A 56596-nucleotide genomic window follows, 5' to 3' on the forward strand; every position below is an offset into this window, starting at 1 on the left:
CGGACGGCGGGTGTCCCCGCCGTCCGGCGCCGCTGCCGGAGGGAGCGGTCAGGCCGCGGCCTTCGTCTCCCAGAAGATCTTGTCGATCTCGGCGATGTAGTCGAGCAGCTTCTGACCCTCGGCGGGGTCCATGCTGCCCTTGCCGCCCGAGGCGCCGGCCTGCTTGGTCGCCTTGTTGAACAGCTCGTGCAGCTGCGGGTACTTCTCGAAGTGCGGGGCCTTGAAGTAGTCGGTCCACAGCACCCACAGGTGGTGCTTGACCAGGTCCGAGCGCTGCTCCTTGATCAGGATCGCCCGGGTGCGGAAGGCCGGGTCCTCGTTGGCCTGGTACTTCTCCTGGATGGCCTTGACGGACTCCGCCTCGATGCGGGCCTGTGCCGGGTCGTACACGCCGCAGGGGAGGTCGCAGTGAGCGGTGGCCTCCACGGCGGAGAACATGCGGAAACGCATGGACTTGCCCTCCGGGTCTCGTGGGTCGTTTCGTCTGCGACCCTACTCCCGGTGAACGCCCACGACAGGTCCGAGGACCGGACCCCCGGTACGGTCCCGCCGCTGGTCACGCCCTGGGTCATGGCCCGGGTGTCCGGCCCGTCGATGTCCCCGACGGTGCGGCACGGCGATCGGCTGCTGGTGCGCCGGGTGGACGTCACGGGTGCGGTGGGCGCGGGAGACGTCGTCCTGGCCCGGTTCGCCTCCCGGCCGGAGCTGCTCGTGGTCAAGCGGGTCCGTCGGGAGGTGCCCGGTGGGCACTGGGTCGAGGGGGACAACCCGCTCGTGGCCGACGACAGCCGGGCGTTCGGTCCGGCGGTCGTCGTGGGGCGGGTGGTCGGCCGGTTGTGGCCCCGGCCGGGCCGGTTGCGCTCAGTGCCCGCCGCGTAGCTGCGCGTACCGCGCCTCGCACTGCTCCATCGTCGGCAACAGTCCCTGCGCGCGGGCCTGCTCCAGGGTGGGTGCCTGCTGGTCCTTGGCGGAGAGCTCGAACTCCACGTCGGCCGGCCACGGCAGGCCGAGCGCGGGGTCCAGGGGGTCGATGCCGAACTCCCGGCCGGGGTCGTACCCGCTCGACACCAGGTAGGTCACCGAGCTGCCGTCGGCCAGGGACACGAAGGCGTGCCCGAGCCCCTCGGCGAGGTACACCGCCCGCGGCCGGTCGCTGTCGAGGACGACGGCGTCGTGGGCGCCGAACGTCGGTGAGCCGACCCGCACGTCCACGACGACGTCCAGCACGCGGCCCGCCGGGCAGTACACGTACTTGGCCTGCCCGGGTGGCACCAGCGCGAAGTGGACGCCGCGCAGCACCCCGCGGGCGGAGACGCTGTGGTTGGCCTGGGCGAGGTGCAGACCGAACCCGAGGACCCCGGAGAGGACGTCGGCGCGGTACCACTCGGTGAACCGGCCCCGGGCGTCGCCGTGGGGGACGAGGTCGACGACGTGGGCGTCCCGCACGGTGAGTTCGCGGATCTGCACGGAGCCGACCGTAGCGAGCCGTCGTCGTGCACCGTCTACGCTGCCGTGTCCATGGGCGGAACCCAGCATCCCGAGACCTCCGCTCCCCGGCCGGGGAGCCCCGACCGCTTCGCCGAGGACCCGGCGTTCGCGGTGCACGAGGGCGGGAAGCTGGTCGTACGGCCCACCCGCTCCATCGACTCCGTCGCCGACCTCGCGCTCACCTACACGCCGGGCGTCGCCCGCGTCTCCAGTGCCATCGCCGGCGAGCCGGAGCTGGCGCGGCGGTTCACCTGGGCCTCCCGGGTGGTCGCCGTCGTCTCCGACGGCACCGCCGTGCTCGGGCTCGGTGACATCGGGCCGGCCGCGGCGCTGCCGGTCATGGAGGGCAAGGCCTGCCTGTTCAGCGAGTTCGGCGGGCTGTCGTCGGTCCCCGTGGTGCTGTCGACCACCGACGTCGACGCGATCGTGGAGACGGTGGCCGCGATCGCGCCCTCCTTCGGCGGGATCAACCTCGAGGACATCAGCGCCCCGCGCTGCTTCGAGATCGAGGAGCGGCTGCGCGAGCGACTGGACATCCCCGTCATGCACGACGACCAGCACGGGACGGCGATCGTCGTCCTGGCCGCGCTGCGCAACGCCGCACGGGTGGTCGGCCGGGAGATCGGCGACCTGCGCGTCGTCGTCGCCGGGGCCGGGGCGGCCGGGATCGCCTGCACCAAGATCCTGCTCGAGGCCGGCATCGGCGACATCGCCGTCGCCGACTCCAAGGGGGTGCTGCACCTCGGCCGCGACGACCTCACACCCGTCAAGCGGTGGGTCGCGGAGAACTCCAACCGCGCCGGGTACGCGGGCACGATGACCGGCGCGCTGGAGGGGGCCGACGTCTACCTGGGCCTGTCCGGCGGGTCGGTGCCCGAGTCGGCGATCGCCTCCATGGCCGACGGCTGCATCGTGTTCTCGCTGGCCAACCCGATCCCCGAGGTCGACCCGGAGATGGCGGCCCGGTACGCGGCGGTGGTCGCCACCGGGCGCAGCGGGGAACCGAACCAGATCAACAACGTGCTCGCCTTCCCGGGGGTGTTCCGCGGGGCGATCGACGCCGGCGCCACCTCCATCACCGAGGAGATGAAGCTGGCTGCGGCGGCCGCGATCGCCGACGTGGTGGGCGACGAGGTGCGGCCCGACTACGTCGTCCCGAGCCCGCTGGACCGGCGGGTGGCCGAGGCCGTGGCCACGGCGGTGGCGGCCTGCGCGCGGGAGCAGGGCGTCACCCGCTGAGGGAGGACCCCCTCGCACCGGGTCGCGCCGGGAGCCCTCGGGTGGCGGGGCGAGGGGGCCCTCTCAGAGCAGTCCGCGCAGGTCCTGCAGCCAGGGGTCGACGGTCGCCCGCACGCCGGTGTTGGTGTAGACGAACCACAGCGTGACGACGACGAAGGCCGGCGCCAGGACCGCCTTCTCCAGCGCCGTCCCCGTGCGCAGCGGGGTCAGCGCCAGGCGGCAGCGCCTGAGGATCCACACCAGCGGCACGGGCACGCCCTGCGTGGTGATCGCGTCACCGGCGATGTGGGTGAGCACGCCCAGCGCGACCGCCCACGGCAGCCAGGCCGGCGGCGGCATGTGCTCCAGCAGCAGCCAGGCCGCGCCCCAGGACAGCACCAGGTTGCCGACGACGGTGTTCTCCGCGCGGCCGGGGATGACGAAGTGCAGCGCCCGCAGCGCCAGCCCGATGGCCAGGCTCATGAGCAGCAGGCTGGACCAGAAGGCGTTCGCCGCGGCCAGCGCGAGCGCGCCGAACGCGACCGGGGCCAGGACGGCGTCGTGGGTGCCCCAGCGGTGGCCCTGGGCCAGGCGCCCCACCGCACCGGAGGGGACGTCGGTCACCGGCCCCCACATGTCCGAGACCGTGGAGCCGCTGGAGTCCAGGTCGGGCAGCATCGACATCCCGCCGACGGCGGCGATCCAGGCGACCTGGGCGACCGGGCCCTCGACCGGGGCCCACGGGAGCGTGGCCGCCCCCGCGGCGAGCCCGGACAGGGCGTGCGAGTGACCGAGCACGCACGAAGCGTGCCGCCGTCCGGCCCGTCAGCGGCGGAACCCGTCGCCCGGGCGTGTCGGTCGGGTCAGGGCTTCCAGCTCATCAGGACGGCGACGGCGACCAGCAGCAGCGAGACGACGCCGGAGCCGGCGGCGATGCGGCCGTAGAGCGCCGTGGCGGACCGGCCCTGCACCAGGTCGGCCGCCGCCCGGCGCAGCGCGGGGACCACCAGCACCAGGCTGACCACGAGAGCGACGAGGTACAGCGCGATCGACAGCCACAGCCAGGTCCGCGACAGCGGGATGCCCTCGACGCCGGAGACGCCGAACCCGAGGACGGCGACCGCCAGCGAGGCCCACGTGACCACCGTGGTCGACCGGGTGAGCAGCTCCACCGTCTGCGCGTCGCCCGCCCGCACCGCGCGCAGGGCGGTCTGCGGGAGCAGTGCCATGGGCCCGATGAGGAAGACGGCGGTGACGACGTGCAGGACGGCGAGGACGGTGCCCATGCCCCCACGCTAGGAGACCGGCCCCCACGCGGGGCGTGGTGCCCTGCGGGGCGCCGGCCCCGTCTTCCGCCGGCCCCGTCCAGCGGCCCCCGGGGGGCCTGCGGGCGGGGAGGAGGGCCCGCCTCCTACTCGTCGTCCCCGGTGCCGCCGCGGGCCAGCCAGGTCGCCAGCCGCTCGACCGGCACCTCGAAGTCGGGGTGCTGGTCGACGAAGGCCTGCATCTGGTCCGCCAGCCAGGCGAGGGTGACCTGCTCCTCGCCCCGGCGCTCGGCGAGCTCCTCGAGCCCGCGGTCGGTGAAGTACACGCCCCAGAACCTACGACGCCCGGCCACCGAGGGGGTCGGTGGCCGGGCGTCGGCAGGGAACGGGTCGCGTCAGCGGGCGAAGGCCTCCGCGACCAGCTGCTTCTGCTCGACCTCGTGGACCTTCGCCGAGCCGACGGCCGGGCTGGCCGAGGCGCGGCGGCTGACCCGCCGCAGGCTGCGGCCGGACGGCAGGTGCTCGGGCAGGTTGACCGCCATGAACTGCCAGGCGCCCATGTTCGCCGGCTCCTCCTGCACCCAGACCACGTCGGTGGCGTTCGGGTAGCGCTCCAGGGCCTGCGCGATCTGCTCGGCCGGCAGCGGGTAGAGCTGCTCCACCCGGACCACCGCGGTGTCGGCGGTGCCGTCGGCCTCGCGCTGGGCGAGCAGGTCGTAGGCGACCTTGCCGCTGCACAGCAGCACCCGGCGCACCGCGGCGTCGTCGAGCGGCTCGCCGCCCACGCCGGGGTCGGGCAGGACCGGCCGGAAGGTCTCGTCGGTGAAGTCCGAGACCGGGCTGACGGCTGCCTTGGCCCGCAGCAGCGACTTGGGCGTGAACACGACCATCGGCCGGTGCACGTCCGACAGCGCCTGGCGGCGGAGCAGGTGGAAGTAGTTCCCCGGCGTCGAGCAGTTGGCGACGGTGATGTTGTTCTCCGCCGACAGCTGCAGGAACCGCTCGATGCGGCCGCTGGAGTGGTCGGGACCCTGCCCCTCCAGGCCGTGCGGCAGCAGCAGGACGACGCCGGAGCGCTGCCCCCACTTGGCCTCGCCGGAGCTGATGAACTCGTCGATCACCATCTGCGCGCCGTTGATGAAGTCGCCGAACTGCGCCTCCCACAGCACCAGCGCCTTGGGGTTGGCGACCGAGTAGCCGTACTCGAAGCCGAGGGCGGCGTACTCGCTGAGCAGGGAGTCGTAGACGAAGAACTTCGCCTGGTCCTGGGCCAGGTGCGCCAGCGGCGTGTACTCCGCGGCGGTCTCCCGGTCGATGAGCACCGAGTGACGCTGCACGAAGGTGCCACGGCGGGAGTCCTGGCCGGCGAGCCGGACCGGGACGCCCTGCATGAGCAGCGACCCGAAGGCCAGCAGCTCGCCCATCGCCCAGTCGATGCCGCCCTCGCTGACCATCGCCGCGCGCCGCTCGAGCATGCGCTTGAGCTTCGGGTGCACGGAGAAGTTCTCCGGCAGCGAGACGTGCGCGTCACCGATGGCCTTGAGCACCTCGGTGGTGATGGCCGTGGCGACGGGACGCTCCTGGGCCGGCTGGTCCATGACCGGCTGCGCCTTGGGGGTCTCCTCGGCGTCGTGGGTCTCGGCGAAGGCCCGCTCCAGTTGACCGCGGTAGTCCTTCAGTGCCTCCTCGGCCTCGGCCAGGGTGATGTCCCCGCGGCCGATCAGCGCCTCGGTGTACAGCTTCCGGACCGAGCGCTTGCGGTCGATGATGTCGTACATCAGCGGCTGGGTCATCGAGGGGTCGTCACCCTCGTTGTGCCCGCGCCGGCGGTAGCAGACCAGGTCGATGACGACGTCCTTCCTGAACGTCTGCCGGTAGTCCACCGCCAGCCGCGCGACCCGCACACAGGCCTCGGGGTCGTCGCCGTTGACGTGGAAGACCGGCGCGTTGACCATCCGGGCGACGTCGGTCGAGTAGAGGCTCGAGCGCGAGTGCGCCGGGCTGGTCGTGAAGCCGACCTGGTTGTTGATGACGACGTGCACGGTGCCGCCGGTGCGGTAGCCGCGCAGCTGGGAGAGGTTCAGCGTCTCCTGGACCACGCCCTGACCGGCGAAGGCCGCGTCGCCGTGCAGCAGGACCGGCAGGACGGTGAAGCCCTGCTCGCCCTTGTCGATCATGTCCTGCTTGGCGCGGGCGATGCCCTCGAGGACGGGGTTGACCGTCTCCAGGTGGGAGGGGTTGCTGGCCAGCGATACGGCGATCTCCGCGCCGTCGGCGAACGGGTTGGTGAAGGTGCCCTCGGCGCCCAGGTGGTACTTCACGTCGCCGGAGCCCTGCACGGTGCCGGGGTCGATGTTGCCCTCGAACTCACCGAAGATCTTGGCGTAGCTCTTGCCGAGCACGTTGGCCAGCACGTTGAGCCGCCCGCGGTGGGCCATGCCGATCGCGACCTCGTCGAGGCCGTGGTCGGTGCCGGCGATGAGCACCTCGTCCAGCAGCGGGATGACCGACTCGCCGCCCTCGAGGCTGAACCGCTTCTGGCCCACGTACTTGGTCTGCAGGAAGGTCTCGAACGCCTCGGCGGCGTTGAGCCGGCCCAGGATGTGCTTCTGCTTGGCAGGGTCGGGCTGGTCGGCCTTGACCTCGACGCGCTGCTGGATCCACTGGCGCTCTTCGGGGTCGGTGATGTGCATGTACTCCACGCCGACCGTGCGGCAGTAGGAGTTGCGCAGCACGCCGAGGACGTCGCGCAGGGCCATGAGCCGCTCGCCGGCGAACCCGCCGACGGGGAACTTCCGGTCCAGGTCCCACAGCGTCAGGCCGTGCTGGAGGATGTCGAGGTCGGGGTGGCTGCGGACCTTGAACTCGAGCGGGTCGGTGTCGGCCATGAGGTGGCCGTTGCGCCGGTAGGACTCGATGACCTCGATGACCCGGGCTTCCTTGTCGATCTGCCCCTCGCGGCTGACCCGCACGTCCGGCATCCAGCGCACCGGCTCGTAGGGGATCCGCAGCGACCGGAAGACGCCGTCGTAGAAGCCGTCCTCACCGAGCAGCAGCTGGTGCAGGCGACGCAGGAAGTCGCCGGACTGGGCGCCCTGGATGATCCGGTGGTCGTAGGTGGAGGTCAGCGTGATGATCTTGCTGACGGCCATCTCGGTGAGCGTCTCGGGGTTCATCCCCTGGAACTCGGCCGGGTACTCCATGGCGCCGACGCCGACGATCGTGCCCTGGCCGGCGGTCAGCCGCGGCACCGAGTGGTTGGTGCCGATCGTGCCGGGGTTGGTCAGGCTGATCGTGGTGCCGGAGTAGTCCTCGAGGGTGAGCTTGCCGGCGCGGGCGCGGCGGATGACGTCCTCGTAGGCGGCCCAGAACTGGGCGAAGTCCATCTCCTCGGCGGCCTTGATCGAGGCGACGACGAGGGAGCGGGACCCGTCGGGCTTGGGCAGGTCGATGGCCAGGCCGAAGTTGACGTGCTCCGGCTGCACCAGCGTCGGCTTGCCGTCGGCCTCGGCGTAGGAGGCGTTCATCTCCGGGAAGTCGTCCAGCGCCCGGACCAGCGCGTAGCCGATCAGGTGGGTGAACGACACCTTCCCGCCGCGGGCGCGCGCCAGGTGGTTGTTGATGACGATGCGGTTGTCGGCCAGCAGCTTGGCCGGCACCGCCCGCACGCTGGTCGCCGTCGGGACGGTCAGCGACGCGTTCATGTTCTTGACGATGCTGGCGGCCGCGCCGCGCAGCGGCGTGCGCTTGGGGCCCTCGCCGTCGGTCGGCTTCGGGGCCGGCGTGGCGGCGGGCTCGGGGGCGGGGGCGGCCGGCTGTTGCTGGGCGGTCCGCTCGGCGGCGCGGTGCACGACGGTGTCCTCGGTCTTGGGCTCGACGCTCGTCGCGCGGGACGGCGCCGCGGCCCCGGCGTCCGGCTGCTGCGGTGCGGGGGCCGGCTGCTGCGGCGCGGGGGCCGGCGCGGCCGGGGCCTGCGAGGCGGGGGCGGTCACCTCCCGCGACGGCGACGGGGCGGCGGAGGAGGTGGCCGGCGGCCCGGAGGCGCCGTCGGGGGAGGAGGAGGGGGCCTCCCGGTCGTCGCTGGCGGCCACCGGGCTCCCCGGCCGGTAGTCGGCGAAGAACTCGTGCCACGCCTGGTCCACGCTGGACGGGTCGGCGAGGTACTGCTGGTACATCTCCTCGACCAGCCACTCGTTGGTGCCGAACCCTGCCACCGCGGAGGAGGACGGGGTGGAGGACGGTCGGGATGAGTTCACGCTTGACACGGGGTCGAGTGCCTTCTTCGTCGTCGGTGGACGTCGCTGGACCGGGCGGTCAGTCTACGCCCGTCCCGTGGCCCTGACCGGCCAAGGAGCGACAGGTCGGCGGGTGGGGGACGGGATCCGGGGCCGGGGGACGGGGCTCAGTCGGTGGCGCCGCGGGCGACCAGCAGGTCGGCGAGGGCGTCGTGGGCGGTCGCCTGACCAGCGTCGCCGCGTCGGCTGCGGGCCGCGGCGACCCGGCTGATGTCCAGGGCGCTGGCGCCGTCGTTGGTGGTGGCGTTGACGTCGGCCCCGGCGTCGAGCAGGGCGCGCACCACCTCGGGCGCGTCGCCGTCCACCCCGGCGGCCACCGCGGCGTGCAGCGGGTACCGGCCGGTGTCGGGGTCGCGCCGGTTGACGTCGGCGCCGGCGTCCAGCAGCAGGCGGACCAGGTCCAGGCGGCGGCCGGCCGCGGCGGCGTGCAGGGCGCCGCCGTCGACGTCGGCACCCCGGTCGAGCAGCGCCTGCGCCGCGCCGGCCGCCCCGCCCGCGGCCGCCCAGGTCAGCAGGTCGACGCCGGTGACCGGGTCGGCGAGGGGTGTGCCGCGGTCGAGCTCGGCGGTCAGCCGGTCGACGTCGTCGAGGTAGGCGGCGCTGGGTGCGTCCACCGAGGCGCCCAGCTCGCGGAGCTCCGCCACGAGGTGCGGGGCGAACTCCAGGGCGGTGTGCAGCGGCGTCCGGTCGTGCTCGGTGCGGGCGTCGAGGTCGGCGCCGGCGGCGACCAGCACCCGGACGACGTCCACCTGTGCCTCGGCGACGGCCACGTGCAGCGGCGTCCAGCCGCCCTGGCCGGCGCGTTCGACGGTGGTGGACACCAGGCGCGGGGCGTCGTCGACGGCCGTGCGGACGGCCGCGGCGTCGCCGTCGGCGATCAGCCGCGCCAGCCGCTGAGCGGTCATGCGGGTGGTCATCGGAGGGACCCCAGTTCCGGTCGGGGACGGGTGGCCTCCCCGCCGGGGCCCACCGCGGGGTCGCGGCCGGCCGGGGCGGGGGCCGCTCTCAGACGACGTCGCGGCGGACGGCGAGGAACGTGCCGAGCAGGGCGGCGACCAGACCGTAACCGAGCAGCAGCAGGGCGCCCTGCCAGGGCTGGAGGAGGTCGGGACCCTGGAAGGTCGCCGTCATGGCCTCCAGCCCGCCACCGGGCAGCCACTGGTACGCCGGTGCCGTCGCGGGGATCGACCGGATGATCGGCTCGACCACGAACAGGTAGACCAGCCCGCCGACGATCGCGCCCACCTGGTTGCGCAGCAGCGCGCCCAGGCCGACACCGATGACGGCGTAGACGACCAGCGCCAGGCCGCTGCTGGCCAGGATCCGCAGGTTGTCGCCGGTCAGCGGGGGGACGGCGCCGCGGGCCCCGGCGTACAGGGCCACCACGAGGTAGTTCACGGCCACCACCACGACGGCGAAGGGCGCCGCGACCAGGGCGTAGCCCAGCAGCTTGGCGATGACGACCCGACCGCGCCGCGGCGTGGTGAGGAAGGTGGGCGTGGCGGTGCGGTGCCGGTACTCCTGCGTCATCCCGATGATGCCCAGGATCAGGAACAGCACGGTGACGTTCGCGGCGGTGGCCAGCGCGAGCTCCTCGTACTGCTCGGTGCCCACAGCCGGCAGGCCGCTCTCGGCGTTCCCGGCGAAGGCGGTGAACAGCACGGAGAAGCCGGTCACCAGCGCGCAGGAGCCGAGCAGCAGCCCGATCCACACGCGGGTGGTGAACAGCTTGGTCCACTCGGCGCGGACGAGGGCGGTCATCGTGCGGCTCCCTGCGTCGTCGTGTCGGTGGCGGACGCGGCGTACTGCTCCTGACCGGCGGTGAGCCGGAAGTACAGGTCCTCGAGCCCGCTGTCCTCGGCGCGCAGCTCGTGCAGCTCGACGCCCGCGGCGAAGGCCCGGGCACCGACGTCGGCCGGCGTGGAGCCGGCGACGGTCACCAGGCCGTCACCGTCGGCCGTCACCACGAGACCGGCCGCCCCGAGGACCTCGGCCAGCCGGCCGGCCTCCGGGCTGCGGACCAGCACCGTGCCGGCGCCCTGGGCGCCGGAGCGGAGCTCGGCGATCGAGCCCTCCCGGACCAGACGGCCGGCCCCGACGATGACCACGCGGTCGGCGGTCTGCTCCATCTCCGACAGCAGGTGGCTGGAGACCAGCACGGTGCGCCCCTGGTCGTGGGCGAGGTGCCGGATGAACCCGCGCAGCCAGTGGATGCCCTCGGGGTCCAGCCCGTTGGCCGGCTCGTCCAGGACGAGCACCGACGGGTCGCCGAGCAGGGCGGTGGCCAGCGCGAGTCGCTGGCGCATGCCGAGGGAGTAGCCGCCCGCACGCCGGCCCCCCGCCTCGGCCAGGCCCACCTGGACCAGCACGTCGTCGGCCCGCGAGACGGGCAGGCCCGCGGCGCGGCAGTACACGCGCAGGTGGTTGCGGCCGGAGCGGGCCGGGTGGAACGCGGTCTCGAGGACCGCACCGACGGTGCGCACGGGGGAGGGCAGGGACGCGTACGGGGCGCCGTTGAACGACGCGGTGCCCGCGTCGGGCCGCTCCAGTCCCAGGACCATGCGCAGCGTCGTGGTCTTGCCGGCGCCGTTGGGGCCGAGGAAGCCGGTGACGGAACCGGGCTCGACGGTGAAGTGGAGGTCGGAGACGGCCCGCACGGGACCGAAGGACTTGCTCAGCCCTCGGACCTCGACCCGGACGGGCGGGACCGTTCCGGTGCTACCGGTGGTGATGACGTGCTCCTCGTGGTCGGGTCCGGAGGCACGACCATCCAAGCGCACCCCGGCCGACGGGAGGGGACTCCCGACGGGCGTGGCGTGCCGCTGTCCCCGGGCGCCGTCGTGACCCTCCGCACACGGGGGCCGCGCTGAACAGGTAGGTTCCCTGGCCGTGAGTGCCTATCGCACGGTGGTCGTCGGGACCGACGGGTCGGAGTCCTCCCTGCGTGCGGTGCGCCGCGCCGGCGCGCTCGCGGGGGCGTGTGCCGCCCGGCTGGTCATCGTCTGCGCCTACCTCCCCCCGCGCGCCGACGACCGCGAGGTGCGGCGCGCCCAGGAGGTGCTCGGTGAGGACGCCTACCAGGTGATCGGCAACGCCCCGGCCGAGGAGACCGTGCGCACCGCCGCGGAGCGCGCCCGCGCCGCCGGCGCGACCGACGTGTACCCGATCGCCGTCGTCGGCTCCCCGGTCGAGGCGCTGATGGACGTCGCGGCCCGCGAGCAGGCCGACCTGCTGGTCGTCGGCAACCGCGGCCTCAACAGCATCAAGGGCCGGCTGCTGGGCTCGGTCCCCTCCGACGTGACCCGGCGCTCCGACATCGACGTGCTGGTCGTCCACACCACGGGCTGAGCCCTGTCCGAGACCGGACCCGACGACGTCGCCCCGGGCGGGATGGACGCCCGCGAGGCGCTGGAACGCCTGCTGCTCGGCGGGCCGCGCCGCTACACCCGCCTCCAGGTGGCCGAGCAGGCCGGCATGCCGGCCCGGCGGACCCAGCGGCTGTGGCGGGCACTGGGCTTCCCCGACGCGGCCGACGACGACCTGGTCTTCACCGACGCCGACGTGCACGCCCTGGGGCTGCTGTCGTCGCTGATCGACGCCGGCTTCGTCGACGAGGGCACCGAGGCCTCCATCGCGCGGGCCATGGCACAGTCCCTGGCCCGGCTGGCCGACTGGCAGACCGACCTGCTCGCCGAGACCCTCACGCGGGAGGCCGGCCGGCCCGGGGTGGTCGACCCGGAGCGCGCCGTGGAGAGCACCCGACGGCTGCTGCCCCTGCTGCGGGCCGTGCAGGACTACGTGTGGCGGCGGCACCTCGCGGCCAACGCCGAGCGCCTGCTGGGGGCCGCCGGTGCCGGTGACCGGCGTGAGCTGTCGGTCGGGTTCGCCGACCTGGTCGGCTACACCACCCGCAGCCAGGGCATGAGCGCGCGGGAGCTCGGCGAGATGGTCGAGGACTTCGAGGCCACCGCGGCCGAGGTCATCGCCCGCCACCACGGCCGGGTGGTGAAGAGCGTGGGTGACGGGGTCCTCTACACCGCCACCTCCGCGGTCGACGCGGTGGAGATCGGGCTGGAGCTGCCCGAGGCCTGGCACGCGGAGCACCGACCGCCGCTGCGGGTCGGCGCGGCCCACGGCACGGTGCTCACCCACCTCGGCGACGTCTACTCGCCGGTGGTCAACCTGGCCAGCCGGCTGACCTCGATCGCCCGGCCGGAGACGCTGCTGGTCGACCGCGAGCTGGCCCGGCGGCTGCGTGAGCTGCGGCAGTACCGGGTCCGCCCGCTGCGCCGGGTGTCGGTGCGCGGCTACGACGAGCTCCAGCCGTGGCTGGTCCGCCGCCGCCCGCCGGGGGAGGACGACAACGCCCTGGAGAGCATGCTCGACGAGATGGCCGACGACGTCCTGGGCGTCGACGGGGAGGACGACGAGGGGCGCTGACGGCGCGGTGAGAGGGTGGGCGGCGTGAGCGAGCCCGCGAGCGGACCCGGAGGCACAGCAGCGCCGCGGAGGCAGCCGACGAGCACCGGTGAGGAGGTCGCGTGAGCGCCACCCTCGTCGCCCGGGGGCTGGCCGCCGGACACGGTGCCCGGGTGCTGTTCAGCGACCTCGACCTCGTCGTGGCACCGGGCGACGTGGTGGGTCTCGTCGGCGTCAACGGAGCGGGCAAGTCGACGCTGCTGCGCACCCTCGCCGGTGAGCTGCCGGCCGAGTCCGGCAGCGTCACGGTCAGCCCGCCGACGGCGACCCTCGGGTACCTGCCGCAGGAGCACGAGCGCCGGCCGGGGGAGACGGTGCGTACCGCGCTGGCCCGGCGCACCGGGGTGGCGGCCGCGCAGGCGGCCCTCGACGCCGCGACCGAGGCCCTGACCGCGGGGGTGGACGGTGCCGACGACGCCTACGGCGAGGCGCTGGAGCGCTGGCTGGCGCTCGGCGGCGCCGACGTCGACGAGCGCACCGGGCAGGTGGTCGCAGAGGTGGCGCCCGGGGTGTCGCTCGACGCCCCGATGACCGGCCTCTCCGGCGGTCAGGCCGCGCGGGTGGGGCTGGCCGCGCTGCTGCTGTCGCGCTACGACGTCCTGCTGCTCGACGAGCCGACCAACGACCTCGACCTCGCGGGGCTGGAGCAGCTGGAGCGGTTCGTCACCTCCGCCCGCGGCGGCATCGTGGTGGTCAGCCACGACCGGGAGTTCCTCGCCCGCACCGTCACGCGCGTGGTCGAGCTCGACCTCGCCCAGCAGCTGGTGCGGGTGCACGACGGCGGGTACGAGGCCTACCTCGCCGAGCGCGAGGTGGCCCGCCGGCACGCGCGCGAGGAGTACGAGGAGTACGCCGAGACCAGGTCCGGGCTCGAGGCGCGGGCGCGGATGCAGCGGTCGTGGATGGACAAGGGGCTGCGCAACGCCGTCCGCAAGCAGAAGGACCCGGACAAGCACGTCAAGGCCTTCCAGCGGGCGACCTCGGAGAAGCAGGCGGCCAAGGCACGGCAGACCGAGCGGCGGATCGAGCGGCTGGAGGTGGTGGAGGAGCCGCGCAAGGAGTGGGAGCTGCGGATGGAGATCGCCGCCGCCCCCCGGGCCGGTGCGGTGGTCGCCACCCTGTCCGGGGCGGTGGTGCGGCGCGGCGGCTTCGCACTGGGGCCGGTCGACCTGCAGGTCGACTGGGGCGACCGGGTGGCCATCACCGGGCCCAACGGCTCGGGGAAGTCCACGCTGCTGGCCGCGCTGCTCGGGCGGGTGCCGCTGGACGAGGGGCGGTCCTCGCTGGGGCCGTCGGTGCGGATCGGTGAGATCGACCAGGCCCGGCGGGCGTTCCTCGGGTCGGAGACGCTGCTCGAGGCGTTCTCCGCCGAGGTGCCCGACCGGCCGACCGCCGAGGTCCGCACCCTGCTGGCCAAGTTCGGCTTGACCGCCGAGCACGTGCTGCGTCCGGCGGACACCCTCTCGCCCGGGGAACGGACCCGTGCCGGCCTGGCGCTCCTGCAGGCCCGCGGGGTGAACGTGCTGGTGCTCGACGAGCCGACCAACCACCTCGACCTGCCGGCGATCGAGCAGCTGGAGCAGGCGCTGGCCGGCTACGACGGCACCCTGCTGCTGGTCACCCACGACCGGCGGATGCTCGACGCGGTCGCGACCACCCGCCGGATCGCCGTCGAGGACGGGCGGGTCACCGAGCGCTGAGCGCCGCACCCCGCGCCGGTGGCGTGGCCTCCAGCGCGGCGGCCACCGCGTACTCGGCCGTCGTGGCGAGCTCCTCGGCGGTCGCGCCGGCCGAGCCGAGCGCGGGCAGGGGCTGCACCTCCACGACGACGTCCCGAGTGGCGCCGATCCAGCGCAGCGCCGCGAGCAGCGACCGGCCACCGGGCGCGGGCGGCGGGGCGCCGCCGTCCCCGCGGTAGCGCAGCGCCACCGGGCAGACGGGGGCGCCGCTGCCGACGGCGGCGGCGAACAGCGCGGGGGAGAAGCGGCCAAGCCCCGCCCGTCCGCCGGCCGGCAGCTCCGGGCGGACGAGGACCGACGTCCCGCGGGACAGCGCGGCGCGGACGCCGTCCACGGTCGCGGGCACGGACGGGCAGGGCACGCCGGCGACGCGGTCGGGGCCGGACGTGGCGACGACGACGCCGGGGACCGCGGTCAGCAGCACCAGCGGGTCCAGGGGCGAGACCGAGTTGGCCACCAGCAGTGCCCCGGGGCCGCGCCCGGCCCGCGGCCAGGCCACCGCCGGCGCGCGGACGTCGACCCGCACCCCGAGGCCGGTGAGCAACCGGGCCGCACCGCAGACGGCCCGCCGCCGGGCGCTGCCGACCGGGGGCCGGAGCCGGTGGGCGGCGAGGACGGCGCCGGCGCGCAGCCAGCGGGCGGAGGCGGGCGGCAGCACGGGCGGTGGCGTCACGGTGCCCTCCGGCGGGCTCGGGGGCCCGGGCGGGCCCGCGTGCGCCGAGCGTGCCGGGTCCGGGTGACCGGCGGATGACGGTCAGTGGACCGCGCCGGGACGGTCCGGGGACCGCCGGTCGCGGGGCGGCCGCCCGGAGCGCCGGCCGATGGCGAACAGCGTCGCCGCGACCGGCACCCACTCGCGGCCGGGCCGGCTCAGGGCGGGGCCTCCCCGAGCGCGTCGGTCAGGCCGACGGCGTCCATGCCGGCCCAGGTGTCACGGACGTGGTGGGCCAGCACCAGCAGGTCCCGCAGCCGGCCGTCCCGGTCCCGGATGTGGTCGACCAGGAGCGCCTCGCCGGTGAACCCGAGGTCGGTGAACAGCGCCAGGGCCGCACCCTGCTCGGCGACGACCTCCACGACCAGCTTGGTGGCGCCGTCCGCGATCGCGCCGGTCAGGGCGTGCCGGGCCAGGGTGCGGCCCAGCCCGCTGCCCCGGCTGCCCGGCGCGACGACCAGCCGCACCTCCCCGACGTGGTCGGACCAGCCCGGCAGCCGCAGCACCGCCACGTACCCCGTGACCGTCGCCCCGCCGTCCACGGCGACCCAGCGCCGGACGCCGGGCGTGGCGCCGGCCGCCCACGCGCGGACGACGTCCGGGTCGGTCACCTCCTCGCGGATGAACGTGCGGTCGCCCTCGGGCAGCGCCGCGAAGAAGCGCAGCAGGGCGTCGCAGTGCGCGTCGGTCAGCTCGACGACGTCGGTCACCGGACCGTCTCCGCGGCCGGGGCGTCCCGCGGTTCGCTACGCCGGCGGAGGAAGTCGATGATCGTGGGCACCGTCGTCCGGGCCGCCGTCCGTCCGACGACCAGGCCCATGTGCCCGGCCGCCAGCCGCAGTTCGTGCTTGTCGGGGGAGCCCACCAGGTCGAGCAGCGGGGCGGTCGCCTCGGGCGGCACGATGTGGTCGCGGTCGGCGCGCACGGTCAGGAACGGCACCCGCACGTCGGAGAGGTGGACCCGGTCGCCCCCGACGGTGAGCCGGTCGGTGACCATCCCGTTGTCGCGCACCAGCATCCGCACCGTCTCCTCCGCGGCGGCGCCCGGGAAGGGCACGTGGTCGTCCGACCAGCTGGTCATCGCCTGGTAGGCGGCGACGTACTCGTCGTTCCAGAGCCGCTCCCACAGCGTCACGTACCGGGTCACCTCCGAGGTCGGGGTCAGGGCGCGGAAGCCCCGCAGCACGACCTGCGGCGGCACGTTGCCGTTCGCGTCGAGCACCGCGGGGACCTCCAGGCCGCCCACCCGGAACAGGTCGGCCAGCGGGCCCATGTGCCGGAAGTCGACCGGGGTGGCGAGCACGGTGAGGCTGCGCAGCGGGGAGCCGGGGGAGTGGGCGGCGTGCAGCAGGGCGAGGTCGCCGCCGAAGCAGTAGCCGACCACCGTCACCTCGTCGGCGCCGGACACCTCCCGCACCCGGTCGATGCCGGCGGGGATGTAGTCGTCGACGTAGTCCTCGAGGGTGTTGGCCGCGTCCCGCTCGTCGGGCTCGCCCCAGTCGAGCAGGTAGACGTCGAAGCCCGCGGCCAGCAGCTGCTCCACGAAGCTGTTGCCCGGCGTCAGGTCGAGCACGTAACTGCGGCTGACCAGGCTGAACACGATCAGCAGTGGTGGCGAGTAGCGGACCCCGCCGTGGGTCCCGGGGTCGTTGCGGTAGTGCCACAGCTGCGTGCGGCCGCGCTGCCAGACGACGTCCTTGGGCGTCAGGCCGACGCCGGGCCGGTCGATGCCGCCGACGAGCTTGAGCCCGTTACGGGCGCGCAGGGCGTTGCGTTCGACGTCCCGGCGCACCCGGTCCAGGATCGTCTGCGGACTCGGGACGGTGGGCATCGCTCTCCTCGGTCTGCCGGCGTCGCTCCGTCTCCAGCTGCAGGGTCAGCCTCCGGACCTCCCGGTCCAGCGCACCGACCTGCGCGCGCAGGCGGCTGACGTCGGTGCCGGCCGGCAGGTCCAGCAGGTGCCAGAAGCGGGTGGTGGCCCCCCGCGCGGAGCCCCGGGCCAGCGTGGAGGCCCGGCGCAGCAGGGCGGCGCCGATGGAGAAGGCGTCGCTCCGGACGAACTCCTCGGCGCGCGGGGTCACCCGCCGCTCGGCGGCGTCGAAGGCCTGCCGCCACAGCGGCGGGCGCGCGTCGGCCACGGTTCCTCCTCGAGGACGGCGGGGTGGCGGGCGGCTCAGGTGAAGGCGCTGATCCCGGTGATGTCGCGGCCGACGATGAGCGTCTGCACCGTCTCGGTGCCCTCGAAGGTGTGGATCGCCTCGATGTCGGCCATGTGCCGGATGACGTGGTTCTGCAGGAGGATCCCGTTGCCACCGAGCAGGTCGCGGGCCTCGGCGAGCACCTCGCGGGCGGTCCGGGTGTTGTGCATCTTGGCCAGCCCCGCGACGGTGTGGGACAGCCGCCCCGCCTCGGCCAGCCGACCGATCTGCATGCAGTACAGCTGCATCCCGGTGAGCGCGGCGAGCATCCGCACCAGCCGCTCCTGCACGATCTGGAAGCTGACCAGGGGCTTGCCGAACTGGGTGCGCTCCCGCGCGTAGGCCAGCGCCGTCTCGTACCCGGCGGTCGCGTGGCCCAGGGCCATCCAGGCGCAGGCGCCACGGGTGGTGGCCAGCACCCGGCCGGTGTCGGCGAAGCTGTGCGCCTCCTGCAGCCGGTCGGCCTCGGGCACGCGGACCCCGCGCAGCTCGATCTCGGCCTGCCACACCGACCGCAGCGACATCTTCCCGGTGATGACCGTCGCCTCGTACCCCTCGGCCGGCGTCTCGACGACGAAGCCCTTGACCTTGCCGTCGGCGACGTCGCGCGCCCACACCACGACCAGGTCGGCCAGGCTGCCGTTGCCGATCCAGCGCTTGGAGCCGTCGAGCACCCACGTGTCGCCCTCGCGGCGTGCGGTCGTCTCCAGCGCGACGGAGTCCGACCCGTGGTGCGGCTCGGTCAGCGCGAAGGCGCCCAGCTTGTCCAGCGTCGCCATCTGCGGCAGCCAGCGGGCCTTCTGCTCCTCCGAGCCGCACATGTCGATCGACTGCATGGCCAGCCCGGCGTGCACGCCGAGGAAGGTGCCGAGGCTGCCGTCGCCGCGGTGCAGCTCCATCTGCACCAGCCCGGCGGTCATCGGGCTCAGCTCCGCCGACCCGTAGCCCTTGATGGAGCCGCCGACGATGCCGAGCTCCGGCAGCCGGCGGATCAGCGGCCAGGGCACCTCGGCCCGCTCCCAGTACTCCCCGGCGACCGGCAGCACCTCGCGGTCGACGAACCGGCGGACGGCGAGGAACTTCTCCCACATCTCGTCGGTGAACTGCTCGCGCACCGAGAAGAAGTCGGTGCCCAGGGCCTCGCCGAGGTGGCTGGTGTCCAGGTGCTGCGTCGTCGTCACTGTGTGACCTCCGTGGGGACCTCGACGGCGCGGCGCAGGATCTTGCCGGTCGGCCCCTTCGGGAGGGCGTCGACCAGCCAGAGGAGCCGCGGGTACTTGTAGGCGGCGACCCGTTCCTTCACCCAGGCCTGCAGCTCGGCGGGGTCGGCCTGCGCGCCGGGCTTGAGCGCGACGGCGGCGGCGACCTCCTCGCCCAGCTCGGGGTGCGGGACGCCGACGCACGCGGCCTCGGCGACCGACGGGTGCTCGTAGAGGGCCTCCTCGATCTCCCGCGGGTACACGTTGTAGCCGCCGCGGATGATCATCTCCTTCTTGCGGTCGACGATCGCGTAGTAGCCGTCGGCGTCGCGGCGGGCGAGGTCGCCGGTGCGGAACCAGCCGTCGGGGATCGCCTTCGCGGTCTCCTCGGGGCGGTTCCAGTAGCCCTTCATGACGTTCTCGCCGCGGATCGCGATCTCGCCGACGTCCCCCTCGCGCACGTCGCGGCCCTCGTCGTCGACCAGGCGCATCTCCACGCCGCGGATGGGGGTGCCGATGGTGCCCGGCCTGCGCTCGGCGTGGGGGTGGTTGAACGAGGCGACCGGCGAGGTCTCCGACAGCCCGTACCCCTCGAGGACGATGCAGCCGAACGTCTCCTCGAAGCTGCGCATCACCTCGACCGGCATCGCGGACCCGCCGGAGATGCACAGCCGCAGGCTGGAGACGTCGACGCGGTCGCGGTCGGGGGAGTGCAGCATCGCCGCGAACATCGTCGGCACGCCCTCGAAGACCGTCACCCGGTCCCGCTCGATGACCTGCAGCGCCTTGGCGCCGTCGAACCGCGGCAGCAGGGTCAGGCAGGACCCCGCGAGGACGCCGGCGTTGAGGGCGCAGGTCAGCCCGAAGACGTGGAACAGCGGGAGGCACCCCATGACCACGTCGTCCGGGGTGGCCTCCAGCAGCGTCTCCTGCGTCGTCCGGGCGTTGCCGCGCAGGTTGGCGTGGGTCAGCTCGGCCCCCTTGGGTGGGCCGGTGGTGCCGGAGGTGTAGAGGATGACCGCCGCGTCACCGTCGTCCCGGGCGACGAGGTCGCCGTCCGCCGTGCCGCGCAGCGCCTCCCCGGCGTCGGTCGGCCCGACGGTCACCGCCTCGATCCCGACGACGCCCGCGGCCTCGGCCGCGGCATCGGCGACCGAGTCCAGCGCCACGACGAGCCGGGCTCCGGAGTCCCGCAGGTAGTACTCGACCTCCCGCGCCTTGAGCAGCGGGTTCATCGGGACGACGGCGGCGCCGGCCATGAGCGCGCCGTAGAAGACCACCGGGAAGCTCAGCACGTTGGGCAGCACCATCCCGACCCGGTCGCCCGGGGCGACCCCGCGGGCGCGCAGGCCGGTGGCGACCGCGGCGGCGTCCGCGCGGAACTGCCCGTAGGTCAGGACGGCGTCGTCCATGCGCAGGGCGGGGCGGTCGCCGTGCGCCGACGCGGTGTCGAGCAGGTGCTGCGCGAGGTTGGTCATCCGGCGCACTCCCTCTGCTGGGCCGGTTGCTGGGCCGGGGGCCGCACCCCTACCCGGGCCCGGTGTGGTCTATCCCACACCCGGCCGCCGAGGTGGCGCTCCGGCGTCGCGGACGACAGGCTCGCGAGGGACCGACATCGACGACGGGAGCACACGTGAGCGACAGGACGATCCTCGACATGTTCCGGCTCGACGGCCGGGTGGCCATCGTGACGGGGGCGTCCTCGGGGCTGGGTGCGGTCTTCGCCCGGGCGCTGGCCGAGGCGGGGTGCGACGTCGCCCTCGGTGCCCGGCGGGAGGACCGGCTGGCCGGGACCCGCGAGGCGGTGGAGACCGCCGGCCGGCGGGCCGTCACGGTGCGCACCGACGTCTCCCTGCCCGAGGACTGCCAGGGGCTGGTCGACGCCGCGATGGCGGAGTTCGGCCGGGTCGACGTCCTGGTTAACAACGCCGGCGTCGGCACCGCCGTCCCGGCCGTCCGCGAGACGCCCGAGCAGTTCCGCTCGGTGATCGACGTCAACCTCAACGGCTGCTACTGGATGGCGCAGGCCTGCGCGCGGGTCATGCAGCCGGGCAGCTCCATCGTCAACATCTCCAGCATCCTGGGGCTGACGACGGCGGGTCTGCCGCAGGCGGCCTACGCGGCGAGCAAGGCCGGGCTGATCGGGCTGACCCGCGACCTGGCGCAGCAGTGGACCGGCCGCAAGGGGATCCGGGTCAACGCGCTCGCGCCCGGCTTCTTCGAGTCGGAGATGACCGACCAGTACCCGGAGGGCTACATCGAGTCGCAGTTGACCCGCGTCCTGGCCGGGCGCAAGGGCGACCCCGACGAGCTGGCGGCCGCGCTGGTGTTCCTGGTCAGCGACGCCGGCGGCTACGTCACCGGCACGACGCTCCCGGTCGAGGGCGGCCTGCTGACCAGCTGACCGCGCCGCCGACCGGGAGGGGCTTCGGGCGGCCGGGGAGGAGCGCCCGGCCAAGCCCGGCGGGTGGCCGTCGACGACCGTGTCGTCGGGGAGTTGTCACTCCCGGCGAGGAGGGTGTCCGCGCAGGTCCACCGGTCGAGCGCTGCATCCGGTAGACAGCGGACGTCGCCGCGACCGCCGACGCCGGACCGCGACGGCCCCGCCCCACGGATGGAGAGACGATGAGCACGGCCACGAGGACGGAACCGCGGTCGCCCGCGCCGCACGCCGCCGACAGCCACGACCTGATCCGCGTGCTGGGTGCGCGCGTGAACAACCTCAAGGACGTCAGCGTCGACCTGCCGAAGCGCCGGCTCACGGTGTTCACCGGCGTCTCCGGCTCGGGCAAGAGCTCGTTGGTCTTCGACACGATCGCCGCCGAGTCGCAGCGGCTGATCAACGAGACCTACAGCGCGTTCGTGCAGGGCTTCATGCCGACGCTGGCGCGGCCGGAGGTCGACTACCTGGAGGGCCTGACGACGGCGATCATCGTCGACCAGGAGCGGATGGGCGCGAACCCGCGCTCCACCGTCGGCACCGCCACCGACGCCAACGCGATGCTGCGCATCCTCTTCAGCCGGCTGGGGCAGCCGCACATCGGCCCGCCCAACGCGTACTCGTTCAACATCCCCACCGTGCGGGCCAGCGGGGCGATCACCGTCGAGCGCGGCGCCAGGACCAAGGCCGAGAAGGCGACCTTCACCCGGCTCGGCGGCATGTGCCCACGCTGCGAGGGCATGGGCGCGGTCACCGACTTCGACCTGTCCGCGCTCTACGACGACAGCAGGTCGCTCGACGAGGGCGCGCTCACGGTCCCCGGCTACAGCATGGACGGCTGGTACGGCCGCATCTTCAGCGGCGCCGGACTGCCCATGGACAAGCCCATCGGGCAGTTCTCCGAGAAGGAGCTGCACACGCTGCTCTACGGCGAGCCGACCAAGATCAAGGTGGAGGGCGTCAACCTCACCTACGAGGGCATCATCCCCAAGATCCAGAAGTCGATGCTGACCAAGGACGTCGAGGCCATGCAGCCGCACGTCCGGGCCTTCGTGGAGCGGGCGATCACGTTCACCACGTGCCCCGGGTGCGACGGCACCCGGCTCGCCCCGGAGGCCCGGTCGTCGAAGATCCGGGGGAAGAGCATCGCCGACGTCTGTGCGATGCAGATCAGCGACCTCGCCGACTGGGTCCGGGGCCTCGACGAGCCCTCGGTGGCCCCGCTGCTCACCGGGCTGCAGCACCTCCTCGACTCCTTCGCGGAGATCGGCCTGGGGTACCTCTCGCTCGACCGGCCGGCGGGCACCCTGTCCGGGGGCGAGGCGCAGCGCACCAAGATGATCCGCCACCTCGGCTCGTCGCTCACCGACGTCACGTACGTCTTCGACGAACCCACGATCGGCCTGCACCCGCACGACATCGAGCGGATGAACGGCCTGCTCCTGCGCCTGCGGGACAAGGGCAACACCGTGCTGGTCGTGGAGCACAAGCCCGAGACCATCGCGATCGCCGACCACGTCGTCGACCTCGGCCCCGGCGCCGGCACCGGCGGTGGCGAGGTGGTCTTCGAGGGCACCGTGGAGGGGCTCCGGACCAGTGGCACGCTCACCGGGCGGCACCTGGACGACCGGGCGGCCCTGAAGCCGTCGGTGCGGACGCCGTCGGGCGCACTGGAGGTCCGCGGAGCCGGCACCCACAACCTGCGCGACGTCGACGTCGACATCCCGCTGGGCGTGCTCGTCGTGCTGACGGGGGTCGCCGGCTCCGGCAAGAGCTCGCTGGTCGACGGCTCGGTGGCCAAGCGCGACGGGGTCGTGGTGGTCGACCAGACGGGGATCAAGGGGTCGCGGCGCAGCAACCCGGCCACCTACACCGGCCTGCTCGAGCCGATCCGCAAGGCCTTCGCCAAGGCCAACGGCGTGAAGCCGGCGCTGTTCAGCTCCAACTCCGAGGGTGCCTGCCCCACCTGCAACGGCGCCGGGGTCATCTTCACCGACCTGGGGGTCATGGCCACCGTCGAGTCCCCCTGCGAGGAGTGCGAGGGGAAGCGGTTCCAGGCGGCGGTGCTGGAGTACACCCTCGGCGGCAAGGACATCAGCGAGGTGCTCGCGATGTCGGTGACGGAGGCCGAGGAGTTCTTCGGCGCCGGCGAGGCGAGGACGCCGGCCGCGCACACGGTTCTCGACCGGCTGGCCGACGTCGGGCTCGGCTACCTCACCCTCGGCCAGCCGCTCACCACGCTCTCGGGCGGCGAGCGACAGCGGCTCAAGCTGGCCGCGCAGATGGCCGAGAAGGGGGACGTCTACGTCCTCGACGAGCCGACCACCGGCCTGCACCTGGCCGACGTCGAGAACCTGCTCGGCCTGCTGGACCGACTGGTCGACAGCGGCAGGTCGGTCATCGTCATCGAGCACCACCAGGCCGTGATGGCGCACGCGGACTGGATCATCGACCTCGGCCCCGGTGCCGGTCACGACGGCGGCCGGGTCGTGTTCGAGGGCACGCCGACCGATCTCGTCGCCGCCCGCTCCACCCTCACCGGCGAGCACCTCGCGGCCTACGTCGGCGGCTGACCGGATCACCCGCGAGCCGGCGCTCGCGCGGTGGCCCTCTCCGGAGGAGCAGCGAGGCCCGCCGGCACCCGATCCCGGGGCCGGCGGGCCTCTCTGCTCGTCCTGATGGCGACCGATGTCGGTACCAGTCGGTGCCCCCGGCAGGATTCGAACCTGCGCACCCGCCTCCGGAGGGCGGTGCTCTATCCCCTGAGCTACGGGGGCTCTGCGGTGGGGCGAGGAGAAACCTACCAGCCCCGTGCGGCGGCCCGGACGGCGGCCGTCAGGGAGCCGGCAGCGGGGTGCCGCCGCGGGCGGTCACCATCCGCGTCATCGTCGTCACCTCGGCGGTCTGGGTCTCCGCGATCGAGGCCGCGAGGCCCGCGACCGCCGGCTCGGTGGCGTGCTCGGCGGCGTACTCGGCCATGTCCTCCCCGCCCTGGTGGTGGCGGATCATGAGCCGCAGGAACTGGACGTCGAACCCGGTCCCCGACAGCCCGCGCAACTCGGCCAGCTCCTCCTCCGTGGCCATCCCGGGCATCAGCCCGCCGGCCGTGTCGTGGCCGCCGTGCGCCGTGGCGGGGTCGGCCATCCAGGCCATCGTCTCGCCGCCCGACGGCGGCAGCCCCCACAGCGACAGCCACCCCTGCATCCGGCCCACCTGGTTGGTCTGCGTCGCGGAGATGTCGAAGGCCAACTGGCGGACCTCCGGGTCGGTGCTGCGCTCCAGGGCCAGGTTGGCCATCTCCAGGCCCTGGAGGTGGTGGCGGGCCATGTCGCGGGAGAAGCCGGCGTCCACCGAGTCGGCGGTCGGGGTGGCCGAGGCGTCGTCCCGGCCGATGCCCAGGGCGACGGCCAGTCCGCCACCGAGCAGCACCAGCCCGACGGCGATCACCGCCAGCAGCGCCGTCCGCAGGCCCCTGCCCCGCGGCGCGGGGCCTGCCTCCCCGGCGGTCACGGGGTGCCGGTCTCGGCCCCGGCCTCCGGCGTGGTCGGGGCGTCGGTCGTCGTCGCGTCGCTGCCGCGGCTGCCGTCGTCCGCCGTGAGCGGGTCGCTGATGAACTGCGGGTTCTCGCAGCTGGCGCCGACCTCCGGGTAGAACTCGGCGTTGAACGTCATGAAGTCCGCGTACTGGACGATCCGCGGGTCGGTGACGGAGTCGACCTTCAGCTGGTGGTTCCAGGACTGCAGGCTGATCGGCGAGTCCTGCCCGGCGTAGGGGGAGAGCATCCGGCCGGACTCCTCGGCCACCTCGGCCAGCGTGGCGATCTCGTCCTCGGACAGGGCATCGGGGTCGTAGGTGATCCACACCGCGCCGTGCTCCATGCTGTGGACGGCGTTCTCGTGCCGGACGTCGACGTCGTAGACGGTGCCGGTGCAGTCGGCCCACTCGCCGTCGTGCGGCCCGCCCACCGGCGGGGACTGCTCGTACTGCACGGGCGTGGTCACGTGCTCCTGCCCGGCGTCGTAGTCGAAGGTCTGCACGCCGGCGATCTCGTCGACCGAGTCGACCCGGGCCTCGTCGGCCTCGCGCACCTGCACCACCGCGTAGGTGATGACCGCCGCGGCGAACACCACGACCGCGACCGCCGCGGCGATCAGGCCCCACGGGCGCTGCGGGCTGACGACGTTGGTCACCGGCGGCCGGGTGCGACCGCCCTTGCCGGCCGCGCCCGACCGGCCGGCGGCACCGGAACCCGGCTTGCCGGACCCGCCGCGCGCGCGGCCGTCCTGGGGCTTACGGTCCTTGGCCACGGCCTGCTCCTCGTGCTCGGTCCTCGGGGACCGCGCGACGCGCCCGGCGGGCACTCGCCCGCGCCGGACACCGGCCCCGGGGGCTCGGGCCGTCTGCCCCTCCCCGGGAGGCCAGTCTAGGGCGGCGGCCCGGCAGTCCCCTGTGAGGCGGGGCCCGCGCCGCGGGTGACGGTGGTCGCTGCGGGGACGGCTCCGGGACCCGGCGCGGGCGGTCAGTACGCTCGTGCGGTGACACCGGAGCAGTTGCGCGACGTCGTCCGGACCGCCGTGGCCGCCGCCGTCGAGCGCGGCGAGCTGTCGGTCGAGGTCCCCGCCGACGTCCTCGTCGAGCGGCCGAAGAACCCCGAGCACGGCGACTACGCCACCAACGTCGCCCTGCGGCTGGCCAAGGCCGCGGGGCGGCCGCCGCGCGCGGTCGCCGGGGTCCTCGCCGCCGGGCTGGGCGCGCACCCGGGCATCGCGGGGGTCGACATCGCCGGGCCGGGCTTCCTCAACATCACCCTCGCGCAGGGGGCGCTCGGCCGGATCGCCGTCGACGCGGTGAGCGCGGGGGAGGCCTACGGCCGCACCGGCACCCTCGCCGGCCAGCGGCTCAACCTCGAGTTCGTCTCGGCCAACCCGACCGGGCCCGTGCACATCGGCGGCAGCCGGTGGGCGGCGGTCGGCGACGCGATCGGCCGCCTGCTCGAGGCCAGTGGCGCCGACGTGACGCGCGAGTACTACATCAACGACGCCGGCGCCCAGATCGACCGGTTCGCGCGGAGCCTGCAGGCGCAGGCGCTGGGGCGGCCGGTCCCGGAGGACGGCTACGGCGGCACCTACATCGCCGACATCGCCGCACAGGTCCTCGCCCTCGAGCCGGACGTCCTCGGCCGCGACGACGCCGAGCAGCTGGGCGTCATCCGCGAGCGCGGCGTGGCGCTGATGCTCGACGAGATCCGCCGGTCGATGGAGGACTTCGGCGTCGACTTCGACGTCTGGTTCAGCGAGAAGTCGCTGTACGGCTCCGGGGCGGTGGAGAAGGCGCTGGCCCGGCTGCGCGAGCAGGGGCACGTGTACGAGGCCGACGGCGCCGTCTGGCTGCGGACGACGGACTTCGGCGACGACAAGGACCGCGTGCTGGTCAAGGCCGACGGCGAGACCACCTACTTCGCCTCCGACTGCGCCTACTACCTGGACAAGCGGGCCCGCGGCTTCGACCGGGTCGTGATCATGCTGGGCGCCGACCACTCGGGTTACGTGGGCCGGTACAAGGCACTGGTCGCCGCGGCCGGGGACGACCCCGACACCCACCTCGAGATCCTCATCGGCCAACTGGTCAACCTGCTGCGGGGTGGCGAGCCGGTCCGCATGAGCAAGCGCGCCGGCACGATCGTGCTGCTCTCGGACCTGGTCGACGCGATCGGCGTGGACGCAGCCCGGTACGCCCTGGCCCGCGCCTCGGTCGACCAGCAGATCGACATCGACGTCGACCTGTGGAGCCGGCAGACCAACGACAACCCGGTCTTCTACGTCCAGTACGCGCACGCCCGTATCTCGTCGGTGCTGCGCAACGCCGCCGACCTCGGCCTGGCGCTCGGCGAGGCCGGCGACGTCGACGCCGCCCAGCTGACCCACGAGCGGGAGAACGCCTTGCTCCGGGCGATCGGTGAGTTCCCCCGGGTGCTGACGTCGGCCGCCGAGCTGCGCGCGCCGCACCGGGTGGCGCGGTACCTCGAGGAGCTGGCCGGCACCTACCACCGCTTCTACGACAACTGCCGGGTGCTGCCGCGCGGCGACGAGGAGGCGACGGCGCTGAACACCGCCCGGCTGTGGTTGTGCGCGGCGACCGCCGTCGTGCTGCGCAACGGCCTGGGCGTCCTCGGCGTGAGCGCCCCGGAGCGGATGTGAGGGCGCACCCGGCCGGCCCGCTGCACGGCGGGCTGACCCCGCCGCCAGCGGCCGGCGCGCCGCCGCAGGACCTCGGGGCGCTCGACGCCGCGGTGTGGCCCCGCTCGGCGACGCGGGTCGACGGCGAGCTGCACCTGGGCGGCCGGCCGGTCACCGAGCTGGCGCGTGTCCACGGCACGCCGCTGTTCGTCCTCGACGAGGGCGACTTCCGCGGCCGGGCGGCCGACTTCGCCACGGCCTTCGACGGCGCCGACGTCCACTACGCCTCCAAGGCGTTCCTCTGCGGGCAGGTGGCCCGCTGGATCGCCGAGGACGGCCTGCACCTGGACGCCTGCTCCGGCAACGAGCTGGCGCTCGCGCTGGCCGCCGGCTTCCCCGCCGAGCGGATCGCGCTGCACGGCAACAACAAGTCCCTCGTTGAGCTGCAGCTGGCCGTCGACGCCGGGATCGGGCACGTCGTCCTGGACTCGTTCGACGAGATCGAGCGGCTGGTCCCGATCGCGGCGGCGCGCGTGGCCGCGGGCGGCTCCCCGGTGCCGGTGCTCATCCGGGCCACCGTCGGCATCGAGGCGCACACCCACGAGTTCATCGCCACCGCGCACGAGGACCAGAAGTTCGGGTTCTCGCTGGCCACCGGCGACGCGCTGACCGCCGCGGTGCGGGTGATCCGCGAGCCGGCGCTGCGGCTGACCGGCCTGCACAGCCACATCGGTTCGCAGATCTTCGACACCGCCGGCTTCGAGGCCGCGGCCCACCGCGTCGTCGGGCTCATGGGGCAGGTGCACCAGGCGACCGGGCAGGTCCTGGAGGAGCTGAACCTCGGCGGCGGCTTCGGCATCGCCTACCTGGCCGAGGACGACCCGGTCAGCCCGTCCGACGTCGCCGGGCGACTGCGCGCCGTGGTGGAGGCCGAGTGCGCGATGGCCGGGCTGCCCGTGCCGCGCCTGGCCGTGGAGCCCGGGCGGGCGATCGCCGGCCCGGGCACCGTGACGCTGTACGAGATCGGCACGATCAAGCCGGTCCGGCTCGGGGCCAGCGGCACCCCGGGCGCCCCGCTGGTGCGCAACTACGTCTCGGTCGACGGGGGCATGAGCGACAACATCCGCACCGCCCTCTACGACGCCGCCTACACCTGCGTGCTGGCCAACCGCGTCTCCACCGCCCCGCCCGCGCTGTGCCGGGTGGTCGGGAAGCACTGTGAGAGCGGCGACGTCCTGGTCCGCGACCTGTGGCTGCCGTCGGACGTGCAGCCCGGCGACCTGCTCGCCGTCGCCGCGACCGGTGCGTACTGCTGGTCGATGGCCAGCAACTACAACTACCTGCTCAAGCCGCCGGTGGTCGCGGTACGGGACGGCGTCGCCACGGAGATCGTGCGGCGTCAGACACTGTCGGACGTGTTCGCCCTCGACGCTGTCCTCGCCGACGTGCCCGCGCCCTCGCCGGCGATCGACCAGCCGGCGCCCGAGAACCCGGTGGGAACCCGGTCGACGAGTCCGGGAGTCGGCGCGGGGGCGCCGTCGGCGGGTCCGCGGGTCGGGGTGGAGGTGCAGTCGTGACGACACCGCTGAAGGTCGCCCTGCTCGGGTGCGGCACCGTCGGCAGCGCCGTGCTGCGGCTGCTCGACGACCAGGCGGACGACCTCGCCGCCCGCATCGGCCGGCCGGTCGAGGTCGCGGGGGTCGCCGTCCGGCGTCCCGACCGGCACCCCGACGTCCCGGCCGCCCTGCTGACCACCGACGCCGAGGCGCTGGTCACCCGGCCGGACGTCGACCTCGTCGTCGAGGTCATCGGCGGCATCGAGCCGGCGCGCTCGCTGCTCATGGCGGCGTTCGAGGCCGGCAAGTCGGTGGTGAGCGCGAACAAGGCGCTGCTCGCCGACGACGGCACCGCGCTGCACGCCGCGGCCGCCAAGGCCGGCGTCGACCTCTACTACGAGGCCGCGGTTGCCGGCGCCATCCCGCTGCTGCGCCCGCTGCGGGAGTCCCTGGCCGGCGACCAGCTGCGCCGGGTGGTCGGCATCGTCAACGGGACGACGAACTACATCCTGTCCCGCATGGCCGAGACCGGGCACGGGTTCACCGAGGCCCTGGCGGAGGCGACCGAGCTGGGCTACGCCGAGGCCGACCCGACCGCCGACGTCGACGGGTTCGACGCCGCCGCGAAGGCCGCCATCCTCGCGTCGCTGGCGTTCCACACCGAGGTCACCGCGGCCGACGTCTACCGGGAGGGCATCTCCGCGGTGACCGCGACCGACGTCGCCCGCGCCGCGGAGATCGGCTGCACCGTCAAGCTGCTCGCGATCTGCGAGCGGGTCCCGGGCGAGGGCGGGGACTCCGTCGCCGTCCGCGTGCACCCGGCGATGATCCCGACGACGCACCCGCTGGCCGCCGTCGGCGGGGCGTTCAACGCCGTCTTCGTCGAGGCCGAGGCCGCCGGGCAGCTGATGTTCTACGGGCAGGGCGCGGGTGGTCAGCCGACCGCCAGCGCCGTGCTCGGTGACCTGGTCGCCGTGGCACGCAACCGCGTCACCGGCGTGGCCGGCCCCGGGGTGACGACCTACGCGGGCCTGCCCGCCCGGCCGATCGCCGAGACCCCGACCCGCTACCACGTCAGCCTCGACGTCGCGGACAAGCCCGGCGTGCTCGCGACGGTGGCGCAGGAGTTCGCCCGCCACGGCGTCAGCATCGCCACCGTGCGCCAGGACGGGCACGGTGACGCGGCCACGCTGGTCATCGTGACCCACAGCGCCCCGGACGCCGCCCTGTCGGCGACCGTGGCCGCGCTGCGGGAGATGCCCGCCGTCCGTGGTGTGACCAGCATCCTGCGTGTGGAGGGACTCTCATGACGACCCAGCTGCCCGTGCGGGGCACGGTCTCGCCGCTCTGGCCCGGGCTCATCGAGGCCTACCGCTCGCGGCTGCCGGTGAGCGACACCACCCCGGTGGTGACGTTGCAGGAGGGGGCGACCCCGCTGGTGCCGGCGCAGGAGCTGTCCCGGCGGACCGGCTGCGACGTCTACCTCAAGGTCGAGGGCGCCAACCCGACCGGGTCCTTCAAGGACCGCGGGATGACGATGGCCATCACCAAGGCCGTCGAGGAGGGCTCGCAGGCGGTCATCTGCGCCTCCACGGGCAACACCAGCGCCAGCGCCGCGGCCTACGCCGCCCGCGCCGGGCTGGTCTGCGCCGTCCTCGTACCGCAGGGCAAGATCGCGCTGGGCAAGCTGGCCCAGGCGCTCGTGCACGGCGCCAAGCTGCTGCAGGTCGACGGCAACTTCGACGACTGCCTCGCCCTGGCCAGCAAGCTGGCGATCGACTACCCGGTCAGCCTGGTCAACAGCGTCAACCAGTTCCGCATCGAGGGGCAGAAGACCGCCTCGTTCGAGATCGTCGACGTCCTCGGCGACGCCCCGGACATCCACTGTCTGCCGGTCGGCAACGCCGGCAACATCACCGCCTACTGGCAGGGCTACCGCGAGTACGCCGCCGACGGCACGGCGTCGAGGACGCCCCGGATGTGGGGGTTCCAGGCCGCCGGCGCCGCGCCGATCGTCACCGGCCAGGTGGTCGAGAACCCGCAGACGATCGCCACCGCCATCCGCATCGGCAACCCGGCGTCGTGGACCAAGGCCCTGGCCGCCCGCGACGAGTCCGGCGGCCTCATCGACAGCGTCACCGACCGCGAGATCCTCGCCGCCTACCGGCTGCTGGCCCGCAGCGAGGCCGTCTTCGTGGAGCCGGCGTCCGCCGCGTCGGTCGCCGGGCTGCTCAAGACGGCGCAGGCCGGCGCACTCGAGCAGGGCCAGCGCGTGGTCTGCACCGTGACCGGTAACGGCCTCAAGGACCCGGAGTGGGCCATCTCCGGCGCCCCCGCGCCGGTGACCGTCCCGGTCGACGCGGCCGTCGCCGCGGCGCAGCTGGGCCTGTGAGCCGCCCGGCCGGCGACGCGGTGCGGGTACGCGTCCCCGCGACCAGCGCGAACCTCGGTCCCGCGTTCGACTGCGCGGGCCTGGCCCTGGCCCGCCACGACGTCCTGGAGTTCAGCAGCGCCGAGAGCGGGCTCGAGGTCGCGATGACCGGGGAGGGCGCCCACAGCCTGCCCGCCGACGAGTCGCACCTCGTCGTCCGGGCCTTCCGCGCGGCCTGCGACCGGCTGGGCTGGCGGCCGCCGGGGCTGCGCGTCGTCGCGGAGAACACCATCCCGCAGGGGCGGGGGATGGGATCGTCGGCGGCCGCCGTCGTCGCCGGCATCGTCGGTGCGTGGGCCCTGTGTCCCGACGTCGACGAGGTCGACCTCGGCGCCGCGCTGGACCTGGCCACCGACATGGAGGGCCACCCCGACAACGTCGCGCCGTGCCTCCTGGGCGGGGCGACGCTGTCGTGGACGACGCCCGGCGGGGCGCGGGCCGAGCGGCTGGCGGTGCACGCCGACGTCGTGCCCGTCGTCCTGGTACCACAGGTGACCCTGTCGACGCACGTGGCCCGCAGCCTGCTGCCGGAGCTCGTGGCGCACGGGGACGCCGTGTTCAACGCCTCCCGCGCGGCACTGCTCACGCACGCGCTGACCACCGCACCGGCCCTGCTGCTCGACGCGACCGAGGACCGTCTGCACCAGCGCCAGCGGGGCGGCGCCATGCCCGAGACCCTCGCACTGCTGGAGCGGCTGCGCGCGGCCGGCCACGCGGCGGTCGTCTCCGGCGCCGGTCCCAGCGTGCTCGTGCTGGCGCGCCGCGCCGACGGCGAGGCGGGGGAGGAGCCGCGGGCGGTGCGCGAGGTGGCCGATCTCACCCCGACGGGGTGGTCGGTGCTGCCGCTCGACGTCGACGCAGGGGGCGCCGCCGTGCTGGACCGACCGGTTCAGGTATCGTCTCGATAACGAGGAACACACTGGTGCTCACCAGTGTTGTCGTGTCCGTGAGCGCGGTTTAGGCTCACGGCGTAGCCGCCCTCAGGGGCGAGCCTCGCGCGGGGCGTTGCAGACGAATCCACATCGGTCGCCGCAGATTCCGCCTCGCACCTCATCGATCCCGTTCTCCGTGCTGTCCCGCTCCCCGGGCCGGACCGAGGGGGAACCGGGTCACCCCCTGCGCTGGTAGGCGCAGGTCTCCGCAGGGAAGGACCTGTACGTGAGCGAGACCACCGACCTCGTCGCCGCGCAGCAGAGCGCCGGGACCGACGAGGCATCTGCCGTCTCCGGGACGGCGGGCCGGACCCGTCGCCGCGGCAGCGGGCTGTCCGGCATGCTGCTGCCCGAGTTGCAGCGGCTGGCGGCCGAGCTCGGCATCTCCGGCACCGGCCGGATGCGCAAGGGCGACCTGGTCGCCGCCATCTCCGCCCGCCAGGTCGGCGGCGCGGGTGCCGGCAACGGTCCCGCCACCCCGGCCGAGGGCCGGACCGCCGGCATCCCCGCGGCCCGCGGCGCCGAGCGCCCCCAGGACACCGACGGCACACAGGGTGCCGACGCCGCACGCGGCGTCGCCGCCACGGCCGCGCCGCTCGAGGCGCCGGTCAGCGGCGGGGCCAACAGCGGTCCGGTGACCGCGCCGGCCGGCGCTCCCACCGACACCCCCGCCGAGGCCGCTCCCCGGCGGCGTCGCGCGGCGAGCCGGCCCGCCGGCGCTCCGGCCACCGAGGCCGCTGCTCCGGCCGCCGAGGCCCCGTCGACCGACACCGCGGCAACGGCGTCCGAGCCGCGCGCCGAGACGCCGGCCGGTGAGACCGCCACGGCGCCGGCCCCCGAGCGGACCGAGGGTGAGCGCGCCGACGGCGAGCGCCCGCAGCGCAGCCGCGACCGCGGTGAGCGCGGCACCCGCACCCGCGGGGACCGGGACGGCGGCACGCGGGACGGCGCCGACCGCGCCGAGCGGGGGAACCGTGACGGCGCCGAGCGCACCGAGCGGGGGAACCGCGACGGCCGGGACGGCACCCGCGACGGCCGGGACGGCACCCGCGACGGCCGGGACGGCACCCGCGACGGCCGGGACGGCACCCGCGGTCCCGACCGCAACGACCGCAACGACCGCGGTGGCCGGCCGGAGAACCGGAACGACAACCGCAACGACCGGGCCGCCAACGACCGCAACGACGAGGACGACGACGACTTCGAGGGCGGCCGCGGCCGCCGGGGCCGCCGTTACCGGGACCGCAACCGCCGGGGCACCAACGGCCGCGAGCGCTTCGACCAGGTCGAGCCCACCGTCAGCGAGGACGACGTCCTGCTGCCGGTCGCCGGCATCCTCGACGTCCTCGACAACTACGCCTTCGTCCGGACGTCGGGGTACCTGACGGGACCCAACGACGTCTACGTGTCGCTGTCGCAGGTGCGCCGCTACGGCCTGCGCCGCGGTGACGCCATCACCGGCGCCGTCCGCCAGCCCCGTGAGGGCGAGCGCAAGGACAAGTACAACGCGCTGGTCCGGCTGGACACGGTCAACGGCCTGGAGCCCGAGCAGGCCCGGCAGCGTCCGGAGTTCACCAAGCTGACCCCGCTCTACCCGCAGGAGCGCCTGCGGCTGGAGACCGAGCCGCACCAGCTGACGACCCGGGTCATCGACCTGGTCATGCCGATCGGCAAGGGGCAGCGCGCGCTGATCGTCAGCCCGCCCAAGGCGGGCAAGACGATGGTCCTGCAGGCGATCGCCAACGCGATCACCACGAACAACCCCGAGTGCCACCTCATGGTCGTCCTCGTCGACGAGCGGCCCGAGGAGGTCACCGACATGCAGCGCTCGGTGAAGGGCGAGGTCATCGCCTCGACCTTCGACCGGCCGCCGTCGGACCACACCACTGTCGCGGAGCTGTCCATCGAGCGGGCCAAGCGCCTGGTCGAGATGGGCCACGACGTCGTCGTCCTGCTGGACTCGATCACCCGCCTGGGCCGCGCCTACAACCTGGCGGCGCCCGCCAGCGGGCGCATCCTCTCCGGTGGTGTCGACTCCACGGCGCTCTACCCGCCCAAGCGCTTCCTCGGCGCCGCCCGCAACATCGAGAACGGCGGCTCGCTGACCATCATCGCCTCGGCGCTGGTGGAGACCGGCTCCACGATGGACACGGTCATCTTCGAGGAGTTCAAGGGCACCGGTAACGCGGAGATCAAGCTCGACCGCCGGCTGGCGGACAAGCGGGTCTTCCCGGCCGTCGACGTCAACGCGTCGGGCACGCGCAAGGAGGAGATCCTCATGTCGCCCGACGAGCTGGCCATCGTCATCAAGCTGCGCCGGGTGCTCGCCGCGCTCGAGCCCCAGCAGGCCCTCGAGCTGCTGCTGGACAAGCTCAAGAAGACGCGGAACAACATCGAGTTCCTCATGCAGATCCAGAAGACGACCCTCGGCCCGGGCAACGACTGAGGAGCGGCCCCCGTCCTCCGCACCCTCCGCGGGCCCGCGGCGGGGGGCTGGACGGGGGCCGATCCAGCACGTCACCAGGGCCGCCGTCGGCGGGGCTCGCGCATCAGGGATACTGAGCGACTGAGCCCCGCTGCGCGGCCGGAATGCCCGGCCGGCCGCCGGCGTTCGACAGACCAGTACGACACAGACCCCGGAAGAGGCGACATGAAGCCCGGCATCCACCCCGACTACCACACCACCACGGTGACCTGTGGTTGCGGGAACACCTTCACCACCCGCAGCACGGCACCCGGCGGCACGCTGACCGTCGAGACCTGCTCCGCCTGCCACCCCTTCTACACGGGCAAGCAGCGGATCCTGGACACCGGTGGCCGCGTCGCCCGCTTCGAGAAGCGGTTCGGCAAGCGCAACGCCGCCGCCGGCGCCGAGAAGTAGCACCCCCGACGGCGCCCGCACCCACCACGACGGTGGGGCGGGCGCCGTCGTCGTGTCCGCCCCCGTTCCCGCACACCCGCAGATCGGCACGGTGCGCATCCGCGGATGTGCACGCGCACTGGAAGGCCCCACCCATGAGCAGCCCCACCGAGGCCGGGTCGGCTGGCCAGCCCGACCGCCTGAGCGGGCTGCTGGCCGAGCACGCCGCCCTCGAGGCCGAGCTCGCCGACCCCGCCGTCCACGCCGACACCGGCCGGGCCCGCCGCCTGGGCCGCCGCTACGCCCAGCTCGCCCCGCTGGTCGAGACCAAGCGCGCACTGGACGCCGCCCGCGACGACCTCGCCGCCGCCCGTGAGCTGGCCGCCGAGGACGCGTCCTTCGCTGCCGAGGCAGCGACGCTCGACGAGCGGATCGTCGAGCTCGAGGAGCGGCTGCGCGAGCTGCTCCTGCCGAAGGACCCCGACGACGACAAGGACGTCATCCTCGAGATCAAGGCGGGGGAGGGTGGTGCGGAGTCCGCGCTGTTCGCCGGTGACCTGCTGCGCATGTACCTGCGCTACGCCGAGCGCCGCGGCTGGTCGGCCGAGGTCATCGACGCCGTCGACGCCGAGCTCGGCGGCTACAAGGACGTCTCGGTCGCGATCAAGTCCCGCAGCGACGAGGGCATCTGGTCGCGGCTGAAGTTCGAGGGCGGCGTGCACCGGGTGCAGCGGGTGCCGGTCACCGAGTCCCAGGGCCGCATCCACACCTCCGCCGCCGGCGTCCTCGTGCTGCCCGAGGCCGAGGACGTCGACGTCACGGTGGACCCCGGCGACCTGCGCATCGACGTCTTCCGCTCGTCGGGCCCCGGCGGGCAGAGCGTGAACACCACCGACTCCGCCGTCCGGATCACCCACCTGCCCACCGGCATCGTGGTCAGCTGCCAGAACGAGAAGAGCCAGCTGCAGAACCGCGAGTCGGCGCTGCGCATCCTGCGCTCGCGGCTGCTGGCCGCTGCCCGCGAGGAGGCTGCCGCGGCCGCGAGCGACCAGCGGCGCAGCCAGGTCCGCACCGTCGACCGCAGCGAGCGGGTGCGCACCTACAACTTCCCGGAGAACCGGATCAGCGACCACCGCGTCGGCTTCAAGGCGCACAACCTCGACGCCGTGCTCGACGGGGAGCTGGACCCGGTCATCGACGCGCTGACCCGCGCGCACACCGCCGAGCTGCTGGCGGCCGGCTCCTGAACGCCCGGGCGCTGCTGGCCGAGGCCGCCCGCCGGCTCGCCGACGCCGGCGTCGAGTCCCCGCGGGTGGACGCCGAGCTGCTGCTCACCCACGTCCTCGCCGTGCCCCGGACCCGGCTGCTGACCCTCGACGACGTCCCGGGCGACGCCGCGGCCCGGTTCGACGCGCTGCTCGACCAACGGGCGGACCGCGTGCCGCTGCAGCACCTCACCGGGCGCGCCCCGTTCCGGCACCTGGAGCTCGCCGTCGGCCCGGGGGTGTTCGTGCCGCGGCCGGAGACCGAGCTGCTCGTCGAGTGGGCTCTCGAGCGGCTGACCGGGGTGGCCGAGCCGGTCGTCGTCGACCTGGGAGCCGGGTCCGGCGCCATCGCGCTGTCCATCGCCGCCGAGCACCCCGCGGCCCGCGTCGTCGCCGTCGAGCGGGACGCCGGCGCCATCGGGTGGACCCGCCACAACGCCGCCGCGCGAGCGGCGGCGGGGGACCGGCCGGTCGAGGTGGTCGGCGGCGACATGACCTCCCCGCAGGTGCTGACCCGCCTCGACGGCGCCGTCGACCTGGTCGTGTCCAACCCGCCCTACGTGCCCGACGGCGCCCGGGTGCCGCGCGAGGTCGCCGACCACGACCCCCCGCTGGCGCTGTGGGGCGGACCGGACGGCCTCGACGTCGTCCGCGGCCTGCTGCGCACCGCCGCCCGGCTGCTGCGCCCCGGCGGCCACCTGGGCGTCGAGCACGCCGACCAGCAGGGGAGTGCGCTCCCGGCGCTGGTGCGCGCGCACGGCGGCTTCGACGACGTGGTCGACCACCCCGACCTGGCCGGCCGCCCCCGGTTCACCACCGCCCGCCGCGCGGCGGGATGACAGACTGCCGCCTCGTGGCCGACGTCTACGACTGCACCGACCCCGACGCCCGCGCCGCCGGGCTCGACGCCGCGGCGGCGGCGATCGGCCGCGGCGAGCTGGTGCTGCTGCCGACCGACACCGTCTACGGCGTCGCCGCCGACGCGTTCACCCCCGCGGCGGTCATGGCCCTGCTGGCGGCGAAGAACCGGGGCCGCACCATGCCGGTCCCGGTCCTCGTCGGCGAGGCGTCCACGCTGGCCGGGCTGGTCGTGACCGTCCCCGAGGTCGCCACCCGCCTCGCGGAGGCCTTCTGGCCCGGGGGGCTCACCCTCGTCCTGGAGCACGCGCCGTCCCTGGCCTGGGACCTCGGCGACGCCGAGGGCACCGTCGCCGTCCGGCTGCCCGACGACGAGGTCGCCCGTGAGCTGCTGCGCCGCACCGGGCCGCTGGCGGTCTCCAGCGCCAACCGCTCCGGCCGGCCCGCCGCCACCACCGCCTCCCAGGCCGTGGACCAGCTGGGCACCCACGCGGCCGTCGTCCTGGACGGTGGTCCCCGGTCGGACTCCGCGCCCAGCACCATCGTCGACTGCACCGGCCCGGTGCCGCGGGTGCTCCGGATCGGCGCCATCCCGCTCGACCGGTTGCGCGCGGTCGTGCCGGAGCTCACGGACTGAGGGAGGACCCCGGCGCCGCTCGCCGGCTCGCGACGGGACGCTGCAGGGGCCGCCGTCCTCCCCGGGACGGGCCCTGCGGCCGTGCGCTGCCGGTCGTCGGCCGTCCGGAGCGATACCGTGGGACGACCGTCCGCGCCGAGTACCCGGGAGATCCGCTGCGATGAGCACGCCCTCCTGCGGCCCCTCCCTCGGCCCGGTTGCCGCGACCGCTCCCCGTCCCGCCTGACCCATGCGCGAGTACGTCGTCGTCCTGCTCACCGCCGGGCTGGTCACCTTCCTGGCCACCCCCGTGGTGCGGATGGCGGCGATCCGGCTGCGCATGATGGCCGCCCCGCGGGAACGCGACGTGCACGTCATCCCGACCCCGCGCGGCGGCGGCGTGGCGATGTACCTGGGCGTCGCAGCCGCCGTCCTCGTGGCGAGCCGGCTCCCGGCCCTGCAACGCACCTTCGAGGACTCCCAGACCGCGGCCGTGCTGGTCGCCGGGGGGCTGATCTGCGCGCTCGGCGTGCTCGACGACAAGTTCGGGCTGGACGCGCTCACCAAGCTCACCGGCCAGATCGCCGCGGCCGGAGTCATGGTGCTGCTGGGAGTGCAGCTGGCGTTCGTGTTCCTGCCCGTGGCCGACATCGGGACGCTGTCGCTGGGACCCTCCATCGGGGTCCCGCTGACCATCCTGCTGACCGTCCTCACGGTCAACGCGCTGAACTTCATCGACGGCCTCGACGGGCTGGCCGCGGGCGTGTCCGCCGTGGCCGCGCTGGCGTTCTTCGCCTACAGCTACAACCTCGGCCTGGTCGGCTACGACGAGGTGGCCAGCGCCCCGGCCCTCATCACCGCCGTCCTCGCCGGGGCCTGTCTGGGGTTCCTGCCGCACAACTTCAGCCCGGCGCGCATCTTCATGGGCGACTCCGGCTCGATGCTGGTCGGGCTGATGCTCGCCGCCGCCGCGGTCACCGCCACCGGGCGCGTGGACCCGCAGTCGTTCGACTCCGCCGCCAACCTGTTGCCGCTGGCGCTGCCCCTGCTGGTGCCCATCGCCGTCCTGTCCATCCCGTTCATCGACCTGGTCCTGGCCGTGATCCGTCGCAGCCTGCGCGGCCAGTCGCCGTTCTCCCCGGACAAGATGCACCTGCACCACCGGCTGCTGGCCATCGGTCACTCGCACCGGCGGGCGGTGCTCGTCATGTACTTCTGGGCGGCGCTGCTGTCGTTCGGCGCCGTCGCGCTGTCGATCACCGGCGGCCAGGCGGAGCTGCTCGTCGCCATCGGCGTGCTGCTCGTCGTCGGTGTCGTCGTCGTCCTCAGCCCGCGGGCCCGCCGGGCGGCCCGGGAGGCGCGGGCAGCGGAACTGGCGGCACAACGCCGGCGCAGCCGGGCCGACCACCCCACCGCGCGGGCCCTCCGCGCCACCACGTCCACCGTCCCCGGCCGCCCCGACGCGGCCGACCAGCCGTCCCCGCGGGCCGCGGGGGCGGGGCAGGGAGTCCGATGACCGGCACCGACACCGCCCGAGAGGCCCCCTGGGACCTCTCCTTCCTCCGGGTGGGGACGCTGGTCACCGCAGGCCTGACGGCCGTCGCCGCCCCCGTCGCGGGGCTGCTCGGCGGGTGGGACGACGCACTGGCGGTGCTGCTCGGCGCGGCCGTCGTCACCGCCTTCTTCGCGGTCTCCGGGATCGTGATCGCCTGGGCCGGCCGGCACGGGGACGCCTTCACCCTGCCCGCGGCGCTGGGCTCCTTCCTGGTGAAGATCCTGGTCATCGCCGCCGTCCTGCAGTCCGTCCCCGCCGACGGCTGGCTCGACCGGCGCACCCTCGCCTGGGCCGTCATCGCCGGCGCCCTGCTGTGGAGCGTCGTCCAGCAGAGGTGGGTCTGGACCCGCCGGCTCTACTACGTCCAGCCGCCTGCCGCACCCTCGACCGGGGGTATCTCCAGTCCGCCGGGAGGTGGCGCGACACGCGGCTGATAGTGTCCCGACCGATGGCCGAGGACAGCTCCGCTCGCGGGGTCTCTCGGCCCCGACCTGCAGCGCCCGCCGAACGTCAGCCCAGTGGGGCCGACATCGGGTGGGGGATCACCGGGACCATGCTCTCCGGGATCATCGTGTGGGGCGGGGCCGGGCTGCTGCTCGACCGCTGGCTGGGCACCAACTTCATCGCCCTGATCGGCGTTCTCCTCGGTCTCACGGTGGCCATCTACCTGGTGGTCGTCAAGTACGGCGCCCTGCCCCCGGCCGAGGGGGCCGGGCGCACCGGCTCCACCCGGGGCGGGCGACGCAGCCCACCCAGGACGCAGAAGGGACAACGGTGACCTCCAGCGCCCGCGCGCTCGTCGACGTGCTCGCCGCCGACGGCGGTGGCGGCGACAGCGGCTTCCAGTCTCCGACGATCGCGGAGTTCTACCCGGAGCCTCTCGTCTCGTTCTCCCTGCTGGGGATCGAGTTCGAGTTCACGCGGATCACGTTCATCATGTGGATCGCCACCGCCGCGATCCTCGTGCTCCTGGTCATGGCCGCGCGCAAGGCCTCGATCGTCCCGGGCAAGCTGCAGTACATCGGCGAGAGCGGCTACTCGCTCGTCCGCGACGGCATGGCCCGCGACGTCATCGGTCCCAAGGGCCTGCCGTTCGCGCCGTTCCTGGCCTCGCTGTTCTTCTTCATCCTCGCGAACAACTTCATGAGCATCTTCCCGTTCGCGCAGATCTCGCCGAACTCGAAGTTCGCGATCCCGCTCGTCCTCGCGGTCATCGTCTGGGTGCTCTACAACTGGGTCGGCATCCGTGAGCAGGGCGCTGGAAGGTACTTCAAGGACGCCGCGATCCCGCCGGGCGTGCCCGTCGGGGCGCTCATCCTCGTCACGCCGATCGAGCTGCTCCAGGTCTTCGTCATCCGGCCGTTCACCCTGGCCGTCCGGCTCTTCGCGAACATGTTCGCCGGGCACATGCTGCTGGTGGTCTTCTCGCTGGGGACCGTCTACCTGCTGACCGTGGGCAACTTCTCGGTCATCTTCAGCCCGTTCGCCTTCGCCATGGCGCTGATCATGACCTTCTTCGAGCTGCTCGTGATCGTGCTGCAGGCGTACGTCTTCACCGTGCTGACCGCCACGTACCTCAACGGCGCCGTCGAGCCGGCCCACTGACCGCACCACCCCCCCGCCAGCCGCCCGGGACCACCCCGGGCGACCGACACAGGAGGAACACCTAGTAATGGACCTGGACGTTCTGGCAGAACTGACCGGCAGCATCGGCTCGGTCGGTTACGGGCTCGCCGCCATCGGCCCCGGCATCGGCGTCGGCATCGTGTGGGCGGCCTACATCCAGGCGACCGCCCGCCAGCCCGAGTCCGCCGGCCTCACCCGGACCTACGCGTTCCTCGGCGCCGCCCTCTCCGAGGCGCTGGCCCTCATCGGTCTGGTTGTGCCCTTCATCTTCGGTCAGTGACCCGGTTCGCCCGGTTCGGGATCCATCTGACGTAGGGACGTGCAGAGCATGAGCATCCTGGCTGCGGAGAGCGCGAACCCGCTCCTCCCGCCGCTCGGCGAGATCATCGTCGGGACGATCACCTTCGCGATCGCCTTCTTCGTGCTGGCCAAGTTCGTCTGGCCGCGCTTCGAGCAGGTCTTCCGGGCCCGCCGCGAGGCGATCGAGGGCGGCATCGAGCGCGCCGAGGCGATGCAGGCCGAGGCCAAGGCGGCGCTGGAGCAGTACCGCGCGCAGCTGGCCGAGGCCCGCACCGAGGCCGCGCAGATCCGCGACCAGGCCCGCGCCGAGGGCCAGCAGATCCTCGAGGAGCTGCGGGCCCAGGCCCAGCAGGAGTCCGCGCGGATCCTCGCCCGTGGCGAGGAGCAGCTGGCGGCGTCCCGGCAGCAGGTCGTCAACGAGCTCCGCGGCCACATCGGCGCGCTCGCCGTCGACCTCGCCGGCCGCGTGGTCGGGGAGTCGCTGGAGGACGACGCGCGTCGTCGTGGCACCGTCGACCGGTTCCTCGACCAGCTCGACGGCATGGCCGCCGGCTCGCCGGACGGGCGCACCGGCAGCTCGGTGTACGTGCCGGAGGGCAACCGCTGATGGACGCCTCGAGCCGGGCGGCGCTCGCGCAGGCGCGCGAGCGCCTGACCGACCGGACCAGCGGCGCCACCGGCGACTCCCTCGTCGGCCTGGCCGACGAGCTGTTCGCCGTGGCGCGTCTGCTCGACGGGCAGATCGCGCTGCGCCGCGCGCTGTCGGACCCGTCCGGCTCGCCGGCGGAGCGGGCCGCCCTCGCCCGCCGGGTGCTCGGCGGCAAGGTCTCCGAGGCGACGGTCGACCTGGTCGAGACGGTCGCCCGGCAGCGCTGGTCACGACCGCTGGACCTGGTCGAGGCCACGGAGACCCTCGCCACGGAGGCGGCGCTCGACGCCGCCGCCGCACGCGGGGAACTCGACGGCGTGGAGGACGAGCTCTTCCGTTTCGGGCGCATCGTCGCCGCCGATGCGGAGCTCTCCCGCATCCTCAGCGACCGCTCGGCTCCCGCCGAGGGGAAGACCGCCCTCCTGGAACGACTCCTGGCCGGGCGGGTCAGCCCCATCACGGTCCTGCTGCTGCGCAGCCACCTCACCGGCCGGCACGTCGGCAACGCCGCGACGGTCGTCGAGCGGCTCTCCGAGGCGGCGTCCGGTCGTCGTGGGCACTCCGTGGCCCGCGTGACCAGCGCCGTCCCGCTGAGTCCTGCGCAGGAGCGTCGACTGACCGACGTGCTCAGCCGCCTCTACGGCCGGGCGATGGGCCTGCAGGTGACCGTGGACCCCGCCGTCCTCGGTGGCCTGGTGATCCGCGTGGGTGACGAGGTCATCGACGGCAGCGTCGCCCACCGTCTCGAGGCCGCCGGCCGGCGGCTGGTCGGCTGACACCGACGCCGTTCCGACGCCCCCAGTCCAGCAGACAGACACGACCCCAGCAGGGAAGAGGACGCAGACCATGGCCGAGCTGACGATCTCCGCAGACGAGATCCGCAGTGCCATCCAGAACTACGTCACCGACTACACCCCGGACGTCTCCCGGGAAGAGGTCGGGATCGTCACCGAGGCCGGCGACGGCATCGCCCGGGTCGAGGGGCTGCCCTCGGTCATGACCAACGAGCTGCTCGAGTTCGAGAGCGGCGTCCGTGGCCTGGCGCTGAACCTGGACGTGCGCGAGGTCGGTGTGGTCATCCTGGGTGACTACGCCGGTATCGAGGAGGGCCAGCAGGTCCGCCGCACCGGCGAGGTGCTGTCGGTGCCGGTCGGTGACGGCTACCTCGGCCGCGTCGTGGACCCGCTGGGCAACCCGATCGACGGTGCCGGCCCCATCGCCACCACCGGCCGCCGCGCCCTCGAGCTGCAGGCCCCCACCGTGGTGCAGCGGCAGTCGGTGCACGAGCCGATGCAGACCGGCATCAAGGCGATCGACGCCATGACGCCGATCGGCCGTGGCCAGCGTCAGCTGGTCATCGGTGACCGCCAGACGGGCAAGACGGCGATCGTCACCGACACGATCATCAACCAGAAGCAGGCCTGGGCCACCGGCGACCCGAAGCAGCAGGTGCGCTGCATCTACGTCGCGGTCGGCCAGAAGGGCTCCACCATCGCCGCCATCCGCGCCGCCCTCGAGGAGGCCGGCGCGATGGAGTACACGACCATCGTCGCCGCCCCGGCGTCGGAGGCCGCGGGCTTCAAGTACATCGCCCCCTACACCGGCTCGGCCATCGGCCAGCACTGGATGTACGAGGGCAAGCACGTCCTGATCGTCTTCGACGACCTGTCCAAGCAGGCCGAGGCCTACCGCGCGGTCTCCCTCCTGCTGCGCCGTCCCCCGGGCCGCGAGGCCTACCCGGGTGACGTCTTCTACTTGCACTCCCGGCTCCTGGAGCGCTGCGCGAAGCTCTCCGACGAGCTCGGTGGCGGCTCGATGACGGGTCTGCCCCTCATCGAGACCAAGGGCAACGACGTGTCGGCGTACATCCCGACCAACGTCATCTCGATCACCGACGGGCAGATCTTCCTCGAGACGGGTCTGTTCAACTCCGGCGTCCGACCGGCCATCAACGTCGGCATCTCGGTGTCCCGCGTCGGTGGCTCGGCCCAGATCAAGGCGATGAAGTCCGTCGCCGGGCGCCTGCGGCTGGACCTGGCCCAGTACCGCGAGCTCGAGGCGTTCGCCTCGTTCTCCTCGGACCTGGACGCCTCCAGCCGGGCCACCCTGGACCGCGGCCAGCGTCTGGTGGAGCTGCTCAAGCAGGGCCAGTACCAGCCGTACCCGGTCGAGCGCGAGGTCGTCTCCATCTGGCTGGGCACCACCGGCAAGCTGGACAAGGTGCCGGTGTCGGAGGTCCGTCGTTTCGAGTCGGAGTTCCTCGACTACATCGGTCGCGGGAACAACGGCATCTACGACGAGATCCGCCAGACCAAGGCCCTCGGCGACGACGCCGTCCGCAGCCTGGAGTCGGCGGTCGGCGAGTTCTACCGCCAGTTCCAGACCTCCGACGGCGGGACGCTCCAGATCAACGAGCCCCAGGCCGAGGCGATGGACGCGTCCGAGCGCGGCCAGGAGCGCGTCCAGGTCAAGCGGAGCGCCTGACCGTGGCCGGCAACCTCCGCGCGCTGCGGCGCCGCATCCGCTCCACGCAGTCGACGAAGAAGATCTTCTCGGCGCAGGAGCTGATCGCCGGTGCCCGCATCGTGCGCGCCCAGGCCCGGGTGGAGGCGTCCAAGCCCTACGCCCGGGAGATCACGCGGGTCCTGTCGGCGCTGGCCTCCTCGGCGTCGCTGGACCACCCGCTGCTCACCGAGCGGCAGAACCCTCGCCGGGCGGCGGTCCTCGTGATCACCTCCGACCGCGGTTTCGCCGGCTCGTACAACGTGAACGTGCTGCGCCGCACCGAGGAGCTGCTGTCGCTGCTGCGCCAGGAGGGCAAGGAGCCGGTCCTCTACGTGGTCGGTCGGAAGGGGGAGACCTACTACTCCTTCCGCCACCGCGAGATGGCCGACGCCTTCACCGGGTTCTCCGAGCAGCCGAACTACACCGACGCCCAGCGCGTGGGGGAGGAGCTCATCGCCGCCTTCACCGCCGGTGAGGACGACGATGAGACCGGTGCCGGCGCCGACGGCGTCCTCGGTGTCGACGAGTTGCACATCGTCTACACGGAGTTCCGGTCGCTGCTCTCCCAGGTCCCCGTCGCCAAGCGGATGGCCCCGCTGGAGGTCGAGGAGGTCGAGGAGTTCGACTACGAGCGGGAGGACCGGGAGCACGGCGTCACCGGCGACAGCGGCGTCCCGACCTCCTACGAGTTCGAGCCGTCGGCCGAGGCCCTGCTCGACGCACTGCTGCCGAAGTACGTGACCACGCGGATCTTCGCGGCGATGCTCGAGTCGGCGGCGTCGGAGTCGGCCTCGCGGCGGCGGGCGATGAAGTCGGCGTCGGACAACGCCGAGGAGCTGGCGAAGAACCTCTCCCGTCAGGCCAACCAGGCCCGCCAGGCGGAGATCACCCAGGAGATCAGCGAGATCGTCGGCGGTGCCGACGCGCTCGTGTCGGCCGGCGCCGACGACTGACCCCTCCCCGCCGCGGCGGGGACACCGAAGACGCGCAAGCAACCGAGCCCGAGGGCAGGAGAGCAGTAGAGATGACCGTCACCGAGGACCGTCCGACCACCCAGACGACCGGCCGCGTCGTCCGGGTCACCGGGCCGGTCGTCGACGTCGAGTTCCCGCGCGACGCGATGCCCGACCTGTTCAACGCCCTGAAGGTGGAGGTCACCCTCGCCGACCTGGGCAAGACGCTGACCCTCGAGGTCGCCCAGCACCTGGGTGACAACGTGGTCCGCACCATCTCGATGCAGCCGACCGACGGTCTGATCCGCGGGGCCGAGGTCCGGGACACTGGTGCCGCGATCTCGGTCCCCGTCGGCGACGTGACCACCGGTCACGTCTGGAACGCCCTGGGCGAGTGCCTGGACCAGCCCGGCTACGGCGCGGACGCCCTGCGCTGGGGGATCCACCGGCACGCGCCGCGGTTCGACCAGCTCGAGGGCCGCACCGAGATGCTGGAGACCGGCATCAAGGTCATCGACCTGCTCACGCCCTACGTGGCCGGTGGGAAGATCGGCCTGTTCGGTGGGGCCGGCGTGGGCAAGACGGTGCTCATCCAGGAGATGATCCGCCGGGTCGCCCAGGAGTTCGGTGGTGTGTCGGTGTTCGCCGGCGTCGGCGAGCGCACCCGTGAGGGCAACGACCTCATCACGGAGATGACCGAGTCCGGCGTCATCAACTCGACCGCGCTGGTCTTCGGCCAGATGGACGAGCCGCCGGGCACCCGGCTGCGGGTCGCGCTCTCCGCGCTGACGATGGCGGAGTACTTCCGCGACGAGAAGAACCAGGACGTCCTGCTCTTCATCGACAACATCTTCCGCTTCACCCAGGCCGGCTCCGAGGTGTCCACGCTGCTCGGCCGCATGCCGTCCGCCGTGGGGTACCAGCCGACGCTGGCCGACGAGATGGGTGAGCTGCAGGAGCGGATCACCTCGACCCGCGGCCACTCGATCACCTCGATGCAGGCGATCTACGTGCCCGCCGACGACATCACCGACCCGGCGCCGCACACCACGTTCGCCCACCTCGACGCGACGACGGTGCTCTCCCGGCCGATCTCGGAGAAGGGCATCTACCCGGCCGTGGACCCGCTGGACTCCACCAGCCGGATCCTCGACCCGCAGTACGTGGGCCAGGAGCACTACACGATCGCCCGTGAGGTGCAGCGGATCCTGCAGCGCTACCAGGAGCTGCAGGACATCATCGCCATCCTCGGCATCGACGAGCTCGGTGAGGAGGACAAGGTCACCGTCAACCGGGCCCGTCGCATCGAGCGGTTCCTCTCGCAGAACATGTTCGTCGCCGAGGCGTTCACCGGTCAGCCGGGTTCCTTCGTGCCGCTGGCCGAGACGCTGCAGGCGTTCAAGGCCCTGGCCGAGGGTGACTACGACCACGTGCCCGAGCAGGCGTTCTTCATGTGCGGTGGCCTCGAGGACCTCGAGCGCAACGCCGACAAGCTGAAGAAGGGCTGAGTCCGCAACTCAGTCGCACCACCGGAACGGCCGGGCCCAGCTGGGGCCCGGCCGTTTCGCGTCCCCGCGTTCCCGCGGCCGCCGGCCGTGCCCGCCCGACACGACCAGGACCGACGGCGCCGACCGGAGTCGGCCGCGCGCGGCGGCTGTCCCCTACGAGGGCGCGCGCCCGTTCGTCACCGAGCACGGGGCCCCGGCCCCCAGCATCCGCCATCCCTGGGTCCGCGTCGGTCGCTGGACGTTGCTGTCCCACCGCGCTCCCCGAGGGCGGTTCCTCGTGGCCGCGCCCGACGAGCTCGGGGGCCGGCCGGAGGAGGCCCGTGCGGGATCGCCCGATCGGGGAACGGACCCCGGCCGTTAGAGTGGGGCCGACCCGTCGCCGCGTCCAGCCGGACGAGGCGACCCCGCACCGCCCGGCGGTGGACCCCGAGGAGTGTCGTGGCGACCCTGCAGGTCGAGTTGGTGGCCGTCGAGCGGATGATCTGGTCCGGCGAGGCCAGCATGGTCATCGCGCGCACCACGGAGGGCGAGCTGGGTGTGCTGCCCGGCCACGCGCCGCTGCTCGGTGAGCTGGCGCCCGGGGGCGTCGTCCGCATCCGGACGACCGAGGGCGAGGACATGGTCGTGGCCGCGCACGGCGGCTTCCTCTCGGTCACCCAGCGGGGCGTGTCGATCCTCGCCGAGACCGCGGAGATCTCCTCCGAGATCGACGTCGAGCGCGCTCGTGAGGCGCTGCGCCGGGCCGAGGAGGGCGGGGACGACCCGGACGCCGTGGCCGCTGCCCGACGCGCCCAGTCGCGGCTCCTGGCCGCCGGTCACGAGGCCTGACGCCCGGCTGACCCGACCACCGATGTGCCCGCCGGCCGGATGACCACCGCACTGCTCGTCCTGGCCGGCGTGCTCGTCGTCCTCGTGGTGGTCGTCTTCCTGCTGCGGCGACGGTTCCTGCTCTCCGGGCTCGGCGCGGTCACCATGTGGCTGCGGCCGGGCGGTTCGTCGCGCTGGTCGGTGGGCGTCGCCTGGTACGGCGGCGACGCGTTGCTCTGGTACCGGGCGCTGTCGCTGTCCGTGCGGCCGCAGCAACGGCTGTGCCGCGCCGAGTTCCGGGTCGAGGCACGCCGCGGCGCCGGCCCGGACGACGTCGCCCTGCCGCCGGACGTCGTCGTCCTCTCCTGCGTCACCGCCGAGGGACGCCGGGAGCTGGCGATGGACCCCTCGACCGTGACCGGCTTCCTCTCCTGGGTGGAGTCCGCACCCCCCGTCCGGTGAGGGGCGCCGCCGGCCCCCCTCGCAGTCCCGGGGTGGGGCCCGGCGCCAGGCCTGCCGCGGGGGGAGGCCGCAGGGGCCGCGCTCAGTCCCCGCGGGCCGCGCGCTGTGCGTGCACCCCGCTGTGCGCGCCGGGCTCCCACAGCACGTCACCACCGGGGTTGGCCACCCGCGCCAGGATGAACAGCAGGTCCGACAGCCGGTTGAGGTAGCGCGCGGTCTCGGCGTTGGTGCGGTCGGCGTCGGCGGCCAGCAGCGCCCACACGCTGCGCTCCGCGCGCCGGGTGACCACCCGCGCCTGGTGCAGCAGTGCCGCCAGGGGCGTGCCGCCGGGGAGGATGAAGCTGGCCAGTTTCGGCAGCGTCTCGTTGTGGGTGTCGCAGGCCGCCTCGAGCCGCTCGGTGTACGCGGCGGTGATCCGCAACGGGGGGAACTCCGGGTCCGGGCTCATCGGCGTGGAGAGGTCGGCGCCGACGTCGAAGAGGTCGTTCTGCACGCTGCGCAGCAGCTCGGCGAGCTCGGGCGGAGGTGAGCCGAGCGCCAGAGCGACGCCGAGCACGCTGTTGGCCTCGTCGACGTCGGCGTAGGCGACGAGCCGCGCGTCGGTCTTCGCGACCCGGCTCATGTCACCGAGGTGGGTCTGCCCGGCGTCACCGGTCTTCGTGTAGATGCGGGTCAGCCGGACGGTCATGGCTGCCGAGCCTAGGCGCTGCCGCCGGAGCCGGCCCGCGCCGCCGTAGGGTGGTCCGGTGGAGTGCTTCGAGGTCACCGGCGGCACGGCGCTGCGCGGGCGGGTGCGGGTGACGGGCGCGAAGAACAGTGCCCTCAAGCTCATGGCCGCCGCGCTGCTGGCGTCCGGGCGGACCACCATCGAGGAGGTCCCCGACATCCTCGACGTGTCGATCATGAGCGAGGTGCTCCGCCGCCTCGGCTGCGACGTCACGTACGACCGGTACGCGAACGGCGGGGGCGGCGGCCGGGTCGTCGTCGACGTGCCGGAGGACCCGGCCACCGAGACCGACTACGACCTGGTGCGCAAGATGCGTGCCTCGATCAGCGTGCTCGGCCCGCTGGTCGCCCGGTGCGGGTCGGCCCGGGTCGCGCTCCCCGGGGGCGACGCGATCGGCTCCCGCGGGCTGGACATGCACATCTCCGGCCTGGAGCGGCTCGGTGCCACCATCGAGAGCGAGCACGGCTTCCTCGTCGCCACCGCCCCACGGCTCAGCGGCACGAGCATCTGGCTGGACTTCCCCTCGGTGGGGGCGACGGAGAACCTGGTGATGGCCGCGGTGCTCGCGGAGGGCACCACGGTGATCGACAACGCCGCCCGCGAGCCGGAGATCGCCGACCTGTGCGCGATGCTCACGGGGATGGGCGCGGTCATCGACGGCGCCGGCACCTCCACCATCACCGTCGAGGGCGTGACCACGCTCAAGCCGGTCACCTACACCACCGTGCCCGACCGGATCGTCGCCGGGACCTGGGCGATCGGCGCGGTCATGACCCGTGGCGACGTCGTCATCGAGCGGGCCGTGGCCGACCACCTCACCGTGGCCCTGGCCAAGCTGACCGACGCGGGTGCGCACGTGGAGCCGCTGGAGGACGGGCTGCGGGTGGCGATGGACGGGCGGCCCCGGTGCGTCGACGTCGTCACGCTGCCCTACCCGGGGTTCCCGACCGACCTGCAGCCGATGGCCGTCGCGCTCGCGTCGGTCTCCACCGGCACCGCGCTGATCACCGAGAACGTCTTCGAGGGCCGGTTCATGTTCGTCAACGAGCTGGTCCGGCTGGGCGCCTCGGTGCGCATCGACGGGCACCACGCCGTCGTCCGTGGCCGGGAGCGGCTGTCCAGCGCGCCGGTCCTGGCCACCGACATCCGGGCCGGCGCCGGGCTCGTGCTGGCCGGACTGGTCTCCGACGGCGTCACCGAGGTGCAGGACGTGCACCACGTCGACCGCGGCTACCCCGACTTCGTCGAGCAGCTGCGCGGGCTCGGCGTGCAGATCGAGCGGGTGCAGCGACCCGACTGACGGCCGCGCTGCAGGGGCCCGCGCGAGCGTGCGGCTCCGGTGGCGCTCAGCCGGCGGGGAACGAGCTCGCCAGCCGGCGGGCCCGCTCGGCGTCCTCGGGGAAGACCAGCACCTCGGCCCGGTGGGGGCCCGGGAAGCGGATCGTCGAGCGGATGTCGGCGTCGGAGAGCACCGCCCGCAGCGCCAGCGCGGCCTCGCGCGAGGACATCGTGGCCACCCGGGTGAGCAGGCCGTCGTCCGAGGGCGGACGGCCCCGGTCGTCGGAGCCGAACGCCCAGCGCAGGAAGAGCGCCAGCCCGGCCAGGACCGCGAACACGACCACCGGGCCGACGAGGTACTCGAGACCGGCCACCGGAGCCATCGTTGCCCTCCTCACGAGCCCCTGTGAGTGTGCCACCGGGGGCTCCGGAGGGGGCGTTCCTACTCATGGGTAACCCGCTTACACTCCGCTGGCATGCCGTTCCCGCACACGCCGGAGGAGCGCGACCGTCCGTGGGTCATGCGCACCTACGCCGGCCACTCCTCGCCGGTCGAGTCCAACGCCCTGTACCGGCGCAACCTGGCCAAGGGGCAGACCGGTCTGTCGGTGGCGTTCGACCTGCCCACGCAGACGGGGTACGACCCCGACGACGAGCTGGCGGTCGGTGAGGTCGGCAAGGTCGGCGTCCCCGTCACGCACATCGGCGACATGCGGGCGCTGTTCGACGGCATCCCGCTGGACGAGATGAACACGTCGATGACGATCAACGCCACGGCGATGTGGCTGCTCGCGCTCTACCAGTCGGTCGCCGAGGAGCACGGCCACGACGTCGCCGAGCTGGCCGGGACGACGCAGAACGACATCATCAAGGAGTACCTGTCGCGGGGGACCTACGTGTTCCCCCCGGGGCCGAGCATGCGGCTGACCACCGACATGGTGGCCTACACCGTCTCGGCGATGCCGCGGTGGAACCCGGTCAACATCTGCAGCTACCACCTGCAGGAGGCGGGGGCGACGCCGGTGCAGGAGATCGCCTACGCGATGAGCACCGCCATCGCCGTCCTCGACTCGGTGCGCGACTCCGGTCAGGTGCCGCCGGACCGCTTCGGCCAGGTGGTCGCGCGGATCTCCTTCTTCGTCAACGCGGGCGTGCGGTTCGTCGAGGAGATGTGCAAGATGCGCGCCTTCACCCAGCTCTGGGACGAGCTGACGCGGGAGCGCTACGGCGTGGAGGACCCCCGGCACCGCCGCTTCCGCTACGGCGTGCAGGTCAACTCGCTGGGCCTCACCGAGGCGCAACCGGAGAACAACGTCCAGCGGATCGTGCTGGAGATGCTCGCGGTGACCCTCTCCCGCGACGCCCGCGCCCGCGCCGTCCAGCTGCCGGCCTGGAACGAGGCGCTGGGCCTGCCGCGCCCCTGGGACCAGCAGTGGTCCCTGCGGCTGCAGCAGGTGCTGGCCTACGAGACCGACCTGCTGGAGTACGAGGACCTGTTCACCGGCTCTGTCGTCGTCGACCGCAAGGTCGCCGACCTCGTCGAGGGGGCGCGGGCGGAGATGGCCCGCGTCGAGGAGATGGGCGGCGCGGTCGCGGCGGTGGAGTCCGGCTACATGAAGGGCCGGCTGGTGGCCTCGCTGGCCGAGCGGCGGCGGCGGATCGAGAACGGTGAGGACGTCGTCGTCGGGGTCAACCGGTTCGAGGGCACCGAGCCCAACCCGCTGCTGGCCGACCTCGACACCGCGATCCAGACCGTCGACCCGGCGGTGGAGGCGGCGGCCTGCGCGTCGGTGCGGGAGTGGCGGGCGGCCCGCGACCCGGAGCCGGTGCGCCGCGCCCTCGACGCGCTGCGGGCGGCCGCCGGCAGCGACGTCAACCTCATGGCCGCGACCCTCGACTGCGCCCGCGCCGGGGTGACGACGGGGGAGTGGGCCGGGGTGCTCCGTGAGGTGTTCGGCGAGTACCGGGCGCCCACGGGCGTGGCCGCGGCGTCCGGCGGGGAGGCGGACACGACGCTGGCCGACGTCCGCGAGCGGGTCCGCGCGACGGGTGCGGAGCTGGGCGGGCGGCTGCGCTTCCTGGTCGGCAAGCCGGGGCTGGACGGGCACTCCAACGGGGCCGAGCAGATCGCCGTCCGCGCCCGCGACGCCGGCTTCGAGGTCGTCTACCAGGGCATCCGGCTGACCCCGGCGCAGATCGTGTCCGCGGCGGTCGAGGAGGACGTGCACGTCGTCGGGCTGTCGGTGCTGTCCGGCTCGCACCTGCAGGTGGTGCCCGCCGTGCTGCGTGGCCTGCGCGAGGCCGGCCTGGACGACGTCCCCGTGGTGGTCGGCGGGATCGTGCCCGACAGCGACGCCCGCCGGCTGCGCGAGCAGGGCGTCGCGCGGGTCTTCACGCCCAAGGACTTCGGGCTGACCGACATCATGGGCCAGATCGTGGACGTGGTCCGGGCGGCCAACGGCCTGGACGAGCGGGTCCCCGAGCCGGCGTGACGGCGGCGTCGGTGTCACGCCGACCGAGCCCCTCCCGCGGCTACAGGTCGACGACGACGCCCTCGGTCGCGCTGCGGCGGGCGGCGTCGAGCACGGTCGCCGTGGTGACGGCGTCCCGGGGGTCGGCCGGGACCGGGCCCTGCCCGCGGACCGCGGCGGCGAACGCGGGGTAGAAGGTGTCCCAGCGCCCCCGCTCGGTGGGCACCGTCTCGCCGTCGTCCCCGCGGCGGAGCTGGCCCCACCGCTCCTCCGGCTCGGCACCCCAGCGATCCCCGAGGACCGCCGGGCTCTCCCCGGCCAGCAGCAGCGCCTCCTGCCCGTCCATCGGGCCGCCGACGACGTAGGCGCCCTCGGTGCCGCTGACCCGGAAGCGGTCGCCGGGCGCGGCCTGGCTCCAGCTGCCCCACAGGTGCGAGCGGGCGCCCCCGGCGTGGGTGAGGGCGACGAAGACGTCGTCGTCCAGGCCCGACTCCCGCACCCGCCACTCGGCGTAGACGCTCCGGGCCGGGCCGAGCAGCACCAGCGCCTGGTCCACCAGGTGGCTGCCGAAGTCCAGCAGCGTGCCGCCGCCCGCGGCGGGTGGACCCGGTTCGGGGGTGAACCGCTCGAACCGCGACTCGAAGCGGGTGACGGTGCCCAGCCGGCCGGCGTCGACGAGGGCGCGGACGGTGCGGAAGTCGGAGTCCCAGCGGCGGTTCTGGTACGGCGCCAGGGGCAGGCCCCGCTCCTCGGCCAGCTGCACCGATCCGCGGGCGGCTGCCGCGTCGAGCGCGAACGGCTTGTCGCAGACCACGGCCAGGCCCAGCCGCAGCGCCTGGTCGGTCAGCGCGGTGTGGGTGTCGGCGGGGGTCGAGATCGCCACCGCCTCGGCACCGGCCTCGGCCAGCTCCTCGAGGGAGGCGAAGGTCTGCCGGCCGGGGTGCTCGGCGGTCACCTGCGCGCGCCGCTCGGGCGCGGTGGTGACGACGCCCAGCAGGTCGCACTCGGGGGCGGCGGCGAGCAGGGGCGCGTGGAAGAACCGGCCGCCGAAGCCGTACCCCACCAGTCCGAAGCGCACGGGATCCATGCCGTGATCATGCCGAGGGACCCGCCACGCCGTCGATCCGCACCCGTGGCAGGACTCCCCGTACCGATGCGTGCGTGGATCGTCACCGACAGCCGCTACGGTGCCGCGCGTGCAGAGCCCTCGCCCCGCCGTCGCCGAGCCCGCCCGGCTGGCCGCCCTCGCCAGCTACCGCCTGAGCGGCCACGCCGGGGACGCCGACCTCGACGCGGTCGTGGCGTACATGGCCCGGGCCCTGGACGCGCCCGTCGCGGTCATCAACCTCGTCGGGCCCGACCTGCAGTGCTTTGCCGCCGAGATCGGCGTCGGCGCACCGTTCTCCCACGTCCCCGACGAGCTGTCCTTCTGCGCCCACGTGGTGGCCCGGGGTGAGCCGCTGGAGGTGTCCGACGCACTCGCGCACCCGGTGTTCGCCGAGAACCCGGCGGTGGCGGCCGGGGTGGTCCGCTCCTACCTCGGCGTCCCGCTGATCGACGGGGACGGCTACGTCCTCGGCTCGCTCGGCGTCTTCGACGGCGACGTCCGCACCTTCTCCGGCGCGGACCTCGACGTCCTGCAGGTCCAGGTCCGCCTCGTGCGCAGCGTCCTGTCCCTGCGCCGCCAGGTCCGAGCCCACCGGTGGGACGCCCGCCTGCTCGCCGCCGCGGTCCGGGAACTCACCGAGGACGCGGACACCGCGCAGCAGTCGCTGCTGACCGAGACCGTCGACCGGCTGACCACCGTGGCCACGGACGCCGACGGGTGGCGCCGCGCCATGACCCGCGTCGCCCGGCAGGACCCCCTCACCGGGCTGGCCAACCGCGCCCACCTCCTCGACGCCGGCCGCGCGGCGCTCGCCGGTGGCGGTGCGGTGCTGTTCGTCGACGTCGACCGCTTCAAGGAGGTCAACGACCGCGGCGGGCACGCGGTGGGGGACCAGCTGCTCGTCCGGCTCGCCGAGCGGCTGCGCGACCACCTCGAGGACGTGCCCGACGCGGTGGTCGGCCGGCTCGGCGGGGACGAGTTCGCCGCCGTGCTGCCCGGCCTGGACCGGATGACGGCGGCGGCGGTGGGCGAGCGCCTCACGGCCGCCCTCGTCGACGAGGTCGACGTCGGACGGCGCAGCGTGCGCGTCTCGGTCAGCATCGGGCTGGCCGTGGCCGGGCCGGGGTCGACGTTCGAGGACGTCCTGCAGGCGGCGGACCTCGCCATGTACGGGGCCAAGGCGCGCGGCCGCGGACGGTTGTACGCCGACGCCGAACCCGTCGTGGTCCGCTAGCGTCGGCCCATGAGTGCTGAGGGTGCGCCCCGGGTCGCCCGCGACGGCGACGTCGTCACCATCACGATGTGCCGGCCGGCCAAGCGCAACGCGCTCTCCCGCGAGCACCTCGGCCAGCTGCTGGCCGCCGTGACCGAGGCGGGGGAGAGCGACGCGGCCGGGATCGTCCTGGCCGCCGAGGGGCCGGTGTTCAGCGCCGGCCACGACTTCGCCGACGTCGCCGGCCGGCCGGTGACCGAGGTGCGCAGCCTGTTGCAGCTGTGCACCGAGCTCATGCAGACCATCCAGGGCGTGCCACAGGTGGTGCTCGCCCGCGTGCACGCCCTGGCCACCGCGGCCGGCTGCCAGCTGGTCGCCTCCTGCGACCTCGCCGTCGCCGCGGAGTCGGCCGGCTTCGCCGCCCCCGGCGGCAAGGGCGGCTGGTTCTGCCACACGCCCATGGTCGCGATCGCCCGCAACGTGGGGCGCAAGCGGGCGATGGAGCTGGCGCTCACCGGCGACGTCATCGACGCCGCCACCGCGCTGGACTGGGGGCTGGTCAACCGGGTGGTGCCCGACGCCGAGCTCGACGGCGCCGTCGCCGACCTCATGGAGCGTGCCACCCGGGGGTCGCGGGCGAGCAAGGCCTGGGGCAAGCAGACGATGTACGCCCAGCTCGACCGTCCCGAGCGGGACGCCTACGCCACCGCCGTGGAGGTCATGGCCTCGGCCAGCCAGCTGCCCGGCGCCGTCGAGGGCATGACCTCGTTCCTGGAGAAGCGCCGGCCCGTCTGGCCGGACTGACGCGGGCCCCCTGCCCCGCCACTCGCCGGCCCGCGGCGGCACCGGGCAGGGGCCACCCGGGTGAGACCGCCCACACCGGGGATGGGTCCGGCAGCGGGACGCATTGACCCTGCCGTGCAGAACCTGTGGGGCCTGACGCGGCGCCGCACCGTCGACTTCGGGCGCGTGACCGCCGACCGCTGAGCGCTCCGCCAGCGCCCGGTCCGCCCCTCACCCGCCGTCCCCGGAAGGCACCCTCCCGTGCTCGCTCGTCTCCGCCGCGTCCCCTTCGCGGCACAGGTCCTCCTCGCCCTCGTGCTGGGCGCCGCCCTCGGGCTGGTCGCCCGCGACATGGGTCCCGTCGCCGACGGCACCCCCAACTGGCTGACCAGCACCCTGCAGACCGTCGGCAGCACCTTCGTGACGCTGCTCAAGGCGCTGGTCCCGCCGCTGGTCGTCACCGCGGTCATCGTCAGCATCGCCAACCTCAAGCAGGTGTCCAACGCCGCCCGACTGGCCGGCCAGACCCTGCTGTGGTTCGCCGTCACGGCGCTGATCGCCGTCGGCATCGGCATCGGCCTCGGCCTGCTCACCGAGCCGGGCCGCAACAGCTCCGTCGACGCCGCCGCCCAGGCCGCGCCCGAGAGCACCGGCTCCTGGTTCGACTTCCTCACCGGGCTCGTGCCCGGCAACGTCCTCGGCCTGCAGGGCTCGGCGGACGGCAGCCTCTCGTTCAACGTCCTGCAGCTGATCGTGATCGCGGCCGCCGTCGGCGTCGCCGCGCTCAAGGTGGGGGAGCCCGCCGAGCCCTTCCTCGGCCTCGTCCGCTCCGCGCTGGCGATCGTGCAGAAGGTGCTGTGGTGGGTCATCCTGCTCGCCCCGCTGGGCACGGTCGGCCTGATCGGCAACGCGGTGGCCAGCTAC

General features: G+C 74.0%; 54 protein-coding genes and 1 tRNA gene (1 of these 55 cut by a window edge). 34 read left to right on the forward strand and 21 right to left on the reverse strand.

The annotated features are described in order from the left end of the window. Nucleotides 1–48: 48 nt before the first annotated feature. Nucleotides 49–450: a superoxide dismutase, Ni gene (gene sodN, locus ACI78V_RS17560; protein WP_456853037.1), complete on the reverse strand. Its 402-nt coding sequence runs from the start codon at nt 448–450 to the stop codon at nt 49–51. Between the two features lie 51 nt (nt 451–501). Here sodN and ACI78V_RS17565 point away from each other — a divergent pair, with 51 nt between their 5' ends. Beyond that, nucleotides 502–879, forward strand: coding sequence for a S26 family signal peptidase (locus ACI78V_RS17565; RefSeq protein WP_456853039.1), 378 nt, complete (start codon nt 502–504; stop codon nt 877–879). Here ACI78V_RS17565 and ACI78V_RS17570 read toward each other — a convergent pair. Then, complete coding sequence (locus ACI78V_RS17570; protein ID WP_456853041.1) at nt 862–1467, reverse strand: dTDP-4-dehydrorhamnose 3,5-epimerase family protein; 606 nt, start codon at nt 1465–1467, stop codon at nt 862–864. The genes ACI78V_RS17565 and ACI78V_RS17570 overlap by 18 nt on opposite strands. A gap of 51 nt (nt 1468–1518) precedes the next feature. On the opposite strand from ACI78V_RS17570, the gene ACI78V_RS17575 reads away from it, so the two are divergent. Further along, on the forward strand, nt 1519–2727 hold the full coding sequence (locus ACI78V_RS17575; RefSeq protein WP_456853042.1) for an NAD(P)-dependent malic enzyme: 1209 nt from the start codon (nt 1519–1521) through the stop codon (nt 2725–2727). 63 nt (nt 2728–2790) lie between these two features. Here the strand turns inward: ACI78V_RS17575 and ACI78V_RS17580 are convergent, their stop codons facing one another. The 7 genes from ACI78V_RS17580 to ACI78V_RS17610 form a co-directional block, all read right to left on the reverse strand. Next, a complete protein-coding gene (locus tag ACI78V_RS17580; RefSeq protein ID WP_456853044.1) occupies nt 2791–3504 on the reverse strand; it encodes a metal-dependent hydrolase in 714 nt (237 codons plus the stop codon). 65 nt (nt 3505–3569) lie between these two features. Beyond that, nucleotides 3570–3992 carry a DUF2269 family protein gene (locus ACI78V_RS17585; protein ID WP_456853045.1) on the reverse strand — a complete coding sequence of 141 codons (423 nt, stop codon included), beginning with the start codon at nt 3990–3992 and terminating at the stop codon, nt 3570–3572. A gap of 125 nt (nt 3993–4117) precedes the next feature. Further along, complete coding sequence (locus tag ACI78V_RS17590; protein WP_456853046.1) at nt 4118–4297, reverse strand: DUF6104 family protein; 180 nt, start codon at nt 4295–4297, stop codon at nt 4118–4120. Between the two features lie 69 nt (nt 4298–4366). Next, nucleotides 4367–8227 (reverse strand): multifunctional oxoglutarate decarboxylase/oxoglutarate dehydrogenase thiamine pyrophosphate-binding subunit/dihydrolipoyllysine-residue succinyltransferase subunit, encoded by a 3861-nt coding sequence (locus tag ACI78V_RS17595; RefSeq protein WP_456853048.1) that lies wholly within the window; start codon nt 8225–8227, stop codon nt 4367–4369. A gap of 146 nt (nt 8228–8373) precedes the next feature. Further along, nucleotides 8374–9183 carry an ankyrin repeat domain-containing protein gene (locus ACI78V_RS17600; RefSeq protein ID WP_456853050.1) on the reverse strand — a complete coding sequence of 270 codons (810 nt, stop codon included), beginning with the start codon at nt 9181–9183 and terminating at the stop codon, nt 8374–8376. An 88-nt stretch (nt 9184–9271) separates the two neighbouring features. Continuing rightward, nucleotides 9272–10027, reverse strand: coding sequence for an ABC transporter permease (locus tag ACI78V_RS17605; protein WP_456853052.1), 756 nt, complete (start codon nt 10025–10027; stop codon nt 9272–9274). Further along, nucleotides 10024–10923: an ATP-binding cassette domain-containing protein gene (locus ACI78V_RS17610; protein ID WP_456853054.1), complete on the reverse strand. Its 900-nt coding sequence runs from the start codon at nt 10921–10923 to the stop codon at nt 10024–10026. Before ACI78V_RS17610 ends, ACI78V_RS17605 begins: the two co-directional genes overlap by 4 nt. Before the next feature lie 232 nt (nt 10924–11155). Between ACI78V_RS17610 and ACI78V_RS17615 the strand changes: the two genes are divergently transcribed. The 3 genes from ACI78V_RS17615 to ACI78V_RS17625 all read left to right on the forward strand — a co-directional run bounded on the left by ACI78V_RS17615 (nt 11156) and on the right by ACI78V_RS17625 (nt 14445). Further along, nucleotides 11156–11614, forward strand: a complete 459-nt coding sequence (locus ACI78V_RS17615) for a universal stress protein (RefSeq protein WP_456853056.1) — start codon at nt 11156–11158, stop codon at nt 11612–11614. A gap of 42 nt (nt 11615–11656) precedes the next feature. Beyond that, on the forward strand, nt 11657–12706 hold the full coding sequence (locus ACI78V_RS17620) for an adenylate/guanylate cyclase domain-containing protein (RefSeq protein WP_456853058.1): 1050 nt from the start codon (nt 11657–11659) through the stop codon (nt 12704–12706). A 101-nt stretch (nt 12707–12807) separates the two neighbouring features. Then, entirely contained in the window at nt 12808–14445 is a 1638-nt protein-coding gene (locus tag ACI78V_RS17625; protein WP_456853060.1) for an ABC-F family ATP-binding cassette domain-containing protein, read from the forward strand. On the opposite strand, the gene ACI78V_RS17630 is transcribed toward ACI78V_RS17625, so the two are convergent. The 6 genes from ACI78V_RS17630 to ACI78V_RS17655 all read right to left on the reverse strand — a co-directional run bounded on the left by ACI78V_RS17630 (nt 14432) and on the right by ACI78V_RS17655 (nt 20071). Beyond that, nucleotides 14432–15157: a hypothetical protein gene (locus tag ACI78V_RS17630; protein ID WP_456853062.1), complete on the reverse strand. Its 726-nt coding sequence runs from the start codon at nt 15155–15157 to the stop codon at nt 14432–14434. The genes ACI78V_RS17625 and ACI78V_RS17630 overlap by 14 nt on opposite strands. Before the next feature lie 197 nt (nt 15158–15354). Next, nucleotides 15355–15906, reverse strand: a complete 552-nt coding sequence (locus ACI78V_RS17635) for an N-acetyltransferase family protein (protein WP_456853064.1) — start codon at nt 15904–15906, stop codon at nt 15355–15357. Further along, nucleotides 15903–17027 (reverse strand): alpha/beta fold hydrolase, encoded by a 1125-nt coding sequence (locus tag ACI78V_RS17640; protein WP_456853066.1) that lies wholly within the window; start codon nt 17025–17027, stop codon nt 15903–15905. Before ACI78V_RS17640 ends, ACI78V_RS17635 begins: the two co-directional genes overlap by 4 nt. Then, a complete protein-coding gene (locus ACI78V_RS17645) occupies nt 16948–17334 on the reverse strand; it encodes a hypothetical protein (RefSeq protein ID WP_456853068.1) in 387 nt (128 codons plus the stop codon). The genes ACI78V_RS17640 and ACI78V_RS17645 overlap by 80 nt, the downstream gene beginning before the upstream one ends. Nucleotides 17335–17369: 35 nt before the next feature. Beyond that, nucleotides 17370–18575: an acyl-CoA dehydrogenase family protein gene (locus ACI78V_RS17650; RefSeq protein WP_456853069.1), complete on the reverse strand. Its 1206-nt coding sequence runs from the start codon at nt 18573–18575 to the stop codon at nt 17370–17372. Beyond that, nucleotides 18572–20071, reverse strand: coding sequence for a long-chain-fatty-acid--CoA ligase (locus ACI78V_RS17655; protein ID WP_456853071.1), 1500 nt, complete (start codon nt 20069–20071; stop codon nt 18572–18574). Before ACI78V_RS17655 ends, ACI78V_RS17650 begins: the two co-directional genes overlap by 4 nt. 155 nt (nt 20072–20226) lie before the next feature. Here ACI78V_RS17655 and ACI78V_RS17660 point away from each other — a divergent pair, with 155 nt between their 5' ends. Then, entirely contained in the window at nt 20227–20997 is a 771-nt protein-coding gene (locus ACI78V_RS17660) for an SDR family NAD(P)-dependent oxidoreductase (protein WP_456853073.1), read from the forward strand. A gap of 221 nt (nt 20998–21218) precedes the next feature. Then, the gene (locus tag ACI78V_RS17665) at nt 21219–23606 is read left to right on the forward strand and encodes an ATP-binding cassette domain-containing protein (protein ID WP_456853075.1); all 2388 of its coding nucleotides are present in this window, start codon (nt 21219–21221) and stop codon (nt 23604–23606) included. A 132-nt stretch (nt 23607–23738) separates the two neighbouring features. On the opposite strand, the gene ACI78V_RS17670 is transcribed toward ACI78V_RS17665, so the two are convergent. The 3 genes from ACI78V_RS17670 to ACI78V_RS17680 all read right to left on the reverse strand — a co-directional run bounded on the left by ACI78V_RS17670 (nt 23739) and on the right by ACI78V_RS17680 (nt 25340). Further along, nucleotides 23739–23810 (reverse strand) — tRNA-Arg (locus ACI78V_RS17670). Nucleotides 23811–23868: 58 nt separating this feature from the next. After that, on the reverse strand, nt 23869–24543 hold the full coding sequence (locus ACI78V_RS17675) for a DUF305 domain-containing protein (protein WP_456853077.1): 675 nt from the start codon (nt 24541–24543) through the stop codon (nt 23869–23871). Then, on the reverse strand, nt 24540–25340 hold the full coding sequence (locus tag ACI78V_RS17680) for a DUF3105 domain-containing protein (protein WP_456853079.1): 801 nt from the start codon (nt 25338–25340) through the stop codon (nt 24540–24542). The genes ACI78V_RS17675 and ACI78V_RS17680 overlap by 4 nt, the downstream gene beginning before the upstream one ends. A gap of 228 nt (nt 25341–25568) precedes the next feature. Here ACI78V_RS17680 and argS point away from each other — a divergent pair, with 228 nt between their 5' ends. The 22 genes from argS to ACI78V_RS17790 all read left to right on the forward strand — a co-directional run bounded on the left by argS (nt 25569) and on the right by ACI78V_RS17790 (nt 48092). Further along, nucleotides 25569–27230, forward strand: coding sequence for an arginine--tRNA ligase (argS, locus tag ACI78V_RS17685; RefSeq protein WP_456853081.1), 1662 nt, complete (start codon nt 25569–25571; stop codon nt 27228–27230). After that, nucleotides 27227–28786, forward strand: coding sequence for a diaminopimelate decarboxylase (gene lysA, locus ACI78V_RS17690; protein ID WP_456853083.1), 1560 nt, complete (start codon nt 27227–27229; stop codon nt 28784–28786). Before argS ends, lysA begins: the two co-directional genes overlap by 4 nt. Next, nucleotides 28783–30075: a homoserine dehydrogenase gene (locus tag ACI78V_RS17695; protein WP_456853084.1), complete on the forward strand. Its 1293-nt coding sequence runs from the start codon at nt 28783–28785 to the stop codon at nt 30073–30075. The genes lysA and ACI78V_RS17695 overlap by 4 nt, the downstream gene beginning before the upstream one ends. Next, nucleotides 30072–31157, forward strand: coding sequence for a threonine synthase (gene thrC, locus ACI78V_RS17700; RefSeq protein ID WP_456853086.1), 1086 nt, complete (start codon nt 30072–30074; stop codon nt 31155–31157). The genes ACI78V_RS17695 and thrC overlap by 4 nt, the downstream gene beginning before the upstream one ends. Beyond that, a complete protein-coding gene (thrB, locus tag ACI78V_RS17705; RefSeq protein WP_456853088.1) occupies nt 31154–32104 on the forward strand; it encodes a homoserine kinase in 951 nt (316 codons plus the stop codon). The genes thrC and thrB overlap by 4 nt, the downstream gene beginning before the upstream one ends. 250 nt (nt 32105–32354) lie before the next feature. After that, nucleotides 32355–34574, forward strand: a complete 2220-nt coding sequence (gene rho, locus ACI78V_RS17710) for a transcription termination factor Rho (protein ID WP_456853090.1) — start codon at nt 32355–32357, stop codon at nt 34572–34574. A gap of 204 nt (nt 34575–34778) precedes the next feature. After that, a complete protein-coding gene (gene rpmE, locus ACI78V_RS17715) occupies nt 34779–35009 on the forward strand; it encodes a 50S ribosomal protein L31 (protein ID WP_456853092.1) in 231 nt (76 codons plus the stop codon). A gap of 134 nt (nt 35010–35143) precedes the next feature. Then, entirely contained in the window at nt 35144–36235 is a 1092-nt protein-coding gene (gene prfA, locus ACI78V_RS17720) for a peptide chain release factor 1 (RefSeq protein WP_456853094.1), read from the forward strand. 14 nt (nt 36236–36249) lie between these two features. Beyond that, a complete protein-coding gene (prmC, locus tag ACI78V_RS17725; protein WP_456853139.1) occupies nt 36250–37092 on the forward strand; it encodes a peptide chain release factor N(5)-glutamine methyltransferase in 843 nt (280 codons plus the stop codon). 14 nt (nt 37093–37106) lie between these two features. After that, on the forward strand, nt 37107–37748 hold the full coding sequence (locus ACI78V_RS17730) for an L-threonylcarbamoyladenylate synthase (protein WP_456853096.1): 642 nt from the start codon (nt 37107–37109) through the stop codon (nt 37746–37748). A gap of 229 nt (nt 37749–37977) precedes the next feature. Further along, nucleotides 37978–39243, forward strand: a complete 1266-nt coding sequence (locus ACI78V_RS17735) for a glycosyltransferase family 4 protein (RefSeq protein WP_456853098.1) — start codon at nt 37978–37980, stop codon at nt 39241–39243. Beyond that, nucleotides 39240–39716 carry a hypothetical protein gene (locus ACI78V_RS17740; protein WP_456853100.1) on the forward strand — a complete coding sequence of 159 codons (477 nt, stop codon included), beginning with the start codon at nt 39240–39242 and terminating at the stop codon, nt 39714–39716. The genes ACI78V_RS17735 and ACI78V_RS17740 overlap by 4 nt, the downstream gene beginning before the upstream one ends. Nucleotides 39717–39835: 119 nt before the next feature. After that, a complete protein-coding gene (locus tag ACI78V_RS17745; protein ID WP_456853102.1) occupies nt 39836–40060 on the forward strand; it encodes a hypothetical protein in 225 nt (74 codons plus the stop codon). Further along, nucleotides 40057–40887, forward strand: coding sequence for a F0F1 ATP synthase subunit A (gene atpB, locus ACI78V_RS17750; RefSeq protein ID WP_456853104.1), 831 nt, complete (start codon nt 40057–40059; stop codon nt 40885–40887). The genes ACI78V_RS17745 and atpB overlap by 4 nt, the downstream gene beginning before the upstream one ends. Nucleotides 40888–40954: 67 nt before the next feature. Next, a complete protein-coding gene (atpE, locus tag ACI78V_RS17755) occupies nt 40955–41188 on the forward strand; it encodes an ATP synthase F0 subunit C (protein WP_163480575.1) in 234 nt (77 codons plus the stop codon). Between the two features lie 48 nt (nt 41189–41236). Beyond that, nucleotides 41237–41815, forward strand: a complete 579-nt coding sequence (locus ACI78V_RS17760) for a F0F1 ATP synthase subunit B (protein ID WP_456853105.1) — start codon at nt 41237–41239, stop codon at nt 41813–41815. Further along, nucleotides 41815–42633 carry a F0F1 ATP synthase subunit delta gene (locus ACI78V_RS17765; protein ID WP_456853107.1) on the forward strand — a complete coding sequence of 273 codons (819 nt, stop codon included), beginning with the start codon at nt 41815–41817 and terminating at the stop codon, nt 42631–42633. Before ACI78V_RS17760 ends, ACI78V_RS17765 begins: the two co-directional genes overlap by 1 nt. A gap of 70 nt (nt 42634–42703) precedes the next feature. Next, entirely contained in the window at nt 42704–44341 is a 1638-nt protein-coding gene (atpA, locus tag ACI78V_RS17770) for a F0F1 ATP synthase subunit alpha (RefSeq protein WP_456853109.1), read from the forward strand. 2 nt (nt 44342–44343) lie between these two features. Next, a complete protein-coding gene (locus ACI78V_RS17775; protein WP_456853111.1) occupies nt 44344–45315 on the forward strand; it encodes a F0F1 ATP synthase subunit gamma in 972 nt (323 codons plus the stop codon). Between the two features lie 71 nt (nt 45316–45386). Beyond that, nucleotides 45387–46823 (forward strand): F0F1 ATP synthase subunit beta, encoded by a 1437-nt coding sequence (gene atpD, locus ACI78V_RS17780; RefSeq protein ID WP_456853113.1) that lies wholly within the window; start codon nt 45387–45389, stop codon nt 46821–46823. A 438-nt stretch (nt 46824–47261) separates the two neighbouring features. After that, nucleotides 47262–47651, forward strand: coding sequence for a F0F1 ATP synthase subunit epsilon (locus ACI78V_RS17785; protein ID WP_456853115.1), 390 nt, complete (start codon nt 47262–47264; stop codon nt 47649–47651). Nucleotides 47652–47690: 39 nt separating this feature from the next. Next, nucleotides 47691–48092, forward strand: coding sequence for a DUF2550 domain-containing protein (locus tag ACI78V_RS17790; protein WP_456853117.1), 402 nt, complete (start codon nt 47691–47693; stop codon nt 48090–48092). 82 nt (nt 48093–48174) lie between these two features. On the opposite strand, the gene ACI78V_RS17795 is transcribed toward ACI78V_RS17790, so the two are convergent. Continuing rightward, nucleotides 48175–48780, reverse strand: a complete 606-nt coding sequence (locus ACI78V_RS17795; protein WP_456853119.1) for a cob(I)yrinic acid a,c-diamide adenosyltransferase — start codon at nt 48778–48780, stop codon at nt 48175–48177. Between the two features lie 58 nt (nt 48781–48838). Between ACI78V_RS17795 and murA the strand changes: the two genes are divergently transcribed. Continuing rightward, complete coding sequence (gene murA, locus ACI78V_RS17800; protein ID WP_456853121.1) at nt 48839–50119, forward strand: UDP-N-acetylglucosamine 1-carboxyvinyltransferase; 1281 nt, start codon at nt 48839–48841, stop codon at nt 50117–50119. 46 nt (nt 50120–50165) lie between these two features. On the opposite strand, the gene ACI78V_RS17805 is transcribed toward murA, so the two are convergent. Further along, nucleotides 50166–50480: a hypothetical protein gene (locus tag ACI78V_RS17805; protein WP_456853123.1), complete on the reverse strand. Its 315-nt coding sequence runs from the start codon at nt 50478–50480 to the stop codon at nt 50166–50168. 93 nt (nt 50481–50573) lie between these two features. On the opposite strand from ACI78V_RS17805, the gene ACI78V_RS17810 reads away from it, so the two are divergent. Next, complete coding sequence (locus tag ACI78V_RS17810; protein ID WP_456853124.1) at nt 50574–52589, forward strand: protein meaA; 2016 nt, start codon at nt 50574–50576, stop codon at nt 52587–52589. 40 nt (nt 52590–52629) lie between these two features. Here ACI78V_RS17810 and ACI78V_RS17815 read toward each other — a convergent pair whose 3' ends face one another. Continuing rightward, nucleotides 52630–53655 carry a Gfo/Idh/MocA family protein gene (locus ACI78V_RS17815; protein WP_456853126.1) on the reverse strand — a complete coding sequence of 342 codons (1026 nt, stop codon included), beginning with the start codon at nt 53653–53655 and terminating at the stop codon, nt 52630–52632. A 109-nt stretch (nt 53656–53764) separates the two neighbouring features. Here ACI78V_RS17815 and ACI78V_RS17820 point away from each other — a divergent pair, with 109 nt between their 5' ends. The 3 genes from ACI78V_RS17820 to ACI78V_RS17830 form a co-directional block, all read left to right on the forward strand. Next, on the forward strand, nt 53765–54910 hold the full coding sequence (locus tag ACI78V_RS17820; RefSeq protein WP_456853128.1) for a diguanylate cyclase domain-containing protein: 1146 nt from the start codon (nt 53765–53767) through the stop codon (nt 54908–54910). Nucleotides 54911–54919: 9 nt separating this feature from the next. Continuing rightward, nucleotides 54920–55693: an enoyl-CoA hydratase-related protein gene (locus ACI78V_RS17825; RefSeq protein WP_456853130.1), complete on the forward strand. Its 774-nt coding sequence runs from the start codon at nt 54920–54922 to the stop codon at nt 55691–55693. A 240-nt stretch (nt 55694–55933) separates the two neighbouring features. Beyond that, nucleotides 55934–56596: the 5' end (the start) of a dicarboxylate/amino acid:cation symporter gene (locus ACI78V_RS17830; RefSeq protein WP_456853132.1), read on the forward strand. It continues 684 nt past the right edge of the window; only the first 663 of its 1347 coding nucleotides appear in the window; the start codon lies at nt 55934–55936; its stop codon lies beyond the right edge, outside the window.

The organism is Geodermatophilus sp. SYSU D00742 (genome assembly GCF_054049935.1).

Bases quoted from the DNA above. Each gene is read 5' to 3' on its own strand.
- ACI78V_RS17620 (WP_456853058.1), top strand. From the start codon at position 11,657: ATGGACGCCCGCGAGGCGCTGGAACGCCTGCTGCTCGGCGGGCCGCGC.
- ACI78V_RS17825 (WP_456853130.1), top strand. From the start codon at position 54,920: ATGAGTGCTGAGGGTGCGCCCCGGGTCGCCCGCGACGGCGACGTCGTC.
- ACI78V_RS17665 (WP_456853075.1), top strand. From the start codon at position 21,219: ATGAGCACGGCCACGAGGACGGAACCGCGGTCGCCCGCGCCGCACGCC.
- ACI78V_RS17740 (WP_456853100.1), top strand. From the start codon at position 39,240: ATGACCGGCACCGACACCGCCCGAGAGGCCCCCTGGGACCTCTCCTTC.
- atpE (WP_163480575.1), top strand. From the start codon at position 40,955: ATGGACCTGGACGTTCTGGCAGAACTGACCGGCAGCATCGGCTCGGTC.
- ACI78V_RS17795 (WP_456853119.1), bottom strand. From the start codon at position 48,780: ATGACCGTCCGGCTGACCCGCATCTACACGAAGACCGGTGACGCCGGG.
- ACI78V_RS17605 (WP_456853052.1), bottom strand. From the start codon at position 10,027: ATGACCGCCCTCGTCCGCGCCGAGTGGACCAAGCTGTTCACCACCCGC.
- ACI78V_RS17805 (WP_456853123.1), bottom strand. From the start codon at position 50,480: ATGGCTCCGGTGGCCGGTCTCGAGTACCTCGTCGGCCCGGTGGTCGTG.
- ACI78V_RS17640 (WP_456853066.1), bottom strand. From the start codon at position 17,027: ATGCCCACCGTCCCGAGTCCGCAGACGATCCTGGACCGGGTGCGCCGG.
- ACI78V_RS17815 (WP_456853126.1), bottom strand. From the start codon at position 53,655: ATGGATCCCGTGCGCTTCGGACTGGTGGGGTACGGCTTCGGCGGCCGG.
- thrC (WP_456853086.1), top strand. From the start codon at position 30,072: ATGACGACCCAGCTGCCCGTGCGGGGCACGGTCTCGCCGCTCTGGCCC.
- atpD (WP_456853113.1), top strand. From the start codon at position 45,387: ATGACCGTCACCGAGGACCGTCCGACCACCCAGACGACCGGCCGCGTC.
- ACI78V_RS17585 (WP_456853045.1), bottom strand. From the start codon at position 3,992: ATGGGCACCGTCCTCGCCGTCCTGCACGTCGTCACCGCCGTCTTCCTC.
- rpmE (WP_456853092.1), top strand. From the start codon at position 34,779: ATGAAGCCCGGCATCCACCCCGACTACCACACCACCACGGTGACCTGT.
- ACI78V_RS17655 (WP_456853071.1), bottom strand. From the start codon at position 20,071: ATGACCAACCTCGCGCAGCACCTGCTCGACACCGCGTCGGCGCACGGC.
- ACI78V_RS17760 (WP_456853105.1), top strand. From the start codon at position 41,237: ATGAGCATCCTGGCTGCGGAGAGCGCGAACCCGCTCCTCCCGCCGCTC.
- atpA (WP_456853109.1), top strand. From the start codon at position 42,704: ATGGCCGAGCTGACGATCTCCGCAGACGAGATCCGCAGTGCCATCCAG.
- ACI78V_RS17600 (WP_456853050.1), bottom strand. From the start codon at position 9,183: ATGACCACCCGCATGACCGCTCAGCGGCTGGCGCGGCTGATCGCCGAC.
- prfA (WP_456853094.1), top strand. From the start codon at position 35,144: ATGAGCAGCCCCACCGAGGCCGGGTCGGCTGGCCAGCCCGACCGCCTG.
- sodN (WP_456853037.1), bottom strand. From the start codon at position 450: ATGCGTTTCCGCATGTTCTCCGCCGTGGAGGCCACCGCTCACTGCGAC.
- ACI78V_RS17735 (WP_456853098.1), top strand. From the start codon at position 37,978: ATGCGCGAGTACGTCGTCGTCCTGCTCACCGCCGGGCTGGTCACCTTC.
- ACI78V_RS17575 (WP_456853042.1), top strand. From the start codon at position 1,519: ATGGGCGGAACCCAGCATCCCGAGACCTCCGCTCCCCGGCCGGGGAGC.
- ACI78V_RS17745 (WP_456853102.1), top strand. From the start codon at position 39,836: ATGCTCTCCGGGATCATCGTGTGGGGCGGGGCCGGGCTGCTGCTCGAC.
- ACI78V_RS17790 (WP_456853117.1), top strand. From the start codon at position 47,691: ATGACCACCGCACTGCTCGTCCTGGCCGGCGTGCTCGTCGTCCTCGTG.
- ACI78V_RS17810 (WP_456853124.1), top strand. From the start codon at position 50,574: ATGCCGTTCCCGCACACGCCGGAGGAGCGCGACCGTCCGTGGGTCATG.
- ACI78V_RS17765 (WP_456853107.1), top strand. From the start codon at position 41,815: ATGGACGCCTCGAGCCGGGCGGCGCTCGCGCAGGCGCGCGAGCGCCTG.